This is a genomic window from Pseudonocardia alaniniphila, from assembly GCF_022524485.1.
GTDB lineage: Bacteria > Actinomycetota > Actinomycetes > Mycobacteriales > Pseudonocardiaceae > Pseudonocardia > Pseudonocardia alaniniphila.
In genome coordinates, this window is sequence record NZ_JAKXMK010000021.1 from 1 (window position 1) to 44,037 (window position 44,037).

Sequence of the window (44,037 nt, forward strand, 5' to 3'; positions counted from 1 at the left end):
GGCACGTGGCAACAGCCCACGCAGATCGGCGGTGCGGGGTAGGGGCGCGGCGCGCAGGTCGAGTCGGCGGAGCATGGGTCCCAGGGTACGGGGGCAACGGGGTAATCGGACCAGGGAGGCATACCCGATGCCGGGCCCTGTTTGCCCGGTGTGACCACCGTCGCACGTGCCCTCGACCCACGGATCTCCGGGTCAGGATCGCAGGTCGAGACCGATATCGAGCGCCGTGACCGAATGCGTCAGGGCCCCCACGGAGAGATAGTCGACACCGGTCTCCGCGTAGTCACGGGCGTTCGCGAGCACGAGCCCGCCGGACGACTCGAGCTGCGTCGGCCGGTCACCGCGCCGGCGCGCGGCCTCCCGCGTCCGGTCCACGGAGAAGTTGTCCAGCAGCACCAGTTCGGCATCGAGTGCGAGCACCTCGTCGAGCTGTTCGAGCGTGTCGACCTCCACCTCGCACGGCAGCCCGGGTGCCCGGGACCGGGCCGCGGCGAGCGCAGCGCCGACCGAGCCGGCAGCGGCCACGTGGTTGTCCTTGATCAGCACCGCGTCGCCGAGGCCGAGGCGGTGGTTCACCCCGCCCCCGCAGCGCACGGCGTACTTCTCCAGCAGCCGCAGCCCGGGCATGGTCTTGCGGGTGTCGCGGATGCGGGCAGCCGTGCCGGCCACGGCGTCCACCCACGCCGCCGTCGCCGTCGCCACGCCCGAGAGGTGACACAGCAGGTTGAGGGCCGTGCGCTCCGCGGTGAGCAGGCCGCGCACCGGCGCCCGCACCGTAAGAGCGACGTCGCCCGCCGCGAACCGGTCGCCGTCGGACCGCGCGTCGAGCACCTCGAAGCCACCGGCCGACCCGTCCCTGCCCAGCCCGTTCTCGCCCAGCACGGCGTCGAGGACGGCCAGCACGGCGGGAACACCGGCGAGCACGCCCGGCTGCCGCGCGGTGAACGCCGCGACGGCCACGGCATCGGCCGGGACGGTGGCCGCCGTGGTCGCGTCAGGGCCGTAACGCAGGTCCTCCCCCAGCGCGGTCTCGACGACGCGCTGCAGATCGTCCAGATCAGGTCCGATCGTCACCGAGGTCATGCCGCCACCGCCATCTCCTGCACTGTCGGTCGTCCCGCGCCGTCGAGTCCGATCACCAGGCTCGACCGCTGCCAGACGTCGTCCCGCTCCGGGAAGTCGGTGCGCACGTGACATCCCCGGGTCTCCCTGCGGTGCCCGGCCGCGGCGAGCACGGCCTGCGCGAGGAGGGTCAGTGCGGCGTCCTCGACGGCCGTCCTGTCGGTCGGCACCCGCAGCGCGATGGCCGCCTCCACGGCGTCCGACGCCGAGGCGAGCCCAGCCGCGTCACGCCCGATCCCCGCCGCCACCGTCATCGCGTGCTGCACGATCGAACGCGGCGCGATCGCCACGGCAGGCGCCGGCTCCGGGAGGACGACGCCCATGGCCCGCGGCACCTGCCGGTCGGCGGCCACGGCGCGCGCGGCGCGCTCACCGATCACGAGTCCCTCCAGCAGGCTGTTGGACGCCAGCCGGTTGGCCCCGTGCAGGCCGGTGCGAGCCACCTCGCCCGCGGCGTACAGCCCGGGCACGGCGGTGCGCCCGTGCAGGTCGGTGACCACCCCGCCGCACGCATAGTGGGCGGCGGGCGTGACGGGGATCGGCTCCCGGACGGGGTCGACGCCCACCGCTCGGCACGCCGCGAAGACCGTGGGGAAGCGCACGGCGAACTGCGGGACGGCCGTGGCGTCGAGGTGGACGTGCTCGGCGCCGGTGTCGGCGAGTGTGCGGGTTATCGCCGCGGCCACGACGTCGCGCGGGGCGAGGTCGGCAAGGGGATGCACGCCCGTCATGAACCGCCGCCCGGCGCGGTCGAGCAGCACGGCGCCCTCCCCGCGCACGGCCTCGGTCACCAGCGGAAGACGCCCGACCGCCCGCGTCCGCCGCCCGGTGCCGGGCGCGGCGACCGGACAGAGGGCGGTGGGATGGAACTGGACGAACTCCAGGTCCGCCACAGTGGCACCGGCCCGCAGGGCGAGCGCGACACCGTCGCCCGTGGCCGTGGCCGGGTTGGTGCTGCTCGCGTAGAGCTGCCCGTACCCGCCGGTGGCCAGCAGCACCGCAGGCGCATGGAGCACGCCGGGCCGCCCCGCGTCGTCCAGCACGCCGAGGCCCGCGACCTCGCCGGACTCGGCCCGCAGCACGTCCGTGGCGACGTGCCCGGCGAGCATCGGCAGCTGCCGGTCCTGGACCGCGGCCACCAGGGCCCGCTCGATCTCCGCGCCCGTGGCGTCGCCGCCGGCGTGGATCACCCGGAACGCGGAGTGGCCGCCCTCCCGGCCGCGGGCGAGCCTGCCGTCGCCACCGGCGTCGAAGACCGCCCCCCGGGCACGCAGCCGCGCGACCGCCGACGGCCCCGCACTGACGATCTCCCGCACGGCGAGGGCCTCGGAGAGCCCGCCGCCGGCAGTGAGGGTGTCGACGATGTGTGCATCGACGCTGTCTCCGGACACGTCACCGAGCACGACCGCGATCCCACCCTGCGCCCAGCGCGTCGACCCGGCGTCGGGGGCGTCCTTCGTGACGACGACGACGCGGAGCCCGAGCTCGGCGGCGTCCAGCGCGGCGGTGAGCCCGGCGACACCGGACCCGACGACGACGAGGTCGGCCGCAGCCTCCCAGACCTCACTCATTCCGCACTCCCGGGCTGACCGATCTCGATCATGCGCTGGACGGCCGCGCGCCCACGGGCGGCGAGCTCGGGATCGACGTGCACCTCGTCGGTGCCGTCGCGCAACGACCGGAGCAGCTTGTCCGGAGTGATCATCTTCATGAACCGGCAGGAGGCGCGGTCGTTGACGGCGCGGAAGTCGATCTCCGGCGCCGCGCGGCGCAGCTGGTGGAGCATGCCCACCTCGGTGGCCACCAGCACGCTCTTCGCCGAGCTGGCGCGGGCGGCGTCGAGCATGCCGCCGGTGGAGAGGATCTTCACCCGCTCCTCGGGCACCGTGCCCGTGCCTGCGAGGTAGAGCGCCGACGTCGCGCAGCCGCACTCGGGATGGACGAACAGCTCGGCGTCGGGGTTCGCCTCGACCTGGGCGGTGAGCACGGAGCCGTTGATCCCGGCGTGCACGTGGCACTCCCCGGCCCACACGTGCATGTTCTCCCGCCCCGTGACGCGCCGGACGTGGGCGCCGAGGAACTGGTCGGGCAGGAACAGCACCTCGCGGTCGGCCGGGATCGACTCCACGACCTCGACCGCGTTCGACGACGTGCAGCACACGTCGGTCTCGGCCTTCACCGCCGCGGTGGTGTTGACGTAGGAGACGACCACCGCGCCCGGGTGCTCGGCCTTCCACGCGCGCAGCTCGTCGGCCGAGATGGAGTCGGCGAGGGAGCACCCGGCGGCGGCGTCGGGGATCAGGACGGTCTTGTCGGGAGCGAGGATCTTCGCGGTCTCGGCCATGAAGTGGACGCCGCAGAAGACGATCGTCGATGCGTCGGACTCCGCCGCGATGCGCGAGAGCGCCAGCGAGTCGCCCGTGTGATCGGCGATGTCCTGGATGGCCGGCAGCTGATAGTTGTGCGCCAGCAGCACGGCATCGCGGCGGCGGGCGAGCTCACGGACCTCGTCCGCCCAGTCCGAGTCGACCGGCGGCGCCCCGGTCGAGGGGGTGGCGACCTCGGTGAGGGTCACGATGTCCTCCTTCTCCCGTTTTCGACTATGAGTCGTAAACGGGGTCGATCGTAGCAGCGCGTTCAGCCCGCCACACCGCTCTCGTGACCGGGAACTCATCGCGACGCAACCCGTAGTTCACGTGTCCCGCTCGGTAACCGCCCCTGCCGCGCCTACCATCCGCGCATGGCCCGCCCCACTGAGCACGAGGTGCTGGCGGCGGTGCTGCAGATCCGCGAGGGCTCGCTGCAGGTACTCGCCTGGCAGCGGGCGCGCCCGCCGGACGAGGGCCGCTGGGCACTCCCCGGCGGCCGGCTCGGGGACGACGAGGACGTCGAGCGATCGGTACGACGCCAGCTCGCGGAGAAGGTCGACGTCCGCGAGGTGACCCACGTCGAACAGATCTCGGTCTTCAGCAACCCCGACCGCGTCCCCGGCTCGCGACTGATCGCCACCGCGTTCCTCGGGCTCGTCCCGTCCGACTCCGACCCCGAGGTCCCCGCCGACACCGCATGGCACGCCCTCAGCGCGCTACCCCGCACGGCGTTCGACCACGCCGCCATCGTCGAGGCCGCCCACGACCGGCTGCGAGCCAAGCTGTCCTACACGAACCTCGGGTTCGCGCTCGCCCCGCGGGAGTTCACGATCTCCGCGCTACGCGGGCTCTACGTGGCCGCGCTCGGTCATCCGGTGTCCGCGACCAACCTGCAACGGGTGCTCACCCGGCGCCGGCTGCTGGAGCCGACAGGCGAGGTCGCACCCCCCGGACCGGCCGGCGGACGGCCCGCGGCGCTCTTCCGGTTCACCGATCGAGTACTTCATGTGACCGATGCGTTCGCGGTGCTGCGGCCGCCGAGCGAGCAACTGCGCGGCGCCGTACCGTAGTTGGGTGGCTGAGACGCTCCCGCTGTTCCCGCTGGGCACGGTGCTGATGCCCGGAGCCTCGCTGCCGCTGCACATCTTCGAACCGCGCTATCGGCAGCTCACCGTCGATCTCGTCACCGGCGCGGTGCCGGACAAGGAGTTCGGGGTCGTCGCCGTCCGTGAGGGGTGGGCACCCGACGACGACGGCATCGCCGGACTGCACACCGTCGGCTGCACGGCGGAGTTGCGTGACGTCCGCAGGCTGCCCGACGGCCGCTTCGACATCGTCACCCGCGGGGCGCGGCGGTTCCGGCTGCTCGATCTCGACGACGAGTCGAAGCCCTACCTGATGGGGTCGGTGGAGTTCCTGCCCGACACCGAGGCGCCCTCCGCCGACGGGATGACGCAGATGCTCACCGCCGCGGCCCGCGCGGCCCACCGCCGCTACTGCGCCACCGCGTGGAAGGCAGGCGACTGGTCCGAGCCCGCCGACGACCAGGAGCCGCAGACCCTGCCGCACCTTCTCGCGGCCGACTGCCTGCTCCCGATCGGCGACCGCCAGCGCCTGCTCGAGCAGACCTCCCCGATCGAGCGGCTACGCATGGTGCGCGCGCTCCTCGCCCGCGAGACCGGCCTGCTGAGCCAGCTGCGCGCCGTCCCCGCCCCGATCACCACCTACGCGGTGGAGACCAGCATCAACTGACCCCGCGAGCCGCTCTCCCCGGCCCGCGAGTCACACGGTCAGCGCCAACCGAAGCGCGTGCGCAGCTCCCCGGCGACCCGTTCGAAGCGGTGCCGGTCCAGCACAGCGCCCTCACGCCGGATGTCGTGCTCCCCGACCTCGAGCACCCGGTCGAGCCGGACGAACGACTCCCGGCCCTGGCGATCCCACGGGCCCGACCCGATGGAGATCCAGTCCCACTCGCCCGCGTGGTCGAGCTGGCTCGACAACATCAGCCCGACGAGCTCGCCGCCCTGGCGCCCGACGACCAGGATCGGCCGGTCCTTGCCCCGCCCGTCGTTCTCCTCGAACGGAACCCACGCCCAGACGATCTCACCGGGATCCGCGGTTCCGTCGGGGTCGGGCGAGTAGATGATCGTGCGCGCCCGGTCCAGGGACGACGCACTGCGGGCTGGCACTCTCGGAGGAGCAGCCGGCTCCTGCTTGCGCGACGACAGCAGGTCCAGACCGATTTTCGTGGCCTGCCGCAGGACTCCGCTCCAGTTCGACATGGCCACAGCATGCTGGACGTACCTGTGACCCACCATTCCTCATGATCACGAACCGGTTGCTGGTGTCTTGCGACTCGGCCTCAGGCGTGCAGATGATCAGCGTCGCGGCGCTGATCGGCGCTGTGCCGTTCGCCGTGGCGGCTGCACCGCGCCGTCCAGCTCGTGGGCGTCACCTGCACCACCATGCGCCGTGCGCAGTCGGGGCAGAACCGCGGCGGTTCGAGCTCCCGACGGGCGGCGCAGCGCGGGTGCTCGCCCTCGTCGGCCGGCACGCCGCACTGGTCGCAGAACCGCGGCGCGCTCACAGCGTCTCGTTCAGGGCCTTGATCGGCATCTGCAGCTCGCCGAGCAGGTCGATGTCGGACTCCGCCGGGCGGCCGAGCGTGGTGAGGTAGTTGCCGACGATCACGGCGTTGATCCCGCCGAGCAGGCCCTTGCGCGCGCCCAGGTCGCCGAGGGTGATCTCACGCCCACCGGCGAAGCGCAGAACCGTGCGCGGCAACGCCAGCCGGAACGCGGCCACGGTGCGCAGCGCATCCGGTCCGGCCATCGGCTCGAGGTCGCCGAACGGGGTGCCGGGACGCGGGTTCAGGAAGTTGAGCGGCACCTCGTCCGGTGTGAGCGACGCGAGCTGCGCGGCGAACTCGGCCCGCTGTTCGAGGCTCTCCCCCATCCCGAGGATCCCGCCGCAGCACACCTCCATGCCGGCGTCCCGCACGAGTCGCAGCGTCTCCCAGCGCTCCTCCCACGTGTGCGTGGTGACGACGTTGGGGAAGTGCGAGCGTGCCGTCTCGAGGTTGTGGTTGTAGCGGTGGACGCCCATCGCGGCGAGCTCGTCGACCTGCTCGGGGGTGAGCATGCCCAGCGAGCAGGCGATGTTGATGTCGATCGCGTCCTTGATCGCCGCGATGCCCGCCGCCACCTGCGCCATCAGCCGCGCATCCGGACCGCGGACCGCGGCGACGATGCAGAACTCGGTGGCACCCGTCTTCGCCGTCTGCTTGGCCGCCTCGACCAGAGACGGGACGTCCAGCCAGGCCGAACGGACCGGGGAGTCGAACAAACCGGACTGGGAGCAGAAGTGGCAGTCCTCGGGGCATCCGCCGGTCTTGAGCGAGATGATGCCCTCGACCTCGACCTCGGGGCCGCACCACCGCATCCGCACCTGGTGCGCCAGCTCGAGGAGCTCGTCGAGCGCATCGTCGGGCAACCGCAGCACCTCGAGGACCTGCGCCTCGGTCAGGCCCATGCCCTCTTCGAGCACCTGCCTGCGCGCCGTGGCCAGGATGTCGGTCTCGATCGTCGTCACGGTTCTGGAGTCTGCCATTCGCCGCCCAGGGCGCTGCCCAGGCCGTGACGTGCGACCGCCACGAACTCCCCGGGCGGCAACGCGCCTGCACCGTCGGGCAGTGCCCCGACCAGCGGCACACCGGTGACGGCGGGCAGGTCGGTGAGGTTGCACATAGCCGCGAGGTGGACGGTGGCGGGCCAGGCGCCGACAACGACACCAGCACAGATCAGGCCCCGCGCACGGAGCGCCTCGACGGTGAGCTCGGTGTGGTTGAGCGTGCCGAGCTCCACGGTGGCCACGACCAGCACGGGAGCATCGAGCGCCACGGCGGCGTCGGCGAGGGTGCCCCCCTCGTCGGTGAACCTCACCAGCAGCCCGCCCGCACCCTCGACGAGCACGAGGTCGTGGTCCGTGGCCAGCTTCCGTGCCGCGTCAGCGGCCTCGACCGGCGTGACAGGGGCCAGCCCGGCGCGGCGGGCCGCGGTGGCAGGCGCGAGCGGCTCGGGGAAACGGGCCAGCTCGCATGTGGTGATGCCGGGGACGAGCCGGGCCACGTCGGCGACGTCGCCGGGTTCGCCCGCCTCGACCCCGGTCTGCGCGGGCTTCAGCACGGCCACACGTTGTCCCCGGGCACATGCGAGGGCGGCGACCGCCGCGGTGACGATCGTCTTCCCGACGCCCGTTCCCGTGCCGGTGACAACCAGGATCTCGCCGGTCATCGTGCCGCCGCGGGTGCGAGCACCTCGGCAAGGACCCTGCGGACGAGGGCGATGTCGGCGTCCGTCAGCGTCGCCCTCGCCGTCAGCCGCAGCCGGCTCGTGCCCTCCGGGACCGACGGCGGCCGGAAGCAGCCGACCCGGATGCCACGCTCGGCACACGCCCTGGCGGCGTCGACCGCCCGCGCCGGGTCGCCCAGCACGACCGACACCACGGCCGAGGCGGGTGCGGGCACCCCGGCCGCGTCGGCCAGCTCCGCGGCGGCACGCAGCACGGCCGACGGGCGGCCGGGTTCGGCCTGCAGCACCCGCAGGGCCGCGAGCGCCGCGCCGACCGGCGCCGGCGCCAACCCCGTGTCGAAGATGAACGACCGAGCCGTGTCCACGAGATGCGCCGTGACGGCGGCAGGCCCGAGCACAGCTCCTCCTTGGCTGCCGAGCGCCTTGGACAGGGTCACCGTGACGACCACGTCGTCGGCCCCCGCCAGCCCGACCTGCGCGAGCAGGCCGCGGCCACCCGGGCCGACCACGCCCAGCCCGTGCGCCTCGTCGACCACGAGCAGCGCGCCCCGCTCACGGCACACGGCGTGCAGCTCGCGGAGCGGGGCGAGCCCGCCGTCGACGCTGTTGACGCTCTCGGTGACCACGAGCGCCCGCGGCTCCTCGCGAGCGGCGAGCACGGCGTCGACGACGGCCGGATCGTCGTGCGGCACGACCTCGACCCGGGCTCGTGAGAGCCGGCACGCGTCCACGAGCGAGGCGTGGTTCGCGGCGTCGGAGACGATCACCGTGCCCGGACCCGTCAGCGCCGTCAGCACGCCGAGGTTGGCCGCGTACCCGGAGGAGAACACCAGCCCGGACTCGGCGCCGCAGAAGCCGGCGAGCTCGCGCTCCAACTCGTCGTGGAGTGCGGTGGTGCCGGTGACCAGACGGGAACCCGTCGAGCCCGCGCCCCACGTCTGCAGGGCATCGACCCCTCCTGCGATCACGCGTGGGTCGCCGGTGAGGCCCAGGTAGTCGTTGCCCGCGAGGTCGAGCATGGGGTCCGCGGCACCTCTGGGGTGCAGTTGACGTCGGAGCCCGGCTTCCCGTCTCCGCGCGGCATGCGGTTCGAGCCAGGCCAACGGGTGCGAGGGCGGGGAGGGGGCCACGGGCACCCACCGTAAACGACCCGCACCGAGCGAGGCTCACACGGCAAGCCCGTCGCACCGGGGCCACGGTGCGACGGGCGGGCTGCGTCAGGAGCGTGAGGAGGGGGTGGCGAAGGTGATCTCGCGGCGGTGCAGGCGGTATCCCGCCCGTTCGTAGACGCCGAGGGCACCGGTGGGGTTCTGGGCGTCGACGGTGAGCGACGAGGTGTCGTAACCGAGGCCCGTGGCCGCGTGCAGCACGTGCGCGAGCAGGGCAGCCGCCGCCCCTCGTCCCCGATGGGCGGCGACGGTGCCGACGGTCGAGATGTACAGGTCACGCTGCCCGGTGCGCTCGGTGTCGGCGACGTACTCGTAGCTGAGCACGTACCCGGCGACATCACCGTCGGCCGTCGTGGCGACCGCCGAGCAGCCCGGCCGGAAGGACTTGCTCCCGGTGCGCCAGTGCACCCAGGCCTGCCGGCTCACCGGCACGGAACCCCAGTGGTCGGCGAAGGCGCTGTTGTGCGCTGCACGCAGCGGCTCGTCCCAGCGCTCCGCGTCGTAGGGCGGGCCGAGCGACGCGACCGTCAGTCCGGCCGGTACGAGAGTGGGCGTGATCGGTTCGGCCAGGTCGCGCTCGAGCTCCGACCACCATCGGACGGGCGCCATCCCGGTCCGCTCGGCCAGGGCGACGGCCCCCGCATTGGTCTCGGGCACCCGCATGAACAGCGCGGCGTCGAGCTCACGGGCCCTGTCGCGCGCCACGGCCAGGAGTGCGGCGCCGATGCCGCGGCGTCGGTACGCGGGGTGCACGGCGGCGTCCGTGGCCACGAAGGCACCTTCGGCGCCTCCGCTGCGCAGCCGCAGCACCTGGTAGGCAACGGCCACGCCCTCGTCCCCGGCGGACCGGTCGAGCACGATGAGCGTGTCGCGCCCGAGGTCGAGATCCGGATCGGCGAGCTCCTCGGTGAGGTCGTCGGCGTCGTAGTGCTCGTCGCGGCGGTCGACCTCCTCAACAGCGGCCAGCAGCACCGCCCAGCGCGCGGAATCGTCGTGACGCATCGGACGCAGGCGCAGTTGCGACCTGAGCTCCGGCGGGAGGACAGCTACGGTCACGCCGCGACCGTAGAGGATCGAAACCGCCCATCGCGCACTATTTCCGGCGTTCTGGACGGCCCGCGCTCGCGGGGTGCGTCAGGTTCGGTGCGGGGTGGCGGTGGCTGCGGCCAGCACCGCGGCTCCGATCGCCTCCAGGTCCGCCGGCTCGCAGATGTACGGCGGCATCGTGTAGACGAGATCGCGGAAGGGTCGTAGCCACACCCCGGCCTCCACGGCAGCCGCCGTCGCCGCGACCATGTCCACCGGCCGGTCGATCTGCACCACGCCGACTGCGCCGAGCACCCGCACGTCCACGACCCCGGGCAGATCCCGCGCCGGGGCGAGGGCGGTGCGCAGTGCCGTCTCGATCCCGCGCACCCGGGCGCGCCAGTCGCCGGCCAGCAGCAGCCGCGTCGAGGCCGCCGCCACCGCCGCCGCGAGCGGGTTGCCCATGAACGTCGGGCCGTGCATGAGCACGCCTGCCTCGCCCTCGGAGATCCCGCGGGCGACCTCGCCGGTGCACAGCGCGGCCGCCATCGACAGATAGCCGCCGGTCAGGGCCTTGCCGACGCACATCAGATCGGGCGCGACGCCGGCGTGGTCGGCGGCGAAGAGCTCGCCGGTGCGGCCGAACCCGGTGGCGATCTCGTCGAACACCAGCAGCACGTCGTGGGTGAGGCACAGCTCGCGCAGCACGTGCAGGTAGCGGGGGTCGTGGAAGCGCATGCCGCCCGCTCCCTGCACCACCGGTTCCACGATCACGGCGGCCAGCTCGTGGGCGTGCCGCTCGACGAGGCCTGCCAGCTCGGCGACGTACTCCTGTTCGAACGCGGTGGGTGGCACCCCGGCGAACACCTGCTGCGGCAGGACGTCACGCCACAGCGAGTGCATGCCACCGTCGGGGTCGCAGACGCTCATCGCGCCGAACGTGTCGCCGTGGTAGCCACCACGCCACGTCATCAGCCGGTGCTTCTCCGGGCGCCCGCGCGACCGCCAGTACTGCAGGCACATCTTGATCGCGACCTCCACCGACACCGAGCCCGAGTCGGTGAGGAAGACGTGCTCCAGACCGGCGGGGGTGTTGTCGACCAGGAGCCGTGCGAGGTCCACGGCGGGCCCGTGCGTGAGCCCCCCGAACATCACGTGGCTCATCGTGCCGAGCTGGTCGCGCACCGCGGCGTCGAGCACCGGGTGGGCGTAGCCGTGGATCGCCGCCCACCACGACGACATGCCGTCGACGAGCTCCCGGCCGTCGGCGAGTCTCAAGTGGACCCCGGAGGCCGACTGGACCACGATCGGCGCCACGGTCGCCGGCATCGGCGCGTAGGGGTGCCACACGTGCGCGCGGTCGGCAGCAATGAGCTCGTCGGTCGTCGTCACGACGAGGCAGCCTATGCCGAGGTCCTTGGGTGGTTCGGGATAAGGTGGCTGGTCATGTCCACCGCCGCCGAGACTGTGAGCGCACATCCGGCGCTGTCGCGCCGCCGCGAGCTCGGCGCCACGAGCGCACGTTCTCTCCTGCTCACTGTCCTCGGCGAGTTCGTGCTCCCGCGCGACGAGACGGTGTGGACCCAGGTGCTCATCGACGTGCTCGGCAGTCTCGGGGTCGAGTCCAAGTCGGCCAGGCAGGCGCTCGCCCGCACCGCGGCGGAAGGGCTGCTCGTCTCGGACCGCGCCGGGCGCCGCGTGCGATGGGGTCTCAGCGAGCAGGGCCGGAGACTTCTCTCCGACGGCGCAGCCCGCATCTACGGGTTCGGGTCCGCGGAGCACTCCTGGGACGGGCGGTGGATGGTGCTGCTCGTCAGCGTGCCCGAGGCCCGCCGTCAGCTCCGGCACCGGCTGCGCACCCGCCTGGCCTGGGCCGGGCTCGGGTCTCCCGCGCCCGGGGTGTGGCTCACCCCAGATCCCTCGAAGCAGAACGAGGTGGCCGACGTGATCGCCGACCTCGAGCTGACCGCGGTCAGCAGCTCGTTCGTCGGCCCGTTCGGGGCGATCGGCGCCGAGCGTCAGGTCGTCGAGCAGGCCTGGAACCTCACGGCGGTGGAGGCCGCGTACGAGGAGTTCCTCGACACGTTCACCGACGCCGCGCCGGTCGACCCGGCCGACGTGCTCGCCCACCAGATCCACCTCGTGCACGCCTGGCGGCGCTTTCCGTTCCTGGATCCCAAGCTCCCCGGTGAGCTGCTGCCCGCCGGCTGGGCCGGGTCGCGCGCGGCCGAGCTGTTCGACACGCTGCACACGCAGTGGGACCGACAGGCCCAGGAGCACTGGCACCATCTGGTCACCACCGCAGGCTGACCGATCTACTCCCCCGGCGGCGCGTAGGCCCCGCGGGCCGCAGCCGCCCGCTCCAGAACTCCGGCGAGATCCTGAGGCGCCACCAGTGCGCGGGTCTCGACGTGCGAGAAGGCGCCGCTGCTGAGGATGGCGATGGACAGGGCCGCGACGTCCTCGTTGCCCGGTACGTGGACCACGGCGAACCCGTCCCGGTCTCCGAGCATGAAGTAGAGGGACTCGAGAGTGCCGCCCGCGCTCTCGATCATCGCCCGTGCCGCCGCGGCCCGGTCGCCGGGCTTGATCATCATGCGCTCCCAGGCCTGCGGGGTGTAGCTGAAGAACAGCACGTAGGCGGCCATGACGACCCTTCCGGAAGAGATGGCCAGCCCAGTGCACCACCGGCGTCCGGTGGTGTCAGCCGCTAACCGGACGCCGCGCTGCCCCGCCCCGTCAGCCCAGGCAGCCGGGGCCGAGCAGCGCCTTCAGATCACCCATCAGCGACGGCGAATGGGTGACCTTCAGTGCGTCGTCGAGGCGGAGCACGGTGGTGCGGGTGCCGTTGACCAGCGACAGGTGCACCTCGGAAGTGCCCGGGTGGTTGCTCAGCACGTCCTTGAGCCGCGATACCCGCTGCGGCGTGACCAGCTCGGTGCGCATGCTGACCTTCACCGGAGCCCCCGCGCCGCCGCCCGCCTGGGTGAGGTCGGGCATCGCGAGATCGTTGACGATCAGCGAGACACGGTCGTCGCGCCGGTTGACCCTCGCCTTGACCAGAACGATGGCGTCCTCGGCCACGTCGACCCCGACCACCTGGTAACAGCGCGGGAAGAACAGCACCTCGATGCCACCGGCGAGGTCCTCCAGCTGCGCCGACGCCCACGGCTCGCCGTTCTTGTTCACCCGGCGGTTCACGTTGGCGAGGATGCCGCCGATGGTGACCTGGTGGCCGTCGGGGACGGTGCCCTCGAGAATGGTGGAGATCGCCATGTCGGACTTGGCGGTGAGCACCTGCTCGACGCCGTGGAGCGGGTGGCCCGACACGTAGAGCCCGAGCATCTCCCGTTCGACGGCCAGCTTGTGCTTGGGGTCCCACTCGTCGGTGGGCACCTTGACGTCGAACACGGCGTCGAGCTCCGACGGGCCCGAGCCGTCCATCGAGCCGAACAGGTCGAACTGGCCCATGGACGCGGCCTTCTTGGTGCTCATCACGGCGTCGATCGCATCCGCGTGCACGAGCAGCAGGCCCTTGCGCGGGTGGCCGAGCGAGTCGAACGCGCCCGCCTTGATCAGCGACTCGATGACCTTCTTGTTGCAGACCACCGCGTCGACCTTGCGCAGGAAGTCGGAGAAGTCGGTGAACGCGCCCTTCTCCTTGCGTGCTGCGACGATCGCGTCGACGACGTTGACACCCACGTTGCGGATGCCGCCGAGGCCGAACCTGATGTCGTCGCCGACCGGCGCGAAGTTGCGCACCGAGTCGTTGACGTCGGGCGCCAGCACCGTGATGCCCATCCGGCGGCACTCGGCGAGGTAGACCGCCGCCTTGTCCTTGTCGTCACGGACGGAGGTGAGCACGGCGGCCATGTACTCGGCCGGGTAGTTGGCCTTGAGGTAGGCGGTCCAGTACGAGACCACGCCGTACGCCGCGGAGTGGGCGCGGTTGAACGCGTAGTCGGAGAACGGCAGCAGGATGTCCCAGAGCGTCTTGACGGCGTTCTCGGAGTAGCCGTGGTCCTTCATGCCCTGGGCGAAGCCGGCGTACTCCTTGTCGAGGATCTCCTTCTTCTTCTTGCCCATCGCGCGGCGCAGCAGGTCGGCCTTGCCGAGCGTGTAGCCGGCGAGCTTCTGCGCGATGGCCATGACCTGCTCCTGGTACACGATCAGGCCGTAGGTCTCGCCGAGGATGTCCTTGAGGGGCTCCGCCAGCTCCGGGTGGATCGGCGTGACCTCTTGACGCTTGTTCTTGCGGTCGGCGTAGTCGTTGTGCGCGTTGGCGCCCATCGGGCCGGGCCGGTACAGCGCGCCGACGGCCGAGATGTCGTCGAACTCGGTGGGGGCCATGCGGCGCAGCAGGTCGCGCATCGGGCCGCCGTCGAGCTGGAAGACGCCGAGCGTGTCGCCGCGGGCCAGCAGGTCGTACGTCGTGGGGTTGTCGAGCGGGACGCTCTCGATCTCGAGCTTCGGCTTGCCGTTCCGCTCGATGTTCTCCAGCGCGTCATCGATGATCGTGAGGTTGCGCAGGCCGAGGAAGTCCATCTTCAGCAGCCCGAGCGTCTCGCAGGCGCCCATGTCGAACTGCGTGATGATGGCGCCGTCGGAGTCGCGGCGCTGGATCGGGATGACGTCGATCAGCGGCTTGCTCGACATGATCACGCCGGCCGCGTGAACGCCCCACTGCCGCTTGAGGCCCTCGAGCCCGCGGGCGGTGTCGATGATCTCCTTGACCTGTGGGTCGCTCTCGTAGAGCGCGCGCACCTCGGTGGCCTCGGAGTAGCGCTTGTGCGCGGGGTCGAACACGCCCGAGAGCGGGATGTCCTTGCCCATGATCGCCGGGGGCATCGCCTTGGAGATGCGATCGGCCACCGCGTAGCCGGGCTGACCGAAGAGCACCCGTGCCGAGTCCTTGATCGCGGCCTTCGCCTTGATCGTGGAGTAGGTGATGATCTGCGCGATGCGATCCTCACCGTACTTCTCGGTGGTGTAGCGGATCATCTCGCCGCGCCTGCGCTCGTCGAAGTCCATGTCGATGTCGGGCATCGAGATGCGCTCGGGGTTGAGGAAGCGCTCGAAGATCAGCTTGTGCTGGATCGGGTCGAGGTCGGTGATGCCCAGCACGTAGGCCACCAGCGACCCCGCCGCGGAGCCACGGCCGGGGCCGCACCGGATGCCGACGGACTTGGCGTGCTGGATGAGGTCGGCGACCACCAGGAAGTAGCCGGGGAACCCCATCTGGATGATGATCCCGACCTCGTAGTCGGCCTGCTTGCGGTAGCGCTCGGTGACCCCGCCCGGGAAGCGCATGTGCAGGCCGCGCTCGACCTCCTTGATCAGCCAGCTCTCCTCCGTCTCCCCGTCGGGGACGGGCGCGCGGGGCATGAGGTCCTGGCCCTCGGTGAAGCCGACGTCGACCCGCTCGGCCACGAGCAGCGTGTTGTCGCAGGCCTCGGGGAACACCGGATCCCACTGAGCACGCATCTCGGCAGGCGACTTGAGGTAGAAGTCGGACGCGTCGAACTTGAAGCGGCCGGGGTCGGCGAGCGTCTTGCCGGTCTGCACGCAGAGCAGCACCTCGTGCGACTTGGCGTCCTCGGCGTAGGTGTAGTGCAGGTCGTTGGTGGCCAGGCCCGGGAGATCGAGCTTCTTCTTGAGGTCGTAGAGCGCGTCGCGGACCTGGCGCTCGATCGCGATGCCGTGGTCAAGCAGCTCGCAGAAGAAGTTGTCCTTGCCGAAGATGTCGCGGTAGTCGCTCGCCGCCTGGCAGGCGTCCTCGAAGCGGTCCTGCTGCAACAGCCGCTGGACCTCCCCGGACGGGCAGCCCGTGGTGGCGATGATCCCCTTGCCGTAGGTCTCCAGCAGCTCGCGGTCCATGCGGGGCTTGTAGTAGTAGCCCTCGAGCGACGCGAGGCTGGAGAGCCGGAAGAGGTTGTGCATCCCCTCGGTGTTCTCCGCCAGCAGCGTCATGTGGGTGTACATCTCACCCGGGTTGTCGTCGCTGACCGTCTGCCCGCCCAGGGTGGCGCGCTTGCGCTCGTGGCGGCTGCCGGGCGACAGGTAGCCCTCCATGCCGATGATCGGCTTGATCCCGTGGGCCTTGGCCTTGCGCCAGAACTCGTAGGCACCGTAGACGTTGCCGTGGTCGGTCATCGCGATGGCGGGCATACCCATGCGCGCGGCTTCTGTGAACAGGTCGTCCAGTCGTGCCGCACCGTCGAGCATGGAGAACTCGGTGTGGTTGTGGAGGTGGACGAAGCTGTCGCCGCTGCTCGGGCTGGCCATCGGGGTGAAGAGCTCCCTTCCGGCGCGGCCCGCCGGGCTGCGCTCGATCGATGCGGCCGCCGGGTGCGCCCTGGGGGACGGCACCGGCCACGAGCCGCTTGGGAGCCCCCAGGCTAATCCTGGGGCCCGACAGTCCTCTGCACGCGGGCGACCTTCTGCCGAACGGGCTGCTCACCTCACCGATCGGCGTGTCGACGGGCACGCAGAGCACCCGGCGACCACACCCCGAGCCGCCACGGCACACGCGGCGTGTGGAGGGTGCGGCGCTGAGGAGAGGTCAGCCTGCCAGGCTCGCCGTGGTCCGGGAGGGCGGCTTGATGTGGGCGAAGGCGCTGCGGGCGTTCCAGGTGGGGAAGGCTCGTACCAGCCACGAGGGGCCGTGGAGTCGGATGCGACGGTCGCGGATGGCTTCGGCCCAGGCGAGCTGGCCGGCGTGCCATCTGACGAAGGCTTCGGCTTCCGACGTGACGTAGAGGTCCTCGTCGAGGCCCGGGTAGGTCTTGCAGATCTCGGTGTCGCCGTGCTCGATCAGCAGCCAGTACCGCTCGGGGCGCCGGCGGCCCGTGAAGTCGAAGCGGATGACGACGCGTCGCGCCGGGAGCCGGTCTCGGCGGAGCATGTTGCACATCGACCACAGCGCCACGAAGGGGTCGAGGTGCTCGGGGGCGATCTCGAGCCAGTGGGCGCCCCACTCGCCGAGCGACCTGCAGACCGTGAAGAGGTCGTGACCCGCGGGTGTGAGCTCGTAGTGGCGCCCGCGCCCGTCGGTCTTGCGTGCCGACTCGACGATGCCGAGCCGTTCGAGATGCTTGAGCCGCTGCGAGAGCAGCGTGCGGGAGAGCCCGGGGGCGCCCTCCAGAATCTCACCGAAGCTTCCGCAGCCCAGGTACAGGTTGCGGATGATCAGCGGCGTCCAACGCTCGGCGAAGATCTCGGCGCCACGGGCGATCGGGCAGTACTGGCCGTACGTCCGCACGAAGCCAGTGTCGCGCCCCTTCGCTCGGGCGTGAAGTCCAGATTCCTGACTTCACGCCGGTGTTCCGCGGTGCTGCGATGGAGCCGTTCGACAGCGGAAGAGCCGATGACGACATCGGCCACCGAGAACGTCGGCGACCTGAGCGAGGAGGTCCGCCATGGAGATCGACGGGTTCCGGGGCCGGCTGATCACCGCTGACCACGCCGGCTACGACGCTGCCCGAGCCGTGTGGAACGGCGCCGTCGACCGGCGCCCCCGGCTGATCGCCCGATGCAGCGGCACGTCCGACGTGGCCGCGGCCGTGCGCTTCGCCCGCGACCACGATCTGGAGATAGCCGTACGGGGCGGGGGGCACAACGTGGCCGGCACCGCGGTGTGCGACGGCGGGATCGTCGTCGACCTCTCGGCGATGCGGGCCGTGTGGGTCGACCCGACCGGCCGCACGGCGCGGGTGCAAGGCGGTGCACTGTGGGGCGACGTCGACCACGAGACACAGAGCCACGGTCTGGCCACCACCGGCGGCATCGTGGGCCACACCGGCGTCGCCGGGCTCACCCTCGGCGGCGGCATCGGTTTCCTCATGCGCGCACATGGGCTCACCGTCGACAACCTGCTGGCCGCCGAGGTGGTCACCGCCGAGGGCGGCATCGTGCGGGCGTCCGCCGACGAACACCCCGATCTGTTCTGGGCGCTGCGAGGCGGCGGCGGCAACTTCGGCGTCGTCAGCTCGTTCCTGTTCGCCCTGCACCCCGTCGGCCCGACCGTGATGGCCGGACCCGTCTTCTGGGCGGCCGACGACACCACCGACGTGCTGCGCTTCTACCGGGACTTCGTCGCCGACGCGCCCGACGAGCTCGGCAGCGTGGTCAGGCTCGGCACCGTTCCCCCGCTGCCGGTCGTCCCCGAGGACCTGCACTGGCGACCGGCCATCGCCGTCGCCTGCTGCCACGCCGGTGCCGTCGAGGACGGCGAGCGTGCGGTGCGGGCCCTCCGAGAGTTCGGGACGCCGCTCGTAGACCTGCTCGCACCCACGACGTACGCCGCCTTCCAGGGCGGTTTGGACGACACCGTCCGCCACGGCTGGCACTACTACTGGAAGGCCACGGACCTCGCCGGTCTCTCCGACGACACCGTCGCCGTCATCGCCGATCATGCCTACGCCGCGGGCTCACCGCGGTCGTACTCGGCGATGTTCCACATGGGTGGCGCCGTCGCCCGTGTCCCTCTCGACGCCACCGCCTACGCCGGCCGCGGCGTGGCGCACAACATCATCATCGACGCCGTGTGGCTCCCTGACGAGTCCGGCGAGCATGCCGCCGCCGAGACCGCGTGGGCGCGGCGGTTCCTCCAGGCCCTCCAACCGCACCGGGCAGGCAGCGTCTACGTGAACTTCCTTGATTCCGACGACGGCACCAGCCGCATCCGAGAGGCATACGGCGATCACACCTACCGGCGACTCGCCGACGTCAAGGCCAAGTACGACCCCGACAACGCCTTCCACCACAACAAGAACATCCACCCCGGTTGAGTGAGATGGCCCCGGGCGGCCGCACACCCGCGTTCGCCTTTGCCGTGATCTGCAACCGGTAGCTCGCGACGTCATGCGGAATCGACCTCATAGACTTTCCGCGATGAGCGAGACCTCCCCGTATGCCTCGGTGATCGCGCGCGTGCCCGTGCGAGAGGACGAGGTGGCGCTGCGTGGTGGCCGCACTCGATTGTGGATCTACGGCGCCGACGACGCGGCGCACCGGATCGTGTTCCTGCACGGCCTGCGCGGCGACCACCACGGGCTGGAGCCGATCGTCGCGCACCTTCCGGACGCTCGCGTCGTGGTGCCGGACCTGCCGGGGTTCGGCCAGTCACCTCCGCTGCCGGACGACCCTCACGACGTCGGGGGCTACGCCGCATGGGCGCGCGACCTCCTCGCCGCCGTCGCACCGGCAGGGGACGCCGTGCTCGCCGGCCACTCCTTCGGCTCGATCGTGGCCACCGCCGCGCTCGCCCGTTCGCAGCCACCGGCATCGGACGAGACGGAGCCGGCGCCGCCGGTGCGTGGCCTGGTCCTCGTGAACCCGATCGCGGCTTCCGCGCTGGCGGGTCCGCGGGTGGTGGTCACGCGGCTGGCGGTGCTCTACCACCACCTCGCCGCCGCGCTGCCCGAGCATGTGGGCACCGCGCTGCTGCGCCACCCCGTGATGACGCGGGTGGCGAGTGTCGCCATGGCCACCACGGGCGACCGCGACCTGCGGCGCTGGATCCACGCCGAGCACGACCGGTACTTCAGCACGTTCGCCGATCGCCGCACGCTGCTCGAGGCCTTCCACGCATCGGTGGGCCACGACGTCGGCGAGTTCGCCGGCGCCGTCACCGCCCCGACGTTGCTGGTGGCCGCCGAGCGTGACGACATCGCGCCCCCGGCGGCCCAGCGCGCGCTGGTGGGACGGTTCCCGGAGGCACGGCTGGCGATGGTGCCCGGCACCGGCCATCTCGCCCACTACGAGACTCCGGACGCGGTCGCGGCGGCGATGTCGGAGTTCCTGACCGCCCTGCCGGTGACATGAGGATCCTCATCGACTGCCGCTACGTCCGTATCGACCGGCACGACGGCATCAGCCGGTACACCGCGGGGTTGGTGGGTGCGCTGGCGCGGCTGCACGCCGAGCGGAGCGCAGGCGGAGCTCGCATCAACACCGAGCGGAGCGCAGGCGGAGCTCGCATCAACACCGAGCGGAGCGCAGGCGGAGCTCGCATCAACACCGAGCGGAGCGCAGGCGGAGCTCGCATCGGCACCGAGCGGAGCGCAGGCGGAGAGTCCACCAACACCGAGCGGAGCGCAGGCGGAACCCACAACGGCACCGGGCGCGGCACAGCTCGTGTGGGCACCGAGGGCACGGGCGACACCATCGAGCTGCTGGTGAGCGACCGGCGCCAGCTCGCGCACCTGCCCTCCGACCTGCCCTGGCACCTGATCGGCAGCCCGACCGCGATCGGCGAGCCGCTGGTGGCCCGGCACGTCCGGCGCCTGCAGCCGGACGTGGTGTTCTCCCCGATGCAGACGATGGGGAGCTGGGGCCGCGACTACGGCCTCGTCCTCACCGTGCACGACCTCATCTACTACCGCCACCCGGCACCGCCCCCGCAGTTCGCCGCCCCGATCCGGCTGCTGTGGCGGCTCTACCACCTCGCGTGGTGGCCGCAGCGGGTGCTGCTCAACCGGGCCGACGCGGTGGTCACGGTCTCGGCGGCCACCGCGTCACAGGTCGCCGAGCGCCGGCTCACCCGGCGGCCGGTGACCGTCGTCCCGAACGCGCCCGACCCCGGCCCCGGGCTCCCACGGGCACCGCGCACCGGCGCGCTCGTCTACATGGGCTCGTTCATGCCCTACAAAGACGTCGGGACGCTCGCGAGCGCGATGCCGGCACTGCCCGGCCACGAGCTGCACCTGATGAGCCGGATCACCCCCGACGAACGGGCCCGGCTCACCGCGCTGGCGCCGGGCGGCCGTCTGGTGTTCCACGACGGCGCGAGCGACGAGACCTATCGCGACGTGCTGCGCGGGGCAACGGCGCTGGTCTCGGCGTCGCGGGACGAGGGGTTCGGCATCCCGCTGGTGGAGGCGATGGCGCTGGGCACGCCACTCGTGGTCACCGACATCCCGGTGTTCCGGGAGGTGGGCGGGGACGCCGCAGCCTACGTCGCCCCTGGCGATGTGGCCGGTTTCGTCCGTGCCGTCCGCGAGCTCGACGAGCCCGGGGTCTGGGAGGAACGCTCCGCGGCCGCGCGGGCGCAGGGCCGCCGCTTCAGCTGGGAGAACTCGGCACGGGTGCTGCTCGCCCTGCTGGAACGCGTTGCGGCCGCCCGCGCCCGCTGACCCCCCCGGCTCAGGCCGCCTGCCCGATCTGCAGCCCGTCGCGCTCCAACAGGTGCTCGTAGATCCCCTCGAACCGGTTCAGCGTGGCGGCGATGGCGTGCTCGGCGACGATCTCCCGGCTGGCCGCCCCCATCCGGCGCCGCTGTGCGGGGTCGGCGAGCAGCGCTGCGAGGCGCGTGGTGAGCTCCGGGACGTCGCCAGGTGTGTAGAGCCAGCCGTTGCGGCCGGGGCGGACCAGGTGCGGCAGCGCCATCGCGTCGGCCGCGATCACCGGGAGGCCCGCCGCCATCGACTCCAGCGTGACGAGGCTCTGCAGCTCGGCCACCCCCGGCATGCAGAACACGGCGGCACGGGCGTAGGCGTCGAGCAGCTCCTCCTCGGAGACGAAACCGCGGAACCGCACTCGCCCGGCGACGCCGAGACCCTGGGCCAGCGCCGTCCACTCCTCGCGACGCGCGCCGTCACCGACGATCTCGAGCTGCGCCGGCAGCTCCGCGGGCAGTGCGGCGAACGCCTTGATCAACTCGTCGACCCGCTTCTCCTGGTCCAGCCGCCCCACGAACAGCACGGTGGGGACGGCGCCGGGGATGCGCTGGACGGAGCGGTAGCGCTCGGCGTCGATGCCGCAGGACACCGGGATCGCGTCGACGAGGCCGGCGTGACGCACGAGCAGCTCCACCGCGCGCGGCGTGGGCGCCGTGACCACGTGGGCCCGGCCGAAGACGTTGCCGAGGTCCTTCCACGCCACCGTGGTGAACGCCCGGCGCAGCCCGCGCGGGATCGGCGAGTAGGCGACGAGGTTCTCGGGCATGAGGTGGTTGGTCGCCACGAGCGGGCGTCCGCTGCGGTGTGCCGCCTTCACGATGCCGCGGCCGACCACCATGTGCGCCTGGGTGTGGACGACGTCCGGGTTGATCTCGTCCATGAGTTCCGCGGTGTCCGGCCCGGCTTCCCAGGGCATGCAGACCTGGAACCCGGCGTGCATGAAGTAGCGGTGGGAGCGGACCCCGTGGACGGTCACACCGTCGCGCGTGTCGCGCGTGCGGGAGCCCGTGGGTGACGGGGCGACCACGTGAACGTCGTGGCCACGCCCGGCCAGGCCGGTGGCGAGCCGCTCGGCGAAACGCGCCGCGCCGTTCACGTCGGGTGGGTAGGTCTCGGCGCCGATCAGGATCCGCATCGGTTTGTCGGGCGGAGGCATCACGGGACGTCCTCTCGGGTGTGTACAGCTGTGCGGGTGAAGCCGGTGCTGGGGATCACCGGTCGTGGGGGGACTGCGCCGACCGCGCGTAGGCGGCCGGAGTCTGGGAGCGCTCGGACGAGGGTGGGACGGCGGGGACTGAGCCGGCGCGGGCGGCGCGGGCCGCCACGGCGTCGGGGTGGTGGCGGGCGAGTGCGACGACGCCGGCGGTGGCGATGACGGCGGCGGTGACGAGCAGCAGCCACGTCTCGGCGGGCGTTGCGGAGCCCTCACCGAGCAGGACCGCTCCGAGGAGCACGGCCACGATCGGGTCGACCACCGTGAGGCAGGCGATGACCACTTCGGGCGGCCCTGAGGCGAAGGCCTGCTGTACGAGCCAGCCGCCCACCAGCACGGATGCCCCGACTCCGGCGACGGCGGCAACGACGGGCGGATCGAGCACCCCGACGTGGCCGGACGCGACCGACTGGGACACGGCCCGTACCAGCGCGGAGACCAGGCCGAACGCCACGGCACCCGCCATCGCGCAGGCCACGCACCGCACCCAGCCGGACCGGGCCAAGCCGATCCCGGCCAGCACCAGGACGATCAGGGCGACGACGAGGCTCGCGATGAGGGTGGACTGGTCGGGCGGGGGTGAGCTGACCGCGGTGCTCGCGGCCGTGGCGACGAACACGCCCACGCCGCCGACGCTGAGCAGCACGCCCACGAAGACTCCGCCTGCCGGCACACGACCCCGCTGCACGGCGGTGAGGAGCACCGCGATCGGGACGGCCAGCACGCCGATCGGCTGGACGACCGACAGCGGAGCCAGCACCAGCGCCACGGCGTGCAGCGCGGATCCGGCCGCGGCCACACCGAGGCCCAGGAGCCAGCCCGGCCGCCTGGTCACCGCGAGCAGTCCGCGCAACGACAGCGCGCCGCTGCCCGCATCGCTGTCGCCGGGCGGACCGGACTCCCGGGAGACCGCGTGGTGCTGCAGGACGGCAGCACACGCGAAGCAGACGGCACCGAGCACGGCGAGCGCGATCGCGATGCCGGTGAGGATGTCGATCACGCCGCACCCCTGAGCTCGACGCCGGATGGAAGGGCCGCCGGCGCCGGAGCATGCTCGACCGCCAGCCGGGTCGCCCGGGCGGTAACCACAAGTACCAGCATCACTACCGCGTAGAGAACACGTTGTACCCCTCCGAGCAGGGGAAATCCGGGTGAAGTGCCGATAACGATCGGTAGCAGGCTGAGCAGGAAGAGGGCGCACAGTACCGCGGCCACGCCTGAACACCAGGCCACTGCAGGTGCGGCGGCCCGCCATGCCGGTGCGGAACGCGCCCGGCGGGCCACCATCCAGCCGGCCACCGGCACCATCACGAGCACCCAGCCGCCTGCCGCGCGGTGCACGGTGGAGACCAGCCCCGCGGTGGTCCGGGGATCGTGGGTGGGGAAGACCCCGACGAGCACCAGAGCCACGGCCACGCTCACCAGCAGCGCGGCCGGTGGCCCGGCATCGGGCAGGGCGCCCCGGCGCAGGCCGCGCGAGAGAACGAAGCTCGCCGTGGCGAGGGCGATCCCGGCCAGCCCGAGCAGTGTGTAACCACCCGGGAGGAAGACGTAGTCGCTGAGGGTGCGGGTGAGCGGGTCGAGCGTCCCGCTCCCCATGACGTGCAGTAGTGCGAGCGACAGGAGCGCGACCGCAACGCCCCCCGCAACAGCCGTCTCACCCGCCCACATGCTCTTGCGGGGTTCCCGCCCGGCCCCCCCGATCCTGGTCACGCGCTCACCGTGCCAGTCCCAGGCTGAGACGAACATCAGGATCTCCACCCAGTTCGCCCTGGGGTATTCCCCCATTCGCCGGTTCGGGGGAATCCGTTCAGGCTGGTGGGACGGGACCGTCGTCCGGAGGCGGGTCCACGCGCTCCGTCTGCTCGGGCAGCAACGGCGCGAGCGCGAGCTCCCGGATCGTGGCGTCGGGCGGGGCCGCCTCGACGGCGCGCACGCCGGACCGCGCGGCCACCGCCTGCAGCCCGGCGCGGTCGGACCGGACCACCAGCGCGAGCACGCAGCGGCAGCCCGGCTCGGCGAGGGCCGCCGCCTCGGCCGCGGCCACGTCGCGTGGGCGACCCGCGAGCCGGCCTGCGTCCGCGGTGGCCTGCATCTGCGCCCGTTGCCGCGCGGTGTCCAGCGCGGTCGCCTGCGCCACCCCCGGCTCGAGCGGTTCGAACCGCAGGGCGGTCTGCACCCTGGTCAACGGCACTCGCAGGACGGCCTCGTCGATCTCGGCGCCACCGACGGCCGAGAGCGCCTCGGGCGCCGTGAGCTCGTTGCCGAACTGCACCAGAGCGAGCGTCTGGACTCCCGGCGGCGGCAGCTGCGCGGGGAGCTCGGCGAGGTAGGAGCCGACGTCGTCGCCCGGCTCCGGGCCCAGCCGGACCGATCCGACGTCCGGAGGCGGCGTGTCGGACGGCGTGAAGCGCGTGGCGCCGTACCAGGCGAGCAGCGCGGCCACGACGATGCAGGCCGCGAGCACGGCGAGGCGGCGGCGCGCCGTCATCACCGGCATCAGTCGGCGAGCAGGTCCAGCGCTCTGGCCAGGTCTGCCGGGTAGGGGCTCGTGAACTCCACCCACCGCCCGTCGGCGGGGTGCTCGAAGCCGAGCGAACGGGCGTGGAGCCACTGCCGTTCCAGGCCGAGGCGCTTGGCCAGCGTGGGGTCGGCACCGTAGGCGAGGTCGCCGACGCACGGGTGGCGCAACGCCGAGAGGTGCACCCGGATCTGGTGGGTACGCCCCGTCTCGAGCCGGATGTCCAGCAGCGATGCGGCGCGGAACGCCTCGATCGTGTCGTAGTGGGTGACGCTGGGCTTGCCACCGGCCACCACCGCGAAGCGGTAGTCGTGCTTGGGGTGCCGGTCGATGGGGGCGTCGATCGTGCCGCTGGACGGGTCGGGATGGCCCTGGACGACGGCGTGGTAGCGCTTGTCGACCGTGCGCTCCTTGAACGCCCGCTTCAGCACCGTGTAGGCGTGCTCGGACGTGGCCACCACCATCACACCGGTCGTGCCGACGTCGAGCCGGTGGACGATGCCCTGCCGCTCGGCCGCACCCGAGGTGGACACGCGGTATCCGAGCGCGGCCAGGCCGCCGATGACGGTGGGCCCGGTCCAGCCGGGGCTCGGGTGGGCGGCCACGCCGACCGGCTTGTCGACGACGATGATCTCGTCGTCGGCGTGCAGCACGGTGAGCCCGGCGACCACCTCTTGCGGCCCGGCGATCGTGGCGGGCGCCTCGGGCTCGGGCAGCTCGACCTCGAGCCACGACCCCGCGATCAGGCGGTCGGACTTGCCGGCGGCGCGGCCGTCCACGGCCACGCGGCCTCCCTCCGCGAGGGTGGCCGCCACGGTGCGGGACAGGCCGAGGAGCCGCGAGAGCCCGGCGTCGACGCGCATGCCGTCGAGACCGTCGGGAACGGGGAGCTGACGGGTGTCAGGCACTGTCGGCCCCCTCCTCGGCGCCGCCGCGGGCGGAGGTGCGCCTGCCGTCGAGCTCCCGGCCGAGCAGGGCCAGCACCACGAGCAGAACCCCGCCCGTGACGATCGAGGAGTCGGCCATGTTGAACACCGGCCACACCCGGCCGTCCGGGGCGAAGAGCGACACGACGTCCACGACGTGGCCCTGCAACGGGCCGGGCGCGCGGAAGATGCGGTCGGTCAGGTTGCCCAGCGCACCGCCGAGCACGAGACCGAGCGCGATCGCCCAGCCGACGGAGCGCAGCCGCCGGGCCACCCGGATGATCACCACCACCACGGCGATGGCCACGATCGTGAGCACCCACGTGTAGCCGGTGGCCAGCGAGAACGCCGCGCCCGGGTTGCGCACGAGCTGCAGGTAGACAAGACCGCCCAACAGCTCGAGCGGGGCACGGTTCTCGAGCTGTGCGACAGCCACCGTCTTCGTGATGATGTCGGCGGCGAGCACCAGCACCGCGATCACGGCAAGCAACACGACCTTGGGGCCGGCAGCCGTGACGGTCGCACTCGGGGTCGACGGTTCGCTCGCACGCTCGCTCACACGTTCCATCATCCCCTACCGCGCTCGCGCTCCCTCCCGCCGTGCCAGCGAGCGAGCCTGCCCCGCTGGTCGACGGCCCGTATGCGCGCCTCCGCTGCCCGCCGGGCCTGCGCCGTGGTCACGACGAGCAACTGGTCCCGCTCCCGCAAGCGCGTCTCGGAGGTGGGGGTGAAGGCCTCCTCGTCGCGCACCACCAGGCTGACGGTGGCGCCGTGTGGCAGCCGCAGCTCGCTGAGGTAGACCCCGCGCAGCTGGGAGCCGACCGGCACGCGCACCTGCAGCAGGTCGGCGTTCAGCTCGTCCAGCGGGGCGGCGTCGACGGAGAGCTCGCGCGGTTCCGCAGGGCGCGCCACACCGAGGCGCTGGGCCATCCACGGCAGAGTGGGGCCCTGCACCACCGTGAGCACGACGACGAGCATGAACACGACGTCGACCAGTGCCTGCGCGCTCGGCGCGCCCTCGACCAGCGCGATCAGCGCGAGCACGATCGGCACGGCGCCGCGCAGGCCCGCCCACGACAGGAACGCCTGCTCCCGCCACGGCACACGGAACGGCAAGGCCGAGGCCACCACCGAGAGCGGGCGCGCCACGAGGAGCAGCACGAGGCCCACGATGACGGCCGGCACCACCGCGTGGAGCAGCCGGGGTGGTGAGGCGTAGAGGCCGAGCAGCACGAACAGCCCGATCTGCGCGAGCGAGCCGAGCCCTTCGGCGAAGGACCGCACCCCGCCGCGGTGCGGCAGGTCCGCGTTGCCCAGCACGAGCGCGGCGACGTAGGTGGCCAGGAGACCCGAGGCGTGCGCGAGCTGGCCCGCGGAGTAGGCGAGCACGCACACGGCGATCGCGGCCAGCGGGTAGAGGCCGGTGGCCGGCAGGGCCGCCCGGCGCAGTGCCCACGCGCCACCGAAGCCCAGTAGCGCACCGATCACCGCCCCCGCGATGAGCTCGTAGACGACGAGCAGCGGCGTCACCCAGGTGAGCGACTCACCCGAGGCCAGCAGGATGACCGCGATCACGACCGGCGCGTCGTTCATGCCGGACTCCAGCTCCAGGGCTCCGGCCAGGCGCGGTCTCACCCGGACGCCACGGAGAACACTGAACACGGCCGCGGCATCGGTGGAGGACAGCACCGCACCCCACAGGAACGCCTCTCGCCAGCCGAGATCGAGCAGCAGGTGCAGCGCCACCCCGACCACGGCGATGCTGACCACCACGGCCACCGTGGACAGCACGATCCCCAGGCCGAGAGCAGGCCGCACCGTCTCCCAGCGGGTGGTCAGCCCGCCCTCGGTGAGGATGAGCACGAGCGCCCCGAGCCCGAGCGACTCGGTGAGCGGGGCGTTGGAGAACTGGATACCGAGCACGGACTCGCCGAGCAGGATGCCGATGGCGAGATAGATGAGCAACGAGGGCAGCCCCAGCCGCACGGAGGCACGGACGGCCAGCACGCCGAGCAGCACCACGGCGGCCACGACGCCGAGCACCACCTCAAGGCTCGCCATCCCCACCTCCGCCCGCACACGGTATCGACGCAGGTTATGGGCTCACGGGAGAAGGACTCGGCGGAACATCGAACGGGGGATTTCCCCACCCCCGTACGGGCACAAGCTGGATGGCGTCCGTACCGGACAAATCCCTAATCTGCCTGCATGGTCACGATCTCGTCCACGGTGAGCGGGGCACGGCCCGATCCGCTGCGCGCACTGCTGGCGCCGTCCACCTGGCTCGGTGCCGCGCACCTGCTCCTCGACGGCGTGGCCGGCATGGCCTACGCGTTCGTGCTGCTCACGGGCCTCTTCTTCACCGTACTGCTGCTGCCGTTCGCGCTGCTCGGGTTGCCGGTGTGGATCGTGACGGCATGGGTGAGCGTCGGGCTGGCGCGGATCGAGCGCGCGCGGCTGCGCCTGCTGCTCGGCGTGCGGATCCACCCCCAGCCGATGCCACCCGGCGACCGCAACCCGCTGCGCTACGGCGGCATCCTGTGGCGCGACCCGGGCGTGCGACGCCGGGGCGTGTACCAGCTGGTGGCGCTGCCGCTGGGCCTCCTGACGTCCGGCATCGTGTACGTCCTGCTCTCCGGGGCCGTGGCGCTGCTCATGATGCCGCTGCTCCCCCTCCTGGTGCCCTCGGAGGGCACCGTCCTGTTCGGCGTCCCGTTCACGGGCACCGGGAGCGGGCGCGCGATGCTCGCCGGCCTGGGGCTGGTGCTCCTGCTCTTCGCGCCCGCCGTGGTGCGCGGGCTCACCGCACTCGACGTCTCGGTCGCGCGCGCCCTGCTCGGCCCCGTGCCCGGCGCGCTCGCCCGCCGCGTGGACGAGCTGGAGCGCAGCCGCGCCCGGGTCGTCGACGCCGGTGAGGCCGAGCGCAGGCGGCTCGAACGCGACCTGCACGACGGCACGCAGCAGCAGCTCGTCGCGCTCGGGATGACCCTGGGCCGGGCCAAGGCGCGGTACAAGCAGGACCCCGGGAGCATCGGCGAGCTGCTCGACGACGCCCACCAACAGGCCAAGGACGCGGTCACCGACCTTCGTGGGCTCATCCGCGGGCTGCACCCGCCGGTGCTCACCGACCGCGGGCTGGACGCCGCGCTGTCCGCCGTGGCGGCACGTTGCCCCGTACCGGTCGACCTCACCGTCGCCCTCGACGAGCGCCCGAATGCCACCGTGGAGGCGATCGGCTACTTCGTGGTGGCCGAGGGGCTCACCAACATCGCGCGCCACTCCCGGGCCGCCCACGCATCGGTGGCGGTGCGCCGCGAGGGCTCGGGCTCGGTGTGGATCACGATCAGCGACGACGGGGTGGGCGGGGCGGACCCGAGCCGGGGCACCGGGCTTCGCGGTCTCGCCGACCGGGTGTCCGGCGTGGACGGCCAGCTGCGCGTCGACTCCCCCGTCGGCGGACCGACCGTCCTCACCGTCGAGCTTCCGTGCGCAGGGCTCGCCCGATGACGGCAACCCGAACGACGGCAGGCCAGGCGGGCCCGCGCGTCACCGTCGCCGAGGACTCGGTCCTCCTGCGGGAAGGGCTCTGCCGGCTGCTGGCCGAGGCCGGGTTCACCGTCGTCGGTGCTGTCGGCGACGGCGAAGAGCTGCTGCGCGCGGTCGCCGCCGACCCGCCCGACGTGGTCGTGGCCGACGTACGCATGCCCCCCACCCACTCCGACGAGGGGCTGCGCGCGGCGCTGGTGATCCGCGCGCGCTGGCCGTCGGTGGCGGTGCTCGTGCTCTCCCAGTACGTCGAGGAGCGCTACGCCACCGAGTTGCTGGCCGGTGACACGCGCGGCGTCGGCTACCTGCTCAAGGACCGCGTCGCCGACGTCGAGAGCTTCGTCGAGGCGCTGCACCGGGTGCGCGCGGGCGGCACCGCCCTCGACCCCGAGGTCGTCTCGCAGATCTTCGCGCGATCCCGCCGGGCCCAGCCGCTGGCCGGCCTGACGCCGAGAGAACGCCAGGTGCTGACGTTGATGGCCGAAGGGCGCTCGAACAACGGGATCGCGGAAGCGCTCGTCGTCAGCGAGGGGGCCGTGGAGAAGCACATCAGCGGGATCTTCGGGAAGTTCGAGCTCCCCGCGGCACCGACCGACCACCGGCGGGTCCTCGCCGTGCTCAAGTACCTGGAGGACTGACGGTGACCACCACGGAATCCGCCCCGGAGCCCACCAGGGAGCGCCCCACCGAGCCCACCTGGCGGCCGCACCCCGGCGTCGTCGTCACGGCCGTGCTGTTCGTCGTCCTCGTGATCGGCACCGGTGCCCTCCAGCTGCTCTCCCAGGCAGCGACGGGCCGGTACGAGCGGACGAGCACGCTCACCCCGAGCACCGAGCGCTTCACCATGGCAAGCGACTCCGGCAGCGTCCGCCTCTCCCCCAGCACCGACGGCGACGTGCACGTCCGCACCACCGTCAGCTACGGGCTGGGCGAGCCCGAACTGGTCGAGGAGGCCACCCCCGCCGGAGTGCGACTCGACGCCACGTGCAGCGGGGTGCTCGCCACCCACTGCGAGATCGACTACGTCGTGGAGGTGCCGCCGTCGTTCGCGGTGTTCGTCGAGGGCACGTCCGGCGACGTCACGGTCAGCGGCCTCACCGGCCCGGTCACGGTGGACCGGAGCACCGGTGACATCGCCCTGTTCGACCTCACGGGCCCGCTCGACGTCACCACCCGCACGGGGGTGATCAGCGGTAACGGCCTGCGTAGCGACGTGGTGCGGGCGCAGACGCGCTCCGGCGACATCCAGCTCGGGCTTGTCGAGCCCCCTCACACGCTGGCAGTGGACACCGGCACGGGCGAGGTCGACGTCGCGGTGCCGGCCACCGGCTACCGGGTGGACGCACGGTCGGGCACCGGCGAGGCGACCGTCCTGGTGCCGACGAACCCGGTCGCACCCGGCACGATCGTGGTCGGGAGCGGCTCCGGCGACGTCCGCGTCCGCCCCTCGCTCTGAGCCCCTCTGCCGGTCAGTCCGCGGTCCAGGACAGCGTGGCGGCCAGCATCGAGCGATCCAGGGTGGCGAGCGCGGCGTCGACCTCCGGGACCCTGTCCTCGGAGAGGCACAGGCGGCGGGTCACCCAGGCCGCGTCCCGCCGGTCGGTCGCGCGCTCCCAACGCCGCACCGTGGGCTCGATCCCGAGCTCGCGCAGCACCGCCACCGCATCGTCCGTGGTGGCCGAGGGCGGCCGGTGCAGGCCGTGGAACCGCACCCAGAGCGGATCGAGCCAGGCCATCGGGTGCTGCGCCATCATCTCCACGACAACTCCCCGGTGGGCGGCTGCCGTGAGGGCCCGCACGAACGGCGGGAGGTCCACGACGTTGTGCAGCACGTGGTGAGACACCACCACGTCGGCCGACCCGGCTTCGGGGGCCACATCGGGCCAGCGGCCCAGCACCGTGCGGTGGGGGACATCGCGGGCCTCGGCGCCCGCGCTGAACGCGTCGAGCATGTCCTGCTGCTGGTCCACCGCGGTGACCTGACTGACCCGTCCCACCAGCGCGAACGAGGCGGCGCCTCCCCCGCAGCCGACGTCGAGCAGCGTGCCGCCGTCCGCGAGCAGCTCCAGTGCGGCCCGGCGCGAAGGCGTGTCCACCGGCTGCGACGGAGCGACGAAGAGACCGACGTCGTGCTGGAACGGGTTGCTCGGGGCCGTGGCGAGGATCTCCGGAGGGATGCCCCGGCCCTGCTGACGCTGTGCCCACAAGGTCGCCGCACTGCCCATGTGTCCGAGTATGCGCCGTACCGATCTCCGGCCGCGCACACCCGGATCCACCTCACCGCGCCGGGCTCGTGAGCTGGTCGACGAGCATCGCCACGCGCTGCTCCTGGGCGTCGGCCGGGATGCGGCCGCCCCTGGCGAGAGTGGCCAGGCCGTGCATGGTGGCCCACCACAGCTCGGTGAACACGCCGGTGTCGTGCTCGCCTGCGAACGGCGCGAGCACGCCGTGGAGCTGCGCGAAACCCGCCTGCATCGGGGCGGGCGTGGTGGCCTGCGCGAACGGCAGGTCGGTGGAGAGGGTGAACATGGCGTCGTAGAGCGCGGGGTTGGCGGCGGCGAACGCGAGGTACGTGCGGAACACGGCGGCCACCGCGGCCTGCTCGCCTCCCGCCTGCGCCCTGGCGGCGGCCAGCGCATCGGCCAGCTCGGCGAACCCTTGCATCGCGACCGCCGCGATGATGGCGTCCTTACCGGCGAAGTGGCTGTAGAGCACCGGCTGGCTGTACTCGATCCGCTCCGAGAGCCGCCTGGTCGTGACCGCGTCCCAGCCCTCCGTCTCCGCGAGCTCACGGGCTGTCCGGACGATCAGCTCGTGGCGTGAAGCGCGTTCCCGCTCACGGCGGTTCTGGGTCGGCATCGCCAGATCCTAGCACCGCTAGATCTTCGAGCAACGCTCGTGCTAGCTTCGCTCGAAGATCTAGCGCCGCTAGATTCTCAGCGAAGGAGCATCCCCATGTTCGCGACCTACATCGGCGCCACCCTCGCCGGTCTCACCGGCGCCGGCATCATCTACGTCGGAGCGCGCTACCTCCTGGCTCCGCAGGCGAGTGCGGCGACCTTCGGCCTACCCGACTGGCCCCACGGGGACGCCGGCGCGTGGCTGTCCCTGAAGGGCATCCGCGACATCGTGTCGGGGCTCGTGATCCTCATCCCGCTCGCACTCGGGCAGTTCCACCTGCTCGGCTGGCTGCTCCTGGCCGCGTCGATCACCCCGCTCGGTGACGCGCTCGTGGTCATCAGGAACAAGGGGAGCAAGATCCTCGGATACGCGATGCACGGAGGCACTGCGGTGGCCGTGGCGATCGCCGGCCTCCTTCTTCTGCTCGGGAGCTGAGCATGTCCCTGATCGTCCCCCGCTTCGACGACTCCGTGGTCGTCCGCTCCGGCGAGGCCGAGGTGGTCGGGCGCGCCCCGACCGCGGTCGGACCCACCTCCCACCTCGAACGCATCGCCTACGGCAAGGTGCCGCCGGAGAGCCTCTGGGACGTGCAGGAGCTCTACGACAACTGGTTCACGAGCAGCCCGGCGTGGGAGGCCGCCCGCGCCACGACGTGACGCCGGTCAGCTCAACAGCGCGGTGTGCCGGGCCGCCAGCACGGCCTCGTCCCCGTCGAGCTCCACCACCTTGTCCCGGCCGCGGGCCCCGGACACGAGCGTGACCTCGCCACGGCGGAGCCCGAACGCCTCGGCGAGGACAGCCAGGACAGCCGTGTTCGCGGCGCCCTCCACCGCCCTCGCCCGCACGGTGACGAGCAATGCGGATCCGCGCGGTCCGGCCCAGCACCCGCCGACCGAGTCGGCCCGGGCGCCGGGCCGGACCCGGACGGAGATCCGCACCCCGGCGTGCCTCAGGCGGTGCGGCTGACGAGCGCCCGCACCTGCACCGACGCGCCGTCCGGAGCGGCGACCGCTCCGGCCAGGGTCGGCTCGGTGACCTCGGCGTACGTCACGGACGACGCCAGCACCTCACCGGCCACGAACGACTCGTGGGCACGCACCGCGTCGAGCACGGCCGCGGGGCCGTCGAGGGTGAGCGCCACCCGGTCGGACACGTCGAGACCGGCGTCCCGGCGGGCCTGCTGCACCACACGCACGACGTCGCGGGCGGTGCCCTCCGCCGCCAGCTCCGGAGTGACCGCCGTGTCCAGCACGACGAGCCCCGTGGAGCCGGGCAGCGCCGTGGTCTCGTCCGGGTCGGCCGCCACGAGCTTCTCGGTGAACTCGCCGGGCAGCAGCGTGATCCCCGCCGCCGTAACGGTGTCGTCGTCGTTCGCGGTCCACTCGCCGGCCTTGACGGCCCGGATCACCTTCTGGGTGTCACCACCCAGCCGTGGCCCACAGGCCCGGGCGTTCACCGCGATCTCGAACCGCCCGTGCCGCGCGACATCCGTGGTGAGCACGACGTCCTTGACGTTCACCTCGTCGCGCAGGATGTCGGTGAACGGCTCCAGCGCCGCCACGTCCTCCGCCGCCACAGTGAGGCGGGCGAGCGGCAGCCGAACGCGCAGCCCGCGGGCCTTGCGCAGCGACAACGCCGCAGACGCCACCTGCCGCACGCGGTCCATCGCAGCCACGAGCGCCGCGTCGTGCGGGAGCTCGTCGGACGTGGGCCAGTCCGCCAGATGCACCGACCGGCCGCCGGTGAGACCCTGCCAGACCCTCTCCATGGTGAGCGGCAGCAGCGGCGCGGCGACCCGTGAGGTCACCTCCAGCACGGTGTGCAGGGTGTCGATCGCGTCGGAGTCGCCCGCCCAGAACCGCTCGCGGGAGCGGCGCACGTACCAGTTGGTGAGCGCTTCGGCGTGGTCACGGATGCGCTCGCACGCACCCGCCACGTCGTAGACGTCCATCGCCGCGGTGACCTCGTCGACGAGCGCCGCCGTGCGCGCGAGGACGTACCGGTCGAGAACATTCGTCGAGTCGGTCCGGACCACGCCTTGGCGCCCGGCCGCCCTCGCATAGAGCGACAGGAAGTACCAGGTGTTCCACAGTGGCAGGATCGCCTGCCGGACGCCCTCGCGGATCCCCTGCTCGGTGACGACGAGGTTGCCGCCACGCAGGATCGGCGACGCCATGAGGAACCAGCGCATGGCGTCGGAGCCGTCGCGCTCGAAGACCTCGTTGACATCCGGGTAGTTGCGCCGCGACTTCGACATCTTCTGCCCGTCGTCGCCCAGCACGATGCCGTGGGCCATGCACGAGCGGAACGCCGGCCGGTCGAACAGCGCCGTGGCCAGCACGTGCAGCAGGTAGAACCAGCCACGGGTCTGCCCGTTGTACTCGACGATGAAGTCGCCCGGGTAGTGGTGATCGAACCAGTCGCGGTTCTCGAACGGGTAGTGCACCTGGGCGAACGGCATCGATCCGGAGTCGAACCAGCAGTCGAGCACCTCGGGCACCCGGCGCATCGTCGAGCGCCCGGTGGGGTCGTCCGGGTTCGGCCTGGTCAGCTCGTCGATGTACGGGCGGTGCAGGTCGTTCGGGCGCACACCGAAGTCACGCTCCAGCTCGTCGAGCGAGCCGTAGACGTCGACGCGCGGGTACTGCGGGTCGTCCGATACCCACACCGGGATCGGCGAGCCCCAGTAGCGGTTGCGGGAGATCGACCAGTCGTGGGCGCCCTCCAGCCATTTGCCGAACTGCCCGTCGCGGACGTGCTCAGGCACCCAGGTGATCTCCTGGTTCAGCTCCACCATGCGGTCACGGAAGGCCGTGACCTGCACGAACCACGAGTCGACCGCACGCTGGATCAGCGGGTTGCCACAGCGCCAGCAGTGCGGGTACGGGTGGTCGTAGGTCTCGTGGCGCAGCAGCACGCCGTTCACGTACGGCGCCCCGTCGCGCAGGTCGCGGATGATCTTCGGGTTGGCGTCGAACACCTGCATGCCCGCGTACGGAGCCACCCGGGCGTCGAACTCGCCGCGGGAGTCCACCGGCACGACGGTCTCGATGCCCGCCGCGTCGGTGACGACCTTGTCCTCCTCACCGAAGGCGGGCGCGATGTGCACGAGCCCGGTGCCGTCCTCGGTGGTCACGTAGTCGGCCGAAAGGACCCGGTGCGCGTTCTCCCAGCCCTCGAAGAAGTCGAACGGCGGGACGTAGGACAGACCGACCAGCTCGCTGCCCGGCATCGTGCGCAGCACCTCGAGCTCACCGGCCTCGACCGAGCCGAGCTCGCGCGCATAGTGCGCCAGGCGTGCCGTGGCGAGGACGTAGCGCTCACCGGCGGCGGTGCGCACCAGCGCGTACTCGACCGCAGGGTTGACCGCCATGGCCAGGTTGGACGGCAGCGTCCACGGCGTGGTGGTCCAGACGAGCGCGAGCGCACCGTCCAGGTCCGCCCCGGGAGCACGCAGCCGCAGGCCGACCGTGACGGCAGGGTCCTGCCGGTCCTGATAGACGTCGTCCATCCTGGTTTCGGTGGCCGACAACGGCGTGCCGTCGTGCCAGCAGTACCAGAGCACGCGGAATCCGGAATAGATCAGACCCTTGTCCCAAAGGGTCTTGAACGCCCACATGACGCTTTCCATGTAATCCAGGTCGAGCGTCTTGTAGTCGTTGTCGAAATCGACCCAGCGCGCCTGGCGGGTGACATAGTCGCGCCACTCGTCGGTGAAGCGGAGAACGGAGGTACGGCAGGCCTCGTTGAAGGCCGCGATCCCCATTTCGTCGATCTCGGTCTTGTCCTTGATCCCGAGTTCGCGTTCGGCCTCGACCTCGGCCGGCAGACCGTGGGTGTCCCAGCCGAACCGGCGCTCGACGTGCTTGCCGCGCATCGTCTGGTAGCGCGGCACGACGTCCTTGACGTAGCCGGTGAGCAGGTGCCCGTAGTGGGGCAGCCCGTTGGCGAACGGCGGGCCGTCGTAGAAGACGAACTCGTTGCTGCCGTTCTCCCCGGCAGGCCGCGCCTCGACGGAGGCGACGAACGTGCCGTCGGCGTCCCAGAAGTCCAGGACCTCGCGCTCCATGGCGGGGAAGGACGGATGCGCAGGAACGGCAGGGTAGCCGGACTTCTCTGCGGCGTCGGGGCTCATCGCTGGCTCTCGCTCCTCGTGCGTGGCTCGTACTGCTGCCTGCACGGGGACGACTACCCTCACGGGCGCCGCGGTACCACCCCGCTTGCCGTCCAGGTGGACGACCTCTCATCGGGCGGCTGTGACGGGCCGTTCCCGTCCGGGTCTACTGAGGTAGCGGGGCCAGCAGGCCGAGCACCTGTTCTTCCGGAGGCTCCCCGGTGATGGCCGGATCGGTGCCTGTGTGACAAGCGTAGCGCCCGCCCGCCACCAGGTATTCCCGCGGGGGCTACCGCGTGGGGGCAGGGTGCCGGCTCGCCAGCGTGCGGTCGGGTGTGCACCAGCCGCACGGTGTGAATCCGAGCTCGATCGCCTCCCGCGCCGGAAGCGGGATCAACGCCTTGCCGACCAGCGCCCGGCAGCCCTCGACGTGGTAGCGCGGCTGCTCGTCGACCACGACGACCTCGTCGTCCAGGGCAGCGACCAGCGCGGACGCGGCGACGTCCGGCGGCTCCTCCGGCGGCTCGCCGTCTGCGTCGGCGGCGGGGAACGTCGACTCGGCGGGGACGGCCTCGCCGGCGGTGGACTCGGGGGCGCCGGTTGCAGCCTGGTCGGCGGAGCCTGCCGCCTTGCCCTCGTCGGCAGTTGCCGACGTGGTGGACGAACCGCCCGCGAGCGCGACGGTGGGACCGACGTCCACCGGGCCGCTGCTCTCCTCGGGGGCGCCCGCGGCTGCTGCCTTCTCCGCCGGAGCGCTCTTCTCCGCCGGAGCGCTGTCAGCCCCGGTGCGGGCCGGGGCACCGGCGTCGGTTGCCGCGCCCGGCGTGCCGCGGTCGGCAGGCGGCTGGTCCGCGGGGCCGTTCTCGGGGACCGCCGGAGCGGTGCTCGTGGCGGCCTGCCGCATGTTCATGGCCATGGTGGATTCGAGAGCCGAGGTGTCGGTGGGCTTCGCCACACCTGTGGCGGCGGGGGTGGCCCCGCCCGGCTTCTCGTCCTGAGCCTCACCCGTGCCCGCGCTGTCCTTGTTCGCGCTGTTCTTGGTCGCGCTGTCCTGCTCGGGCTGCCCCGCCGGAGCGGAGGAAGCGCCGGCGGCCGCAGACTCGCGCACGGGTGCCTGGCCCGCGTCCTTCGCCGCGGTGGGCGGGGTCGCGGGAGATCCACCTGCTCCTTGCGCGGGCTCGGGGGTAGAGCCCGAACCGGCCTCACCGGTGGCGGTGGAGTCGCTCGACGGCGGGGTGGAGGAGGGCCGATCCCCGCCGCTCTTGGTTACGCTGAGTGACGGATTACTGCTCGATGGGCTGATTCCGCCGGTAGCGCTGGACGGTCGCTCGCCAGAGCCGGACGGTTGCACGGCCGGCATGACCACCGTCTGAGTGCCGTCCATCAGCCGGTCGAACCGGTCGTCGGAGCCGCCCTGAGCGGCGCCGTTGACGGCGGGACCCCCTGATCCGGCATCGCCGGAGGCGGAAATAACCGGCAGAACCTCGGTGACCGGCTCGATGTCGGGCATGCCCGATGCGGCGCCGTTGCCTCCCGCGGCCACGGCACCTGCCTTGACCGCGTTGCGGCGCTGTAACCAGTCGACCAGCAGGACTGCCGCCGCAGCGACACTGACCCCCACGGACACCCAGGCCCACAGCACGCTGCCGGACAGCAGCGCGACCACCAGCAGGCCGAAGGCGAGAAGGACCAGGATCAGGACCAGGAGCAGCACGATTCTCTCCGTGTGCGGCGGTGCGGCGTAGCCCGCCACACCGCCCGTGTAGGTCTCGGTCAGCTACCGGCGTCAGCCCGCTGGCCGTAGCCAGTGGAGGCGTACCCGCCGTTCGAGCTGGACCGGCTGTCGGACGGTGCCGCGGACCCGCGCTCTCCCAGGTCCCTGAGCTGGGACTCCAGGTACGTCTTGAGCCGGGTGCGGTACTCACGCTCGAACGTGCGCAGCTCGTCGATCTTCTTCTCGAGCACCGACTTGTCGCGGGTGATCGTGCCGATGATCTCCGCCTGCTTGCGCTCTGCGTCGCCGACCAGCGTGGCGGCCTTGTCGCGCGACTGGCGCTCCAGGGTCTCCGCCCTGGTACGGGCGTCGTTCAGCATCGTCTCGGCCCGCGAGCGGGCGTCGTTGACGAGACCGTCGGACTTGGTGCGGGCGTCCGACAGGAGCTGCTCGGACTTGGTGCGGGCGTCGCTGAGCATCGCGTCGGCCTCGGACTTGGCCTCGGCGGTGAGCCGCTCGGCCATCTCCTGGGCCATGCTCAGGACCTTGGCCACCTGCACGTGGTGGTCGCCCTGTTCAGCGGGGTCGACCAACGCCTGCGGGTTCAGACGCGGCGGCTCCATCTGGCGCATGGACGGTGGCTCGACCTGCCGCTGGATCTGCTGCGTCGGGGGCGACACGGGCGCCCCCAGCGGAGCCTGCGGACGCGAACGGGCGTCCTCCAGGTCGGCCTGTGCGTTGCCGAGGCGCTGTTCGAGCTGGGAAACCTGCTCGCGGAGATCCTCGTTCTCCTCGATCAGGCGGGCCAGCTCGGCCTCGACCAGGTCGAGGAACGCGTCGACCTCGTCCTCGTTGTACCCCCTCTTGCCAATGGGGGGTTTGCTGAACGCGACGTTGTGGACGTCGGCGGGCGTCAGCGGCATCGGATCACCTCATGCAGTCCTCGGCGGCGGCACCGTGTGTGACTGGGGCTCACAACGGCGTCGGCTGGGCAACGTTCATCAGTATGAACACGACCAACAGCAGAACCATAATCGACAAGTCCAGCCCCACGCCGCCGATTCGGACGACGGGGATCACTCTGCGCAACAACTTCACAGGCGGGTCGGTGGCTGTGAAGATCAGTTCCAGCGCCACTGCGCTCGGACCTCCCGGCACCCACTGCCGGGCGAAGCTCCGTACGAGCTCCGCCACGATGCGCCCGATGAGCAGCAACCAGAAGAAGAACAGCACGTAGTACACGACGAACTGGATGGCGAGGGGCACGCCCTCAATCCTGGCGGAAGATGCCGCGTTCTGCGAGTCTGCGGGCGTCGTCGGCCGACACCTCGACGTCGGCGGGTGTGAGCAGGAAGACCCTGTTCGTGACCTTGTCGAAGCCGCCCCGTAGCGCGAAGACGAGGCCGGCGGCGAAGTCCACGAGCCGCTTGGCCTCCGCGGCGTCCAGCTCGGAGAGGTTCATGATCACCGGCACCCCGTCGCGGTAGCGCTCGCCGATCGTGCGAGCCTCCTTGTAGCTGCGGGGGTGCAAAGTGGTGATCCTGGCCAGCGCGGCGGCCCCGCGGGCGGCACGGTCGCGTTGCTCGGGCACGGCGGTCGTGACAGGCACGGGCCGTGCGGGTTCGCGGTGCATGGCAGCCTCCGGATCGATCGCGAGCGCACCCCGGACCACGGGGCCCATGCCTGACGGGCCCCCAGGATGGCCTGGGGCGCTGCGAGCGGCGGACCGGTCCACGGCGACGGGCCGTGGCGTGCGCCGGTCCCAGTCGCCGTCGTAGCGGTCGCGCTGAGGCTCGTCCTCGTAGGTGAAGCGGTCGTCCCACCGGTCGTCGGTGTACTCCCGCGAAGACCGGTTGGAGCGCCGGCCGTCGGCGAACCGATCGTCGGCGAACCGGTCCTGGACCGGCTCGTCGGTGTACTCGCCCATCTCTTCGGCGGGCACCATGCCGAAATAGGCCTTGAGCCGGTACATCGCGCCCATTCGCGCTCCCATCATCGACGCCCCCGACGGTCGGCCCGCAGCACACACGGACCCGACGATCACTCCGAGGTTATCCGGCGTTCCCCCACAAGGGCTGTTCCGACACGCACCACGTCCGATCCATGCCGGATAGCCGCCTCCAGATCACCGCTCATCCCCGCCGACAACGTCCTGGCCTGCGGAAATCGCTCACGCAGCCAGGTTGCCGCAGCGGCGACGTCGGCAAATGCGGCATCGGGATCCGCCCCGAGTGGGGCTACCGCCATGAGACCGGTGAGCTGCAGCCCGGCGCAGGATGCGACACGTTCGGCGAGCTCTCCGAGGCCCTCACGGGGCACACCACCCCGCTCCGGATCGCCGTCGACGCTGTACTGGAGGAGAACGGGCAGCGAATCCGCGCGCCCGCCGGTCTCCTGCTCGCGCCGCACGGCGGTGTCGAGAGCCTCGGCCAGGCGCAGTGAGTCCACCGACTCGACGCTGTGGGCCCAGCGCACGACGGATCTCGCCTTGTTCCGCTGCAGGCTCCCGACCAGGTGCCAGCCGGGCGAGCACCCCGGGCGGAGCGCGGCGACGGAGGCGACCTTGGCCTCCGCCTCCTGCACGCGGTTCTCGCCGAACTCCGTGAGGCCGAGGTCGAGCAGGGTCGCGACGTCGGCAGGTGACACGGTCTTGGTGACGGCCAGCAGTGCCACCTCACCGGGAGTACGCCCGGCGGCCACACACGCGGCGTCGATCCGCTTGCGGACAGCCTCCAGCCGCCCGGCCAGCTCGTGCCGTCTCCCGCTGTCCACTTCACGCCCCATCGACACGACTATCGCACTGCTCCCGGATCGGGAATCGGTTGCCGTAGCCGGACGGTTCACGGTGCTGCTTCAGCGCGGGTGGAGCCAGATGATCGCGGCGTGCCGGCCGGTCGGTGCGTCCCGCCGATGGCTGAACAGGTCGCGATCCTCGAGAGTGCACCTCGGATCGCCGCCGACGCGTCCCACCCCGAGATCGATCAGCTGCCGGTAGAGACCGGCGCGCAGGTCGAGCCCCGCGGTGCCGCGCCGGGTGCGGCTCGCGCTGCCGGGCAGGCGAGCGTCCACCTCCGCCCGCATCTGCGCGGGGACCTCGTAGCAGGCGCCACAGATCGCCGGGCCGAGCAGCACCTCGATGGCATCCGCACGCGCCCCCAGGGCCTCCATGGCCGTCACCGTGGCGGGCAGCACGCCCGCGGCGGCTCCGACCCGCCCCGCGTGGACGGCCCCGACGACGCCGGCCCCCGGGTCGGCGAGCAGTAGCGGCACGCAGTCGGCCGCCAGCACCGCGAGACCGACGCCGGGCACGGCCGTGACGGCAGCGTCGGTGGCCGGGAGATCGGGCGCATCGGGAGCAGGCACCGCGTCCACGGTGGCGACCCGCGTGCCGTGCACCTGCTCGAGGAACACGACGGGAACGCCCAGTTCCGACGACAGCCTGCGCCGGTTGGCCCGGACGGCGGCCGGGTCGTCCCCCACTCCCGCGGAGAGGTTGAACGTGGCGAAACGGCCGGTGGAGCGACCACCGGCGCGCGTCGTGACCACGCGCCGGACGCGGGCCTGCGCCATGGTCACCGCTTCATGAACGGCGGAACGTCCACGTCGTCGTCGAAATCCGTCGCCTCGACCGGCTGGGTGAAGGGCGGCGTCCGCTCCGGTGCGGGACGAGAGCCGTCCGCGGGCTGGCCCGAGGGGTCGTACCCCGAGTCGCGACGCGGGGAGTCGGGCTGACGCGGAGCGGGCGGAGCGTAGGGCCCCGATCCCGGAGCGGACGGCGGCAGCGTGCCGGACTGGTGCGCCGCGGCCGGGCTACCGGCCGAGGGCCTCGTGCCGTTCGCGAAGCCGTTGCCGCCCTGCGGGTGCGGTGTGCCGTTGCCGGCCGCCGCGGGCTGGCTCGAGGACGAGTGCTCCGCGGCGTGCGCGCCGGAACCCGTCCCGCCGGTCTGCCGCTCCGGAGAGCGGAACGCCGTAGGCTCCATCTTCTTGTGCGTCGGGCCTCCGGCCTCGAACCCGGCGGCGATGACCGTGACGCGCACCTCGTCGCCGAGGGAGTCGTCGATCACCGTGCCGAAGATGATGTTGGCCTCGGGGTGCGCGGCCTCCTGCACGAGCGAAGCGGCCTCGTTGATCTCGAACAGGCCCAGGTCGGACCCGCCTGCGATCGAGAGCAGCACGCCCTGGGCGCCGTCCATCGACGCCTCGAGCAGCGGCGAGTTGATGGCCTTGCCCGCTGCCTGCACCGCCCGGCCCTCGCCGCGCGAGGACCCGATGCCCATGAGGGCGCTGCCTGCCCCGGACATGACGCTCTTCACGTCGGCGAAGTCGAGATTGATCAAGCCGGGCGTGGTGATCAGGTTCGTGATTCCCTGCACACCGGAGAGGAGTACCTCGTCGGCGGAGCGGAAGGCGTCCATCAGCGAGACGCCCACGTCACCGAGTTGCAGGAGCCGGTCGTTCGGGATGACGATCAGGGTGTCGCACTCGTTGCGCAGCGACTGGATCCCGTCCTCGGCCTGCCCGGCGCGCCTGCGCCCTTCGAACGTGAAGGGACGCGTGACCACGCCGATGGTCAGGGCACCGAGCTTGCGGGCGATCGACGCGATGACCGGCGCGCCACCGGTGCCCGTGCCGCCGCCCTCGCCCGCGGTGACGAAGACCATGTCGGCCCCCTTGAGGACCTCCTCGATCTCCTCGCGGTGATCCTCGGCCGCCTTGCGGCCCACCTCCGGATTGGCGCCGGCACCCAGTCCGCGCGTGAGCTCCCGCCCGATGTCCAGCTTGACGTCGGCATCGGACATCAGCAGCGCCTGGGCATCGGTGTTCACCGCTATGAACTCGACACCCTTGAGGCCTACCTCGATCATGCGGTTGACGGCGTTCACGCCGCCGCCACCGATGCCGACGACCTTGATCACGGCCAGGTAGTTGTGCGGGGGCGTCATGGCGCACCTTCCAGTCCAGCTCGGGTCGGACCCAGGGGTCCGGGCCTTCGTGATCGAACGCTAGGTCGCGTCATGGTCGCGGTCCAGCAGGCGCGCCGCGCGACGGCAACCCCCCGACCGGGTCGGAGGTGAACTCACCCACCACCAAGCTCACCGCGTGATCGTAGGCAGGTCCGGGCTCGTCACGTCGAATACGTGGCCTGGCTGCGTGAGCAAGGGCATGAGCACAGCCGCCTTCTCCGGAGAGCGGTCGGGGGACCCCCAGCGGACCTGCCGGTCGCCGGTCAGGCCGAGGGTGACCTGCCCCGGTGCCTCCGGCGCTGTGTCCGTGGCGTCCACGGTCAGGAGCTGAGACCGTAGTGCATCGGGCACCGCGGCGAGCACGCTGATCGCCGCCTGCGTGGATGCGTCGTCCGGCCCGACGGCCCCGAACGTGAAGCTCGGCAGCCCGGGCGGGGGCGTGCCGGGGTAGACGGTGCCGAACCGGTCGACGAGAGCCTGGCCTTGCCCGGTCTGCACCGTGGCCACCGCGACCCGCGGGGTGACGTCGATGGTGACCGTGTGGAGCCAGGTGCGTGAGACGCGGACCGACTCCACGCCCGGCAGATGGGCCACCCGGGAGGCGATCGCCGCCGTGTCCACCGCGGCCAGCGGCGTGCCGAGGTTGACGTCCGCGGCCTTCACCACGTCCTCGGTGCGCACGGCCCCGGTGGCCGACGCCGCTGGGTTCTCCGAGTTGACCTGCACCTGTTCGATGTCAGCGAACCCGACGTCGAACAGCAGTATCCGACCGGTCAGTCCCAGCCCGACGAGCAGCAGCAGCCCGATCAGCAACGCGGCGAGCCGTCGGCGCCGGTAGCGCGCCGCCGAGTGCGGCCGCGGCACCGGGCGGCCCGGACGCCCCGGCGGGCGCCGGGTGGGCCGGCCTTCCATCGAACGCGGGGATGCCGGGCGCACGGCCGGGCGCGGAGTGGTCGAGCTAC

43 protein-coding genes are annotated in these 44,037 nt (G+C 72.1%); 11 read left to right on the forward strand and 32 right to left on the reverse strand.

Annotated features, from left to right (window positions below; genetic code table 11):
- Positions 1 to 192 precede the first annotated feature (192 nt).
- Genes nadC through nadA form a run of 3 tightly spaced genes read right to left on the reverse strand, consistent with a single transcriptional unit; the run spans position 193 to position 3,697 of the window.
- A complete protein-coding gene (gene nadC / locus MMF94_RS23825) occupies positions 193 to 1,083 on the reverse strand; it encodes a carboxylating nicotinate-nucleotide diphosphorylase (protein ID WP_241039385.1) in 891 nt (296 codons plus the stop codon).
- Positions 1,080 to 2,693, reverse strand: a complete 1,614-nt coding sequence (locus tag MMF94_RS23830) for an L-aspartate oxidase (RefSeq protein ID WP_241039386.1) — start codon at positions 2,691 to 2,693, stop codon at positions 1,080 to 1,082. Before MMF94_RS23830 ends, nadC begins: the two co-directional genes overlap by 4 nt.
- On the reverse strand, positions 2,690 to 3,697 hold the full coding sequence (nadA, locus tag MMF94_RS23835) for a quinolinate synthase NadA (protein WP_241039387.1): 1,008 nt from the start codon (positions 3,695 to 3,697) through the stop codon (positions 2,690 to 2,692). Before nadA ends, MMF94_RS23830 begins: the two co-directional genes overlap by 4 nt.
- 165 nt (positions 3,698 to 3,862) lie before the next feature.
- Here nadA and MMF94_RS23840 point away from each other — a divergent pair, with 165 nt between their 5' ends.
- Both MMF94_RS23840 and MMF94_RS23845 read left to right on the forward strand, forming a co-directional pair.
- The gene (locus tag MMF94_RS23840; RefSeq protein ID WP_241039388.1) at positions 3,863 to 4,561 is read left to right on the forward strand and encodes an NUDIX hydrolase; all 699 of its coding nucleotides are present in this window, start codon (positions 3,863 to 3,865) and stop codon (positions 4,559 to 4,561) included.
- A 4-nt stretch (positions 4,562 to 4,565) separates the two neighbouring features.
- Positions 4,566 to 5,243 carry an LON peptidase substrate-binding domain-containing protein gene (locus MMF94_RS23845; RefSeq protein WP_241039389.1) on the forward strand — a complete coding sequence of 226 codons (678 nt, stop codon included), beginning with the start codon at positions 4,566 to 4,568 and terminating at the stop codon, positions 5,241 to 5,243.
- A 38-nt stretch (positions 5,244 to 5,281) separates the two neighbouring features.
- On the opposite strand, the gene MMF94_RS23850 is transcribed toward MMF94_RS23845, so the two are convergent.
- The 7 genes from MMF94_RS23850 to MMF94_RS23880 form a co-directional block, all read right to left on the reverse strand.
- Entirely contained in the window at positions 5,282 to 5,773 is a 492-nt protein-coding gene (locus MMF94_RS23850) for a type II toxin-antitoxin system PemK/MazF family toxin (RefSeq protein WP_241039390.1), read from the reverse strand.
- An 80-nt stretch (positions 5,774 to 5,853) separates the two neighbouring features.
- Complete coding sequence (bsaP, locus tag MMF94_RS23855) at positions 5,854 to 6,078, reverse strand: biotin synthase auxiliary protein BsaP (protein WP_379660354.1); 225 nt, start codon at positions 6,076 to 6,078, stop codon at positions 5,854 to 5,856.
- Positions 6,075 to 7,100: a biotin synthase BioB gene (bioB, locus tag MMF94_RS23860; protein WP_241039391.1), complete on the reverse strand. Its 1,026-nt coding sequence runs from the start codon at positions 7,098 to 7,100 to the stop codon at positions 6,075 to 6,077. Before bioB ends, bsaP begins: the two co-directional genes overlap by 4 nt.
- A complete protein-coding gene (bioD, locus tag MMF94_RS23865; protein ID WP_241039392.1) occupies positions 7,079 to 7,783 on the reverse strand; it encodes a dethiobiotin synthase in 705 nt (234 codons plus the stop codon). Before bioD ends, bioB begins: the two co-directional genes overlap by 22 nt.
- Positions 7,780 to 8,820: an 8-amino-7-oxononanoate synthase gene (locus MMF94_RS23870; RefSeq protein WP_241039393.1), complete on the reverse strand. Its 1,041-nt coding sequence runs from the start codon at positions 8,818 to 8,820 to the stop codon at positions 7,780 to 7,782. Before MMF94_RS23870 ends, bioD begins: the two co-directional genes overlap by 4 nt.
- Before the next feature lie 198 nt (positions 8,821 to 9,018).
- Positions 9,019 to 10,026: a GNAT family N-acetyltransferase gene (locus MMF94_RS23875; protein WP_241039394.1), complete on the reverse strand. Its 1,008-nt coding sequence runs from the start codon at positions 10,024 to 10,026 to the stop codon at positions 9,019 to 9,021.
- Between the two features lie 78 nt (positions 10,027 to 10,104).
- Positions 10,105 to 11,388 carry an adenosylmethionine--8-amino-7-oxononanoate transaminase gene (locus MMF94_RS23880; RefSeq protein ID WP_277398808.1) on the reverse strand — a complete coding sequence of 428 codons (1,284 nt, stop codon included), beginning with the start codon at positions 11,386 to 11,388 and terminating at the stop codon, positions 10,105 to 10,107.
- A gap of 54 nt (positions 11,389 to 11,442) precedes the next feature.
- Between MMF94_RS23880 and MMF94_RS23885 the strand changes: the two genes are divergently transcribed.
- The gene (locus MMF94_RS23885; protein ID WP_241039395.1) at positions 11,443 to 12,306 is read left to right on the forward strand and encodes a PaaX family transcriptional regulator; all 864 of its coding nucleotides are present in this window, start codon (positions 11,443 to 11,445) and stop codon (positions 12,304 to 12,306) included.
- A 5-nt stretch (positions 12,307 to 12,311) separates the two neighbouring features.
- On the opposite strand, the gene MMF94_RS23890 is transcribed toward MMF94_RS23885, so the two are convergent.
- From MMF94_RS23890 to MMF94_RS23900, 3 genes are all read right to left on the reverse strand, one after another.
- On the reverse strand, positions 12,312 to 12,644 hold the full coding sequence (locus MMF94_RS23890; protein WP_241039396.1) for a GYD domain-containing protein: 333 nt from the start codon (positions 12,642 to 12,644) through the stop codon (positions 12,312 to 12,314).
- 91 nt (positions 12,645 to 12,735) lie between these two features.
- Positions 12,736 to 16,281: a DNA polymerase III subunit alpha gene (gene dnaE / locus MMF94_RS23895; RefSeq protein WP_241039397.1), complete on the reverse strand. Its 3,546-nt coding sequence runs from the start codon at positions 16,279 to 16,281 to the stop codon at positions 12,736 to 12,738.
- A gap of 277 nt (positions 16,282 to 16,558) precedes the next feature.
- Positions 16,559 to 17,257, reverse strand: a complete 699-nt coding sequence (locus MMF94_RS23900) for a winged helix-turn-helix transcriptional regulator (RefSeq protein WP_241039398.1) — start codon at positions 17,255 to 17,257, stop codon at positions 16,559 to 16,561.
- 157 nt (positions 17,258 to 17,414) lie between these two features.
- Between MMF94_RS23900 and MMF94_RS23905 the strand changes: the two genes are divergently transcribed.
- The 3 genes from MMF94_RS23905 (at position 17,415) to MMF94_RS23915 (ending at position 21,131) form a co-directional block, all read left to right on the forward strand.
- Complete coding sequence (locus tag MMF94_RS23905; protein ID WP_241039399.1) at positions 17,415 to 18,785, forward strand: FAD-binding oxidoreductase; 1,371 nt, start codon at positions 17,415 to 17,417, stop codon at positions 18,783 to 18,785.
- Positions 18,786 to 18,888: 103 nt separating this feature from the next.
- Positions 18,889 to 19,821, forward strand: a complete 933-nt coding sequence (locus tag MMF94_RS23910; RefSeq protein WP_241039400.1) for an alpha/beta fold hydrolase — start codon at positions 18,889 to 18,891, stop codon at positions 19,819 to 19,821.
- Positions 19,818 to 21,131: a glycosyltransferase family 4 protein gene (locus tag MMF94_RS23915; RefSeq protein ID WP_241039401.1), complete on the forward strand. Its 1,314-nt coding sequence runs from the start codon at positions 19,818 to 19,820 to the stop codon at positions 21,129 to 21,131. Before MMF94_RS23910 ends, MMF94_RS23915 begins: the two co-directional genes overlap by 4 nt.
- Positions 21,132 to 21,141: 10 nt before the next feature.
- Here MMF94_RS23915 and MMF94_RS23920 read toward each other — a convergent pair whose 3' ends face one another.
- From MMF94_RS23920 to MMF94_RS23950, 7 genes are all read right to left on the reverse strand, one after another.
- Positions 21,142 to 22,332 (reverse strand): glycosyltransferase, encoded by a 1,191-nt coding sequence (locus tag MMF94_RS23920; protein WP_241039402.1) that lies wholly within the window; start codon positions 22,330 to 22,332, stop codon positions 21,142 to 21,144.
- A 55-nt stretch (positions 22,333 to 22,387) separates the two neighbouring features.
- Positions 22,388 to 23,389, reverse strand: a complete 1,002-nt coding sequence (locus MMF94_RS23925; protein WP_241039403.1) for a DMT family protein — start codon at positions 23,387 to 23,389, stop codon at positions 22,388 to 22,390.
- Positions 23,386 to 24,102 (reverse strand): DUF998 domain-containing protein, encoded by a 717-nt coding sequence (locus tag MMF94_RS23930; RefSeq protein WP_241039404.1) that lies wholly within the window; start codon positions 24,100 to 24,102, stop codon positions 23,386 to 23,388. The genes MMF94_RS23925 and MMF94_RS23930 overlap by 4 nt, the downstream gene beginning before the upstream one ends.
- Positions 24,103 to 24,199: 97 nt before the next feature.
- The gene (locus MMF94_RS23935; RefSeq protein ID WP_241039405.1) at positions 24,200 to 24,880 is read right to left on the reverse strand and encodes a hypothetical protein; all 681 of its coding nucleotides are present in this window, start codon (positions 24,878 to 24,880) and stop codon (positions 24,200 to 24,202) included.
- 8 nt (positions 24,881 to 24,888) lie between these two features.
- A complete protein-coding gene (locus MMF94_RS23940; protein ID WP_241039426.1) occupies positions 24,889 to 25,773 on the reverse strand; it encodes an RluA family pseudouridine synthase in 885 nt (294 codons plus the stop codon).
- Between the two features lie 37 nt (positions 25,774 to 25,810).
- Positions 25,811 to 26,395 (reverse strand): signal peptidase II, encoded by a 585-nt coding sequence (gene lspA / locus MMF94_RS23945; protein ID WP_241039406.1) that lies wholly within the window; start codon positions 26,393 to 26,395, stop codon positions 25,811 to 25,813.
- Between the two features lie 8 nt (positions 26,396 to 26,403).
- The gene (locus MMF94_RS23950; protein WP_241039407.1) at positions 26,404 to 27,897 is read right to left on the reverse strand and encodes a potassium/proton antiporter; all 1,494 of its coding nucleotides are present in this window, start codon (positions 27,895 to 27,897) and stop codon (positions 26,404 to 26,406) included.
- Between the two features lie 147 nt (positions 27,898 to 28,044).
- Here MMF94_RS23950 and MMF94_RS23955 point away from each other — a divergent pair, with 147 nt between their 5' ends.
- From MMF94_RS23955 to MMF94_RS23965, 3 genes are read left to right on the forward strand one after another with little or no spacing between them, the layout of a single operon-like run.
- Positions 28,045 to 29,343 (forward strand): sensor histidine kinase, encoded by a 1,299-nt coding sequence (locus tag MMF94_RS23955; protein ID WP_241039408.1) that lies wholly within the window; start codon positions 28,045 to 28,047, stop codon positions 29,341 to 29,343.
- Positions 29,340 to 30,020, forward strand: coding sequence for a response regulator (locus tag MMF94_RS23960; RefSeq protein WP_241039409.1), 681 nt, complete (start codon positions 29,340 to 29,342; stop codon positions 30,018 to 30,020). The genes MMF94_RS23955 and MMF94_RS23960 overlap by 4 nt, the downstream gene beginning before the upstream one ends.
- A gap of 2 nt (positions 30,021 to 30,022) precedes the next feature.
- A complete protein-coding gene (locus MMF94_RS23965; protein WP_241039410.1) occupies positions 30,023 to 30,838 on the forward strand; it encodes a DUF4097 family beta strand repeat-containing protein in 816 nt (271 codons plus the stop codon).
- 13 nt (positions 30,839 to 30,851) lie between these two features.
- Here MMF94_RS23965 and MMF94_RS23970 read toward each other — a convergent pair whose 3' ends face one another.
- Positions 30,852 to 31,607, reverse strand: coding sequence for a class I SAM-dependent methyltransferase (locus MMF94_RS23970; protein WP_241039411.1), 756 nt, complete (start codon positions 31,605 to 31,607; stop codon positions 30,852 to 30,854).
- Positions 31,608 to 31,659: 52 nt separating this feature from the next.
- Complete coding sequence (locus tag MMF94_RS23975) at positions 31,660 to 32,241, reverse strand: TetR/AcrR family transcriptional regulator (RefSeq protein WP_241039412.1); 582 nt, start codon at positions 32,239 to 32,241, stop codon at positions 31,660 to 31,662.
- A gap of 96 nt (positions 32,242 to 32,337) precedes the next feature.
- Between MMF94_RS23975 and MMF94_RS23980 the strand changes: the two genes are divergently transcribed.
- Together MMF94_RS23980 and MMF94_RS23985 are read left to right on the forward strand one after the other, a co-directional pair.
- Positions 32,338 to 32,718 carry a DUF4267 domain-containing protein gene (locus tag MMF94_RS23980; RefSeq protein ID WP_241039413.1) on the forward strand — a complete coding sequence of 127 codons (381 nt, stop codon included), beginning with the start codon at positions 32,338 to 32,340 and terminating at the stop codon, positions 32,716 to 32,718.
- Between the two features lie 2 nt (positions 32,719 to 32,720).
- The gene (locus tag MMF94_RS23985; RefSeq protein ID WP_241039414.1) at positions 32,721 to 32,939 is read left to right on the forward strand and encodes a hypothetical protein; all 219 of its coding nucleotides are present in this window, start codon (positions 32,721 to 32,723) and stop codon (positions 32,937 to 32,939) included.
- A gap of 6 nt (positions 32,940 to 32,945) precedes the next feature.
- Here MMF94_RS23985 and MMF94_RS23990 read toward each other — a convergent pair whose 3' ends face one another.
- From MMF94_RS23990 to MMF94_RS24035, 10 genes are all read right to left on the reverse strand, one after another.
- Entirely contained in the window at positions 32,946 to 33,221 is a 276-nt protein-coding gene (locus tag MMF94_RS23990; protein ID WP_241039415.1) for a DUF167 domain-containing protein, read from the reverse strand.
- An 11-nt stretch (positions 33,222 to 33,232) separates the two neighbouring features.
- Positions 33,233 to 36,418, reverse strand: a complete 3,186-nt coding sequence (gene ileS, locus MMF94_RS23995; protein WP_241039416.1) for an isoleucine--tRNA ligase — start codon at positions 36,416 to 36,418, stop codon at positions 33,233 to 33,235.
- A 268-nt stretch (positions 36,419 to 36,686) separates the two neighbouring features.
- Positions 36,687 to 38,111: a hypothetical protein gene (locus MMF94_RS24000; protein ID WP_241039417.1), complete on the reverse strand. Its 1,425-nt coding sequence runs from the start codon at positions 38,109 to 38,111 to the stop codon at positions 36,687 to 36,689.
- Between the two features lie 59 nt (positions 38,112 to 38,170).
- Positions 38,171 to 39,034, reverse strand: a complete 864-nt coding sequence (wag31, locus tag MMF94_RS24005) for a DivIVA-like cell division protein Wag31 (protein WP_241039418.1) — start codon at positions 39,032 to 39,034, stop codon at positions 38,171 to 38,173.
- A gap of 49 nt (positions 39,035 to 39,083) precedes the next feature.
- On the reverse strand, positions 39,084 to 39,377 hold the full coding sequence (locus MMF94_RS24010) for a YggT family protein (protein ID WP_241039419.1): 294 nt from the start codon (positions 39,375 to 39,377) through the stop codon (positions 39,084 to 39,086).
- A 4-nt stretch (positions 39,378 to 39,381) separates the two neighbouring features.
- Positions 39,382 to 40,092 carry a cell division protein SepF gene (locus MMF94_RS24015; RefSeq protein ID WP_241039420.1) on the reverse strand — a complete coding sequence of 237 codons (711 nt, stop codon included), beginning with the start codon at positions 40,090 to 40,092 and terminating at the stop codon, positions 39,382 to 39,384.
- A 59-nt stretch (positions 40,093 to 40,151) separates the two neighbouring features.
- Positions 40,152 to 40,895 carry a YggS family pyridoxal phosphate-dependent enzyme gene (locus tag MMF94_RS24020; protein ID WP_241039421.1) on the reverse strand — a complete coding sequence of 248 codons (744 nt, stop codon included), beginning with the start codon at positions 40,893 to 40,895 and terminating at the stop codon, positions 40,152 to 40,154.
- A 69-nt stretch (positions 40,896 to 40,964) separates the two neighbouring features.
- A complete protein-coding gene (gene pgeF, locus MMF94_RS24025; protein WP_241039427.1) occupies positions 40,965 to 41,681 on the reverse strand; it encodes a peptidoglycan editing factor PgeF in 717 nt (238 codons plus the stop codon).
- Positions 41,682 to 41,683: 2 nt separating this feature from the next.
- On the reverse strand, positions 41,684 to 43,054 hold the full coding sequence (gene ftsZ, locus MMF94_RS24030; protein WP_241039422.1) for a cell division protein FtsZ: 1,371 nt from the start codon (positions 43,052 to 43,054) through the stop codon (positions 41,684 to 41,686).
- 150 nt (positions 43,055 to 43,204) lie between these two features.
- Positions 43,205 to 44,037: cell division protein FtsQ/DivIB (locus MMF94_RS24035; protein ID WP_241039423.1), on the reverse strand; the 833-nt coding region annotated here is incomplete at its 5' end.

Bases quoted from the DNA above. Each gene is read 5' to 3' on its own strand.
- nadC (WP_241039385.1), bottom strand. From the start codon at position 1,083: ATGACCTCGGTGACGATCGGACCTGATCTGGACGATCTGCAGCGCGTC.
- MMF94_RS23830 (WP_241039386.1), bottom strand. From the start codon at position 2,693: ATGAGTGAGGTCTGGGAGGCTGCGGCCGACCTCGTCGTCGTCGGGTCC.
- MMF94_RS23840 (WP_241039388.1), top strand. From the start codon at position 3,863: ATGGCCCGCCCCACTGAGCACGAGGTGCTGGCGGCGGTGCTGCAGATC.
- MMF94_RS23850 (WP_241039390.1), bottom strand. From the start codon at position 5,773: ATGTCGAACTGGAGCGGAGTCCTGCGGCAGGCCACGAAAATCGGTCTG.
- bioB (WP_241039391.1), bottom strand. From the start codon at position 7,100: ATGGCAGACTCCAGAACCGTGACGACGATCGAGACCGACATCCTGGCC.
- bioD (WP_241039392.1), bottom strand. From the start codon at position 7,783: ATGACCGGCGAGATCCTGGTTGTCACCGGCACGGGAACGGGCGTCGGG.
- MMF94_RS23870 (WP_241039393.1), bottom strand. From the start codon at position 8,820: ATGCTCGACCTCGCGGGCAACGACTACCTGGGCCTCACCGGCGACCCA.
- MMF94_RS23885 (WP_241039395.1), top strand. From the start codon at position 11,443: ATGTCCACCGCCGCCGAGACTGTGAGCGCACATCCGGCGCTGTCGCGC.
- MMF94_RS23890 (WP_241039396.1), bottom strand. From the start codon at position 12,644: ATGGCCGCCTACGTGCTGTTCTTCAGCTACACCCCGCAGGCCTGGGAG.
- dnaE (WP_241039397.1), bottom strand. From the start codon at position 16,281: ATGGCCAGCCCGAGCAGCGGCGACAGCTTCGTCCACCTCCACAACCAC.
- MMF94_RS23905 (WP_241039399.1), top strand. From the start codon at position 17,415: ATGGAGATCGACGGGTTCCGGGGCCGGCTGATCACCGCTGACCACGCC.
- MMF94_RS23910 (WP_241039400.1), top strand. From the start codon at position 18,889: ATGAGCGAGACCTCCCCGTATGCCTCGGTGATCGCGCGCGTGCCCGTG.
- MMF94_RS23915 (WP_241039401.1), top strand. From the start codon at position 19,818: ATGAGGATCCTCATCGACTGCCGCTACGTCCGTATCGACCGGCACGAC.
- MMF94_RS23920 (WP_241039402.1), bottom strand. From the start codon at position 22,332: ATGCCTCCGCCCGACAAACCGATGCGGATCCTGATCGGCGCCGAGACC.
- MMF94_RS23935 (WP_241039405.1), bottom strand. From the start codon at position 24,880: ATGACGGCGCGCCGCCGCCTCGCCGTGCTCGCGGCCTGCATCGTCGTG.
- MMF94_RS23940 (WP_241039426.1), bottom strand. From the start codon at position 25,773: ATGCGCGTCGACGCCGGGCTCTCGCGGCTCCTCGGCCTGTCCCGCACC.
- MMF94_RS23950 (WP_241039407.1), bottom strand. From the start codon at position 27,897: ATGGCGAGCCTTGAGGTGGTGCTCGGCGTCGTGGCCGCCGTGGTGCTG.
- MMF94_RS23955 (WP_241039408.1), top strand. From the start codon at position 28,045: ATGGTCACGATCTCGTCCACGGTGAGCGGGGCACGGCCCGATCCGCTG.
- MMF94_RS23960 (WP_241039409.1), top strand. From the start codon at position 29,340: ATGACGGCAACCCGAACGACGGCAGGCCAGGCGGGCCCGCGCGTCACC.
- MMF94_RS23970 (WP_241039411.1), bottom strand. From the start codon at position 31,607: ATGGGCAGTGCGGCGACCTTGTGGGCACAGCGTCAGCAGGGCCGGGGC.
- MMF94_RS23975 (WP_241039412.1), bottom strand. From the start codon at position 32,241: ATGCCGACCCAGAACCGCCGTGAGCGGGAACGCGCTTCACGCCACGAG.
- MMF94_RS23980 (WP_241039413.1), top strand. From the start codon at position 32,338: ATGTTCGCGACCTACATCGGCGCCACCCTCGCCGGTCTCACCGGCGCC.
- MMF94_RS23985 (WP_241039414.1), top strand. From the start codon at position 32,721: ATGTCCCTGATCGTCCCCCGCTTCGACGACTCCGTGGTCGTCCGCTCC.
- ileS (WP_241039416.1), bottom strand. From the start codon at position 36,418: ATGAGCCCCGACGCCGCAGAGAAGTCCGGCTACCCTGCCGTTCCTGCG.
- wag31 (WP_241039418.1), bottom strand. From the start codon at position 39,034: ATGCCGCTGACGCCCGCCGACGTCCACAACGTCGCGTTCAGCAAACCC.
- MMF94_RS24015 (WP_241039420.1), bottom strand. From the start codon at position 40,092: ATGGGCGCGATGTACCGGCTCAAGGCCTATTTCGGCATGGTGCCCGCC.
- MMF94_RS24020 (WP_241039421.1), bottom strand. From the start codon at position 40,895: ATGGGGCGTGAAGTGGACAGCGGGAGACGGCACGAGCTGGCCGGGCGG.
- pgeF (WP_241039427.1), bottom strand. From the start codon at position 41,681: ATGGCGCAGGCCCGCGTCCGGCGCGTGGTCACGACGCGCGCCGGTGGT.
- ftsZ (WP_241039422.1), bottom strand. From the start codon at position 43,054: ATGACGCCCCCGCACAACTACCTGGCCGTGATCAAGGTCGTCGGCATC.